Below are 56,211 nucleotides of genomic sequence, written 5' to 3'. Positions count from 1 at the left end.
GCAGCGCGAGCTGGGCCTGTCGGTGCTCTTCGTCACCCACGATATCGGCGCGGCGGTCGAGGTGGCGGACCGTATCGCGGTCATGTATGCAGGGCGCATCGTCGAGGAGGGCTCGGTGCGCGAGATCATGCGTGCGCCGCGCCATCCGTACACGCTGGCGCTGCTGAAGAGCCGTGCGCATGGTGCGCTGGCCAAGGGCGCAAGACTTGACACCATTGCCGGCAGCCCGCCAGACTTGGCGAATCTGCCGCCCGGCTGCGCCTTCGCCGACCGTTGCGCTCGTGCCAACGAGACCTGCCGGCGCATGCAGCCCGAGCCGGTGGTGTTCTCGGTCGGCCATCTGGCCCGCTGCCACCATATCGAAACTGCCTCCACTGCGCTCGCCTGATGACGATTGTTCACGACCCGGCCCACGCTTTCGTACCCTACCCCGAAGCCTGCGTTGCGCATGCTGCCACCGGCCCGTTGGCCGGCCTGACATTCGCGGTCAAGGATCTGTTCGATGTCGCCGGCTACCCGACCGGCGGCGGCAACCCCATCGTGCTGGCCCGCTCCGGCATCAAGAGCCGCACAGCCCCCACCGTTCAGAAGCTGCTGGACGCCGGCGCGCGCTTTGTCGGCAAGACTGTCACCGATGAGTTGGCCTTCTCGATGAACGGCAACAACGCCCATTTCGGCGCGCCGATCAACGGTGCGGCGCCAGAGCGCATCAGCGGCGGCTCGTCCTCGGGCTCGGCCTCGGCCGTCTCCAACGGCCTGTGCGATTTCGCGCTGGGCACCGACACCGGCGGCTCGGTGCGCGCGCCGGCCAGCCACTGCGGCCTCTACGGCCTGCGCCCGAGCCACGGCCGCATCAGCCTCGACGGCGCGCTGGACCTGGCGCCCAGCCTCGACACCTGCGGCTTCTTCGCCCGCGATGCGGCCGTGATGAGCCGGGTCGCCGATGTGTTGCTAGGGCAAGACCTGTCCCCCACACCGACGCGCCTGCTGTGGCCGCACGAGCTCTGGGGCCTGCTGTCCACCGAGGTGGCTGAGGCCACATCGGGCGCCTCGGCCCAGGTCCAGGCCCGACTGGGCGAGGCCGCGCCGGTGGCCCTGGTGCTGGACAGCCTGGAGACCATGTACTGGCAGTTCCGCTACATCCAGGGCCGTGAGGCCTGGCTGACCGATGGCCCGCTGATCGAGCGCTATGCACCGCCGCTGGGCCCGGGCGTGGCCGAGCGCTTTGCCTGGTCTCGCCAAGTGACGGACACCCAGGTCGCCGGCGCCCGCGCCTTTCGCGACGCCTTCCGCACTCACCTGGCCGCCCTGCTGGGCAGCGACGGCGTGCTGCTGATGCCAACGATGCCGGACATCGCCCCGCTGCGCAACGCCGCCGAGAGCACGCTGGAGGACTACCGCAACCGCAGCATCCAGATGCTATGCATCGCAGGCCTGTCCGGTTTCCCGCAGCTGAGCCTGCCCCTGCTCAAGCGCGACGGCGCGCCGCTCGGACTGTCGCTGCTGGGCCCGACCGGCAGTGATCGAGGGCTTGTTTTGTTGGCGGAGAAATTGGCCGGGTAGGCCAAGCAGCGGTGGCGCCGGGCATACGCCCCGCCTTGGTCCCCGGTATGACCAAACCTCACATGGAGGCGAATCATGGCTGACATCGCTGCCGAGCTCGCAGATCGTGGCCGTTTGCTGGCCCCGGACGATCCGTCTGCTCTGGTGGAGCTGCTGCTGGAGTCTCTTCATGCGCCGGCGCTGTCGAACATCGAGGCCGCCTGGGCCCCAGAGATCGTCCAGCAGGTCAAAGCCTATAGAGAGGGCGGGGTCGAGACCTACGCGGCTGGAGACGTCTTTGCAGAGGCTCGCCGCATCGCCCCTTGATGCAGACTCGCTTCACCAAGCAAGCCAGGTCCGAGTTGCTCGGGCCTACCGCCTGCGACGAAGCCGTCGAGAAGGGCCTCGGCGGCCGGTTCCGATCGGAGGCGCAGGCAGCAGCTCAGCGGGCAAAAGCCTACCCGCTGCATGGCAAGCCCTGGGCAGCAGGAGCACGCAGCCGACTTGCGACAGGCTGCTCCCTCTGGCTGCTCTACACCCGGGCGGCGTACGGCGTGCGCATTCATGTGCCGGCGGACAGCCGCCTTACAGAATACTGGCTGATCCGCTTGGCATGAGCGCCCCCTCCTCGAAGCTCAAGACCTGTGATCAAGTGCTGCCTTCGCCATCCTCCCCCGCTATCCTCACCCCATGAGCAAACAGGCAAACGCAGCCAGCATCCCTCGCCCTCCCGGCCAAATCGTGCTGGTTCTGCAAGGCGGCGGCGCTTTGGGTGCCTACCAACTGGGCGTTTACGAGGCCATGCACGAGGCCGGACTGGAGCCCGACTGGGTGGTGGGCACCTCAATCGGCGCGATCAATGGCGCGCTGATCGCCGGCAATGCTCCCGAGCTGCGGCTGCAGCGATTGTGCGAGTTCTGGGACCTGGTCGGCCAACCAGCGCCCTGGGGGCCGGCCTGGAACAATTTGGCGACCGTGAGCCGGGGCATACCGGGTTTCTTCGAGCCCGGCCCCGGCAGTCTTTACGGCCCGCAGACCCGACTCGGTCTGGAGCGCGCTGCGTACTACAGCACCGCGCCGCTGCAGCAGACTCTGGCCCGGCTGCTGGACTTCGAGCGACTCAGGCAAGCCGCGCCGACCCGGCTGACGGTGGGCTGCGTCAGCGCCCGCAGCGGCCAGATGCACTACTTCGACAGCCGCGACCAGGCGCTGGACGCCCGCCACATCATGGCCTCCGGTGCACTGCCGCCGGCCTTCCCAGCGGTGCGCATCGAAGGCGGCGAGCCCTTCTGGGACGGCGGCATCTACTCGAACACGCCACTCGAATGCGTGCTCGACGACAACCCACGGCGCGACTCGACGATCTTCTCCGTCCACCTCTGGAGCCCCGAAGGCCCAGAGCCCGAAAGTATCTGGGAGGTCGGTAACCGCCAGAAGGACATCCAGTACGCCAGCCGCATCGATGCGGCGTTGGCCCGCCAGCAGCAAATTCACCACCTGCGCCACATCATCCGCGAGCTGGGTCGCCAGCTGCCGGCAGAGCAGCGCCGCAGCCCGGCCGTACGCGAGCTGACGGCCTGGGGCTGTGGCACGCAGATGCATGTGCTGCGCCTGCTGGCGCCGCGCCTAGCCGGGGAGGACCAAACCAAGGACATGGACTTCAGCCATGCCAGCCTTGAAGCGCGCCGCGCGGCTGGACTGGCCGATACCCGCGCCGCCATTGCGGCCCATCCCTGGACCGCCACGGTCGATCCGACCGAGGGGGTGCATGTGCATAACTGCTGAACCGAAAGGCCTGCCGGCTCGGCGGCGACTGCACTGCACGGCCGCCGCCTTGGTGCTGGGCATGGCTCTGGCGGCAGGCAGGGATGCGCCGTTCTGAGGCGGACGCAAGACGAAGGCCGTCGATCTGGTGCCCGAGCAGCAAACGGGCACGGGCAGTGGGTCTGGAGCCCGCAGTTACCGCCCGACAAGCTGTTGCTGGTCTTCGTTGACCTGCAGGCGCGGCTCGCCAGTGTCTATCGCTAAGCACTGCAGATCGGCTGCAGCGCCGTCAGCAGCGGCAGCAAAGGCTTCAAAACGCCAATCAACGCGTTGCTTACCTTGCGAAAGGACAGGCATCGCGCCTACTCGATCTACAACCGCTGCCCAAGGTGAACGGCACCTGCACCTCGGCCATCCCCGGCCATGCCGACGCCGCCATCAGAATCATCGATGCGCGAACCCTGCCTGCCGCCCAACCACCCGCCGACTAACGGACCCAGATCCAGCCGGTGCTGCATGAAGGCACAACCCCGGTGATCACCGATGCACCGGCCCCGGCGCGAAGCACCTGCCTCATGCTGACGATGCGGAGCAACCAGCCCACCGCGCATTGAGACGCTAGAATGCGCATCAATGCGGGTGTAGTTCAATGGTAGAACTTCTGCTTCCCAAGCAGATAGCGTGGGTTCGATTCCCATCACCCGCTCCACATGTCGGCAAGTAACTGGTTCGTAAGCGAAGTCGGTACATGGGCTGCCCCGATACAGCGCGCTGCGACAAATGGGGCAAGGCAGACTCCGTTATTGGTTTGACTTATTAAAGAGAGCTTTAATATTTCATTCTTCAATTCAAGACAGCTTTCATACGGCCAAGCGGTGCGCAGCACCGGCACCCACACGACTTCGCCCCTGGGCGAAACGGGCTTGGGGTTGTGGCCGAGCTGACCGGCCAGAAGAAGAACCTCAGCGACGGCTATCAGCCTCACATCGTGCTGCTGGCGCTTTGAGCTGCCCTGCGTACGACGCAAACGCGGGCCCGTGCTCCCGATGGTCAATCTCCAGACGGCCGCTTTCACCGCGGCCCAAGGCTGCACTCTTGTCACCCGCGACTTCGCCGACCTGCCCGGGTCGCGCCTGAAAAAGTGGTTTGCGCACTGTTTCCTCTCGCGGCCGGCCTGGCCGCGCTTAATATTGATCCATGAGCGTACCCGTCCCAGCCAACGAACTCGAACGCCTGAAGGACCTGCAGGCACTGGCCTTGCTGGACAGCCCCCAAGATCCGGCCTTTGATGATCTGGTGAGCCTGGCGGCAGAGTGGTGCGAGGTGCCGATTGCGGCGATCAGCCTGATCGATGCGAACCGGCAGTGGTTCAAGGCCCGCTGCGGGCTGGACGCCAGAGAGACTCCGCGCGAACAGTCCTTCTGCACCCACGCCATCCTCAAGCCTGATGAGCTGATGCAGGTGAGCGACGCGCTGCTCGACCCGCGCTTTGTCAACAACCCGTTGGTCACCGGCGAGCTGGGGGTGCGCTTTTACGCCGGCGCGCCGCTGCTCACCGGCGCAGGCCATGCGCTGGGCGCGCTTTGCGTGATCGATACGAAACCGCGGGAGCTGACAGACTCGCAGCGGCGCGCGCTGACTGTGCTGGCCCGTCAGGTCGGTGTGCTGATCGAGCTGCGCCGCAAACGCGTCCAGCTGGAGCAGCAGCAGGCCTCGCTGCGTGCCAGCGAGGCGCGGCTGCGCGGCATTACCGACAATGTGCCGGCCCTGATCGCGTATGTGGACGGCGAGCAGCGCCTGCAGTTCTGCAACCGAGTCGCGCTGGACTGGGGCCAGCTGCCGGTCGAGCAAGTGTTGGGCCGGCCTCTGGAGTCCTTGCTGGGCGCCACCGAGTACGCCAGCCACCGCGAGCATGTGCTTGCCGCGCTGGCCGGGCAGCGACGTGAGTTCGGGCTGTGGAGCGCCAAGCCGGGCGAGCCACGCTTTCTGCAGTTCGGCTATGTGCCCGACTGCTGCGACAAGGGCACGGTGCAGGGATTTTTTGTGCTGGCCAGCGATTTGACCGCGATGAAGAACCTGGAGATCCAGCTCGCCTCGGAGGCCCGTTTCGATGCGCTGACCGGCCTGCCGAACCGGCGCCATTTCCACGAGCAGTTGGACCAAGGCCTGTTGCGCGCGCAGCGCCACGGCACCCGCCTGGCGTTGGGCTTCATGGATCTGGACGGCTTCAAGAAGATCAACGATCAGCACGGGCACGCGGTCGGCGATGCTGTACTCAAGGAGTTCGGCCGGCGCCTGCGCGCCAGCGTCAGGCAGACCGATTTCGTCGCCCGCCTGGCCGGCGACGAGTTCACCGTGCTGCTGGAGGATGTACAGCAGGCCCACGAGCTGGAGCCGCTGGCGCAAAAAATCCTTGCTGCGATACGCCCGCTCTTCCTGCTGGACGGCGGTCTGCAGCTGTCGGTGCGTACCAGCTTGGGCCTAGCACTGGCCGGCCCCAAGGACCGGGCCACCTCCCTGATGGAGCGCGCCGACGCGGCCATGTACCAGGCGAAGTCGCAGGGCCGCGATGCCTATGTGATCGCGTCATGAAGCGGCGCTGACACCACACCCGCGCGGCCCTGGGCCTTGGCCCTGTAGAGCTGGCGATCGGCGGCCGAGAGCAGCGAGCCGGCGCTGTCCCGCGCGCCCGGAGTGCCGCAGGACGGCCAGGGTCAGCGAGAGTCCCGTCAGCAGCACCGCCATGGCCCGTGCGCGGGCCGACCAGCCGCCTTGACAACGTATTGGTGCCTCCTGCTCCTGCATGCCCCACCTCGCCCTCTCGTTGCTGGGTTGCGAGCCTGTCTATCCCGGCGGTGGAATCCCCAGCAGCATCGGCAGCTGCCATCGCGTCTAATGCCTGTTGGGAATTTATAAAGAGCAGCGGAGCCGGGTCTTGAGCCAGAGCACAGCCTTCAAGGTTTTATGGGTCGACGAATACAGTCCGGCCATCCTGGCAGCCGAGTTGGGGGCGACCGAGTGGGGGCGCTTCAAGCTGCAGCGCTGCGCCAGCCTGGAGGAAGCGGCCCTGCTGCTGGGCGAGCATCCCCATGACGCGCTGCTGGCGGCCTTGCCGAGCGAGCGCGCGGCCGGCTTGACAGCCTGGGCGGCGCTGTCGCATGCTGTGCAGGAGGCGGCGGTGCTGGTGCTGAGCCCAGCGTGCCCGGCGCCGGTGGCGCTGGAGCTCTTGCAGCGCGGCGTGCAGGATGTCGTGCTGCAGACCCAATGGGGTCAACATGGGCTGGCACGCAGCCTGCGCTGGGCCATTGAGCGCCACCGGCTGGACCGCAGCGCGCGCAAAGCCTATGCCACCGATCTGGACACCGGCCTGCCGACCCGTGCCCAACTGCTGGACCACATTCACCATCTGCTGGCCTTGCGCCAGCGCGAACCCTCGCCGATGGCCCTGCTGGTGCTGCGCATCTCAGGCCTGAGCAAGGTGCGCGAGCGCCTGGGCCGCGAGAGCGTCAATGTGCTGCGCCGGCGCCTGGCAGTGCGACTGCGCGCCGGCGTGCGAGCCAGCGATGTGGTGGTCAGCCTGGGCAGCGACAGCTACGGCGTGCTGTTGGCCTCGACCGAGCAGCCCGAGGATGCCGAGCGGGTTGCGCTGAAGCTGGCTGCGGCGCTGCAAAAGCCGCTGCATCTGGCTGGCCAATCGCTGAGCGTCGGCGCGCGGGTGGGGCTCAGCCTCTATCCGGGCGGCGCGCAAGACGCCGAGACCCTGCTGCGCCAGGCCACCAACGCCGCAGCCCATGCGAGCGCGCCGCCGCTGCCTCGCAGCCCGACCAAGCGGGCGGCCAATGACGAGCCGCCAAGCGGCTGATTACTTCAGAATATCGCCCAGGCAGAGGTACTTCATCTCAACATAGTCCTCGATGCCGTGGCGAGAGCCCTCGCGACCCAGGCCGCTTTGCTTGACGCCGCCAAACGGCACCTCGGCCACCGAGATCAGGCCGGTGTTGACACCCACCATGCCGTACTCCAAGGCCTCGCCGACCCGGAAGATGCGGCCGATGTCGCGGCTGTAGAAATAGCTGGCCAGGCCGAACTCAGTGTTATTCGCCAGGGCCACGACCTCCGCCTCGGTCTTGAACTTGAAGACCGGCGCCACCGGGCCGAAGGTCTCCTCTCGCGAACACAGCATCTGCGCGCTGGCATCGGCCAGCAGCGTCGGCTCGAAAAAGCGCGCTCCCAGATCAGGCCGCTTCTTGCCACCGGCCACCAGGCGAGCACCCAGCGCCAGCGCGTCGGCCACATGGGTCTCGACCTTGGCGACAGCCAGATCGTCGATCAAGGGGCCCTGGCTGACGCCAGCTTCGAAACCATTGCCGATCTTGATGCCGGCCACCTTGGCCGCCAGCTTCTCGACGAATTGTTCGTAGACCGACTCCTGAACATAAAGACGGTTCGCGCATACGCAGGTCTGACCGGCGTTGCGGTACTTGCTGGCCATTGCGCCCTCGACGGCGCTGTCGATATCGGCATCGTCGAAGACGATGAAGGGCGCGTTGCCGCCCAGCTCCAGCGACAGCTTCTTGATCGTCGGCGCGCATTGGCGCATCAGGATGCGGCCGACCTCCGTCGAGCCGGTGAAGGAGAGGTGGCGTATCACATCGCTCTCGCACAGCAGCTTGCCGATCGCGATCGAGCCCTCCCCGTCAGCCGTCAGCACGTTGAGCACGCCCGAGGGCATGCCGGCGCGCTGGGCCAGCTCAGCCACCGCCAGCGCCGACAGCGGCGTCTGCTCGGCCGGCTTGATGATGACTGTGCAGCCGGCGGCCAGCGCCGGCGCGACCTTGCGGGTGATCATTGCGATCGGAAAATTCCAGGGCGTGATCGCCGCGCAGACGCCCATGGCCTGCTTGAGCACCAGATAGCGCTTGTTGTTGTCGGTGGTCGGGATGGTCTCGCCATAGACACGTTTGCCCTCCTCGGCGAACCAGTCGATGAAGCTGGCGCCGTAAACCACCTCGCCCTTGGCCTCGGCCAGCGGCTTGCCCTGCTCGGCAGTCATGATGCGGGCCAGATCATCGGCATGCTTGACCAGCAACTGCTGCCAGCGCATCAGGATGGCGGCGCGTTCCTTGGCGGTCTTGCCCCGCCAGACCACCCAGGCGTTGTTGGCCGCAGCGATCGCGGCTTCGGTCTCAGCCTGGCCCAGGTTCGCGACATCTGCCAAGTGGCCACCGGTAGCCGGATCGTGGACGGCGAAGGTGCTCTTGCCCGACACCCATTCGCCATTGATCAGGGCCTGGGTCTTCAGCAGGCTGGCATCGTCCAGCGCGCTCAGCGGTGACACGTGGTCCATCTTGAATCTCTCCATCGACGCGGTGATGGTGCAACTCTAACCGCTGGCGCGACGCCGCCGGGCGAGGCCCGCCCTATAATCGAAATCCCCGAAAAATCAAGCATTTACCGCCGGACTCAAGCCGGCGGTGCGCTAGGAAAGCCCCGGAATGAAAGCAGCTGAGATTCGCCAAACCTTTCTGAAGTTCTTTGAGTCCAAAGGGCATCAGATCGTCTCCTCCAGCCCGGTCGTACCCGGCGATGACCCGACGCTGCTCTTCACCAACGCGGGCATGAACCAGTTCAAGGACGTGTTCCTGGGCTTTGACAAGCGCGCCTACAGCCGTGCGACCACCAGCCAGAAGTGCATCCGTGCTGGCGGCAAGCACAACGACCTGGACAACGTGGGCTACACCGCGCGCCACCACACCTTCTTCGAGATGCTGGGCAACTTCTCGTTCGGCGACTACTTCAAGCACGACGCGATCCAGTACGCCTGGGAGCTGCTGACGACCAAGTTCATGCTCCCGGCCGAGAAGCTGTGGGTCACCGTCTACGCCGAGGACGACGAGGCCTACGAGATCTGGAACAAGGTGGTGGGCGTGCCCGCCGAGCGCATCGTGCGCATCGGCGACAACAAGGGCGGCCGCTATATGTCCGACAACTTCTGGATGATGGGCGATACCGGACCTTGCGGCCCCTGCACCGAGATCTTCTACGACCATGGCCCCGAGATCGCCGGCGGCCCTCCGGGCAGCCCGGATGAGGACGGCGACCGCTACATCGAGATCTGGAACAACGTCTTCATGCAGTTCAATCGCACCGAAGACGGTGTGATGCACCGCCTTCCGAAGCCCAGCGTCGACACCGGCATGGGCCTGGAGCGCCTGGCCGCGGTGCTGCAGCATGTTCACTCGAACTACGAGATCGACACATTTGTCGGCCTGCTGGGCGCCGCGAAAGCCGCCGTTGACGGCGCCGGGGCGGGCAACTGCGATGCCGACAGCGCCTCGCTGAAAGTGATCGCCGACCACATCCGTGCCTGCTCCTTCACCATCGTCGACGGTGTGATCCCGGGCAACGAGGGCCGCGGCTATGTGCTGCGACGCATCGCCCGCCGCGCGATCCGCCATGGCTACAAGCTCGGCGCGCGCACCCCCTTCTTCCACAAAATCGTCGCCGAGCTGGTGAACCAGATGGGCGATGCCTACCCCGAGCTGCGCCTGGCCCAGGTCCGCGTGACCGAAGTACTGAAGCAAGAAGAGGAGCGCTTCTTCCAGACCATTGCCAACGGCATGGAGATCCTCGAAGCTGCGCTGGCCAAGGGCGAGACCGTGTTTGACGGCGAAACCGCCTTCAAGCTGCACGACACCTATGGCTTCCCCGTCGACCTGACCGCCGATGTTTGCCGCGAGCGCGGCGTCACCGTGGACCAGGCCGGCTTCGACGCCGCCATGACGCGCCAGCGCGAGCAGGCCCGTGCGGCCGGCAAGTTCAAGATGGCCGCCGGCCTTGAGTACAAGGGCGCACCCACGGCATTCCACGGTTACGAGCACCTGGTCTGTGAGACCTCCAAGGTCACCGCCGTTTATGTGGATGGTGTGCCGGTCGAGGAAGCCAAGGCTGGCGACGACGCCGTCGTCGTGCTGGACCACACGCCCTTCTACGCCGAGAGCGGCGGCCAGGCGGGCGATGCCGGCGAGCTGCGTAACAACAGCAGCCGCTTTGCCGTCGAGGACACGCTGAAGATCCAGGCCGATGTGTTCGGCCATCACGGCCGCGTGTTGGAAGGCGGCGTCAAGGTCGGCGACCTGTTCGTCGCCAAGGTCAATGCCGAGGCGCGCGCCAAGACCGTGCGCAACCACAGCGCCACTCATCTGATGCACAAGGCCTTGCGCGAGGTGCTGGGCACGCATGTGCAGCAAAAGGGTTCGCTGGTCAACGCCGAGCGCACCCGCTTCGACTTCGCGCACAACGCGCCGATGACGGCAGAGCAGATCGCCAAAGTCGAGGCCATCGTCAACGCAGAGATTCTGGCCAACGCCGGCGCGAAGGCCGAGGTCATGGCGCTGGACGATGCCCAGAAGAGCGGCGCAATGATGCTGTTCGGCGAGAAGTACGGCGAGACCGTGCGCGTGCTGAGCATCGGCAGCTCCAAGGAACTGTGCGGTGGCACCCACGTCAAGGCTACCGGTGATATCGGCCTGTTCAAGATCGTCGCCGAGGGCGGTGTGGCCGCCGGCGTGCGCCGCGTCGAAGCCGTCACCGGCGACAACGCGCTGGCTTATTTGCAGTCACTGGAAGCCACCGTGCAGGCCGTTGCCGGCAGCTTGAAGACCGCACCCGCTGAGCTGGAGCAACGCATCCATGCGGTGCTGGACCAGGTCAGGTCGCTGGAGAAGGAGCTGGCCGCCGCCAAAAGCAAGCTGGCCTCGGCCCAGGGCGATGAGCTGCTGGCCCAGGCGGTGGACGTCAAGGGCCTGAAGGTCCTCGCGGCCCTGCTACCCGGCGCCGATGCCAAGACCTTGCGCGAAACCATGGACAAGCTCAAGGACAAGCTCAAGACCGCCGCCATCGTGCTGGCCGCCGTTGACGGCGACAAGGTTCAGCTTGCCGCTGGCGTGACGGCCGACAGCACGGCCAGGATCAAGGCCGGCGACCTGGTCAACTTCGTCGCGCTGCAGGTCGGCGGCAAGGGTGGCGGCAAGCCCGATCTGGCGATGGCCGGCGGCACCGACTCCAAGGCCCTGCCTGCGGCCCTGGCCGGCGTGCAAGCCTGGGTCAGCGAACGGCTCTGAGCGCCCCAAAACGCGGCTACGATATTCCATACACGGGGGCCCCTCGGGGCCCCTGTTCTTTTTGCTTTTTGAGGAGGCGCTTGTGAGCGACACCCTGGATCATGACAACGCCGAGCGCCTGGCCGCCCTGCTGAATATTCTTGCCGCACAGTCGAGCGAGGACGAAGAGGCGGTGCCGATCGACACCTTGGACGGCTATATGACGGCGCTGATCTGCGGTCCCGTCGTCGCCTCGCCGCTGCAGGCCATGGACGCCTTGTTCGGCGAAAACTGGCCCGAGCCGCTGCAGGCGCAGGACCAGTTGGAGGCCTTCACCGACGCACTGCACGAGCGCTGGAACGAGATCGCCGACAACTTGGCGCCCGAGCCGCTGGCCGAGCAGCCCGATGCGATGCAGCTGAGCCCGCTGATCACTGAGTTCGACGAGGCCACCAAGGCCGAGCTGCTGTCGCAAGGCGTGTTGCGCGCCGAGCAGCTGGCCGAGCTGCCACCCACCGGCGTGATGTGGGTGGAGGGCTTTATGCAGGCGGTGGAAGACAACCAACAACACTGGTATGTCCACGACACCGACAGCGAGGCCGGCCAGATGCTGGACGCCATGCTGATGTCGGTGGCCGCCGTCGCGATGCCGGCCGGCGAGCAGCGCGAGGCCTATATCGTCGAAGCCTATGACGAGGGCGAAGAGGTGGACCAGGACGTGCTCATCGACGATGCGCTGTTCTCGGTGCAGGACCTGCGCCTGTTCTGGCTGCAGCACCCGGCACCGGAAGCGCCGCTGCACTGACCACCGCCTGGACGCCGCTCAGCTCAGAGCTTGCCGCTGCAGTTCGGCGCGCCGCAGCGGCAGCGCAGCCGCCCCTCGTGGTGGCTGTCGCCGTAGTGGCAGGTGATTTCCTCGCCGGGCTCGATGTCGCGCAGCGCATAAAACTCGACCCGGCCCTGGCGGATGCGCAGCACGGCGTTCGGCGCGCAGCAGTGATTGATATTGCGCATCGGCTCGGGAGAGTCCGTTGCGTCCACAGCTCGAGTCTGCGAGACCTCGACGATGTGGATGCGCTCGCGCCCCTTGGCACGCCGGCGCGCCTCACGCACCGAGATCGACTCGCCGCGCATCTCGCCGATCTTGCGGCGCGCCGGGATTTCCTCCTCGGCGAACACACCCAGGCCATCGATCGCGCTAGGCCCGGCCCGCAGCGCATAGCGCAGCGCAGGCTGCGGCTGGCCGCGCGGGCGGATCGTTTTTTGTTCTTCGACCTTGGGCGTGGCTGCGGCGATGGTGGACAGGCGAGGCATCGCGCTATTGTCGCTGCGGCGCGACGCAGGCCCGGTTGACGCTGCCGCGATCTGCCCCGCATACTGTTTGCATGTTGCGCGCCAGCCATCAACACCCGACTCTAGTCATCTGCTTCCTGCAGATGCAGGGCCTCGTCGTCTTCGACGATGCGCGCCGGGGCCGGTACAGCGGCAGGCCCCCACGCTAGCACCCCACCGAATCCCACCCGAGCCCGCTGAGATCCAGCGGGCTTTTTTACTTACCCATCCCACAAGGACGACATCATGGACATCACGATACGACGCAGCCAGACCGCCGACGCCGCCGCCATGGCCCAGCTGATGAGTCACCCCGAGGTGCTTGCGGGCCTGCTGCAACTGCCCCACGCCTCGACCGAACAATGGGAGCAGCGGCTGAAGAACAATCTGACGCCTGGTGGCAGCGACTTGCCTTTGGTGGCCGTGGCCGGCGGTGAGGTCGTGGGCAGCGCCGGCCTGCACGCCGCCGGCCCGGCGCTGCGCCGCCGCCATGTGATGAACCTGGGCCTTGCGGTGGCCCCGCAGGCCCAGGGGCGCGGCGTCGGCAAGGCCTTGATGACGGCGCTGCTCGACTATGCGGACAACTGGGGGCAGGTCTTGCGCATTGAGCTGGGCGTCTTTGTCGACAATGAGCGCGCACTGAAGCTGTATCAGCGCTTCGGCTTCGAGATCGAGGGGCGCCAGCGCGCCTACGCGCTGCGTGCCGGTCGCTATGTCGACAGCTATGCGATGGCGCGGCTGCACCCGAACCCGCCGGGCTGGACCTGATCAGCCCTCGATAAGGTCCAGTCCGGCAGCGAGCTCGCCGCCGGCGAGCTGGCGCCACACGTCCTCGACGTCGAGCAGGGTCAGCATCTGGCCGCCGGCCGCGCCGCGCACCAGGCGCTCGCGACCCGCGCCGCCGCGCGTCGGGCTGGGCCGGGCAGACTCGGCGGCGACGCTGAAGACCTGGCCCAGCTCCTGCACGCAAAGCGCCAGGCGCTGCCCGCCCTCGCGCTGGCACACCAGCACCGGCGCCTCGCTCGCCGCGCTGGACCGGCCGTACAGCAGGCGCCCCAGGTCCAACACCGGCAGCATCTGTTCCTGATGGCTCAGCATGCCGAGCAGGGCCGCCGGTGCATTCGGCATTCCGGTGATGCGGGGGCGCTCCAGTGCTTGCAGCGTCTGCCGGGCCGGCAGGCCCAGCCATTGGCCATCGACAATGAAGCTGGCCACATCCAGCATCGCCGTGCCGGGCTCGGGCCGGAACAACCCGGGCTCGAACGCGGGCGGCAAGCCGGCGGACGGCGCGAGTCGCTGCCCCAACGGCATCAGCATGACCGCGGCCACGTCCTGCTCGCCGGGCGTCGCGCCGCGCCGGTACTCACGGTAGCCGCCCGACATCGCAATGCCCACAGCATGAACCAGGCCGTCGATCTCGAGCTCGCAGCGGCGGGTCTCGCCGGCCGCCAGCGCCAGATCGGCGCTGGCCAGCGGCCCGCTGCCGCCGACCGGCCAGCGCGAGTCGGTCGAGGACACGACACGACCGTCGCGACTCAGGAGCATGGCGCTGGCGCCGGGCGGCCGCGCGTCGCGCAGCATTGCGGCGAACTGCGGCTCGCCGTCGAACACCACGGCGATGCCGCCAAGCACCCGGCTGGCATCGTCGGGCGCCGGCAGCGCGGCGGCATAAACATAGGTGGGGCGCTCGCCGTGTTCGCCATAGAGCCCGCAGGCCGCATGAGGCGAGACCGCATAGCGTTCGCGGTCACGCAGCGCCAAGGTGGCACTCACCCAAGGCGCGTCCAGCCGCCGCCCCTGATGATGAGCCTGGGCGGGGTCGGACACCGCGAGCACCCGGCCCTCGGCGTCAAACACCACCAGCAGTGCATAGACCGTGTAGAGGCTATTGATGTGGCGCAGGCGCTCGCCAGCCTGGGCCACCGTGGCCTCGCCGCTGAGCAGCCGCTGCAACTCGGCGTCCAGCGCCCACCAGCGACAGTCGTTGGCGCGCTCGTAGAGATTGCGGTCCATGATGTCGATGGCCAGTCGGGCATGGAAGACCGCGCTGTCGAACACCGCAGCCAGCGCCGAGTGGTGCAGATTGGCGATGGCCTGCTCGAACACAAGGCGCAGCCGCTGGCCGGTGCGCTCGACCTCGCCCAGCAAGGTGATCGCAAAGCCGGCCGACTCGGCCCGTGAGCGGCTGCGCAGGCTGCCGTTCCACAGCGAGCGCGACAGATCGCGCTGAATGCGCGAGGCCTCCAGCGGAATGCCGTGCAGCTCGGCATCGAACAGATCACGGGTGTCGAGCCCCGCCGTGAGCGCTTCGCCGGCATCCGACTGCCCCGCCTGCTCCCTATCGAAAGCCTGTTCGACCGGCACCATCGCCACGGCAGACCAGCCCGGCCCGGCATAGCCCTCATACGTGTTGGCCGGCGCCGCGACGGCCAGATAGTCACGCCCGGCAAACACCAGGCGCTGTCCCGAGACGGCCGGCAGACGGGCGCCAGGCGGAATCTGCCAAGCGTCCGAACTCTGCAACACCAGACCCTCGGCGTCGACCAGGGTCAGCACCGTGCGCTCGCCGGGCGGCAGCAGCTGGGCGAACACGCTGCGCATCTCGTCGGCCAGGCGGAAGGACAGGCACAGCACCCCGCAGGGCGCCTCCCCGCCCTCCTCGCCCCGGACCGCGCTGGCGAAGATCAGGCCTGTGCGGCCGCCCAGCAGATCGGTGGCGCCATGACGCTGGGCGTAGGGCACGCCGGGACGCAGGGCCTGCGCGAGCAGAGGGTCGGCGCTGTGCGTGGCCGAGACGCTACGGTCCAGCCGCGCCAGCACCTGGCCCTGGGGCGAGAGCAGGATGATGTCGTCATAGACCGAGTACTTGGCCACATAAGCCCTGAAGCGCGCCTCCAGCGCGGCTCGCGCGTCGGCCGCCTTATCGCCGCTGGAGGCCAGCGTGCGCAAGGGCGCATCGGCGGCCAGAAAGCCGACGTCGGCCGTGCGCTCGAACAGATTGCGCACGAGGATATCGATCGCCACCTGGGCTTGCCCCTGCAGGCGCTGGCGGGCGTTGTCCAGCAGGCGCCGCGCCAGGCTGTCCAGCAGCCGAGCGGTCAGCGCCTCGAAAGCCGCTCGAGTGTGGGCAATATCGGCAGCGGCCCCGCTCATCTGGCCCAGCAGTGCCAGGCTATCCCAGACGGCTTGCAAGCGCAGCAGGTTCTCGCGGTACTCTTCGACCAGGGGCATATGGCGCACCCAGGGCGCCACCTCGGCATGAAAGGGCACGCCCTTGCGCCACTGCTTGCTACTCATCTCTGGTCCTCGATCGCTGGCGGGATTGCCGACCTGGAAGACCAGGGGCCCGCAAAGCCGCGCAGTGTGAGCGCAAACGCGGCGGTGCGGGAGGGGGTAAATCAGCCCCGCAGCACTGCGCGCGCGTCTATCGCACAACGATTGACGACCACGCCGGAAGATGGTGCGTTAGCGCCCGGCAATGGGGACAAAAACAGCTTCAGAACATCGATTCGGTGCATCACATGGCCTTGGGCAATCCGCGCGGCTGGGCCGCGACTTGCAGGCCGTCGGTGCTGCGCCGGCCTTCGATCAGCACTGGCGGCAGCTGCTGGATGCGGGCCCGCTCGGCCGCCGTCGGCTCGGGACTCAGGCGCTTGCCAGTGACGACAAGCCGCGCCAGCTTAACCAGCTCGCTGGCTTGCACCGGCACGGCCGGCGTCAACAGGGCAACCACGACCAAGGGAGCCAGCAGGGCATGGCAGGTGGCTGACGCCGAGCGCTTGTTCATTTTGAATATCTCCCTGGACCGCCAGATTCGCGATGCACGCAGTATCGAAAGTCAGGCGCCCCGCCACCAGCGTCAGGCGACGAACTGCGATCTGCTCGGCATGACTTGCGGCAGCGGCGGATGAGCTCAGCCCTCATCCATAGCGCAGATCGCCGGCCTTACCCCAGAACACCCGGTAGGCGAACACAGTGTAGGCAAGGATCACCGGCACGGTGATCGCGCAGCCGACCAGGATGAACTGCAGCGACTTCGGCGCCGCGGCCGCCTGCCAGATCGTCATCCTATCCATCATCACGAAGGGATAGAGACTGTAGGCAAGCCCGAAGAAGCCCAGCAGCATCACCAGCACCGTGAGGGCGAAGGGCAGCCAGCACAGCTTGCCCAGCACCCGGTGCGAGTTCAGCAGCGCCCGCAGGGCCAACAGGGCCAGGACGCTGATCAGCGGGATTGGCAGCAGCGCGATCAGCTCGGGCAGCGCGAACCAGCGCGCGCGCACCGTAGGGCTGATCCAGGGCGTGGCCAGCGAGATCAGCGCCAGGCCCAGCACCACGGCCGGCCAGACACGTTTGGCGCTGCGCAGCGCACGGGCCTGCAGCTCGCCCTCGGTCTTCATCAGCAGCCAGCCGGCTCCCAGCAAGGCATAAGCGGCCGACAGCGCCAGCGCGATCACCGCAGCGAACAGCGTGTAGGCAAAGCCCTCGGCGAAGCCGCTGATGTAGCGCCCCAGCATCCAGCCCTGAGCCATCGAGGCCAGGAGCGAGCCGGCCATGAAGGCACGGTTCCACAGCGGTTTCCACTGCGCCTGCACCTTGACGCGGAAGTCGAAGGCCACGCCGCGCAGCATCAGCCCCAAGAGCATCACGGCCACCGGTAGATAAAGAGCCTGCAGGATGGGGCCATGAGCCTTGGGGAAGGCGATCAGCAAAATCCCGACGCCCAGCACAAGCCAGGTTTCGTTGGCATCCCAGAACGGGCCGATCGAAGCCACCATGCGATCCTTATGCGCATCTGGGGCACCGGCCATCAGCATGCCCACACCCAGGTCATAGCCGTCCAGCACCACATAGATCAGCAGGGCCAGGCCCATCAGGCCCATGAAAACCAATGGCATCCAGTCGTTGGCGGCGGGGCTCATGACGCGGTCCTCAGATTGCGCGGCTCCTGCCGGGGCAAGCCGGCATCGACCGGCTTCTCAGCCATGGTCTTGATCACCGCCACATAGGCCACCAGCAAGGCCAGGTACAGGCTCAGATAGCCGGCCAGCGTGACGGCGATCATCGGCGCCGGCGTCGTCGAGACGACATCGGCGGTGCGCAGCAGGCCGTAGACGATGTAGGGCTGGCGGCCGATCTCGGTCACATACCATCCGGCCACCGTCGCAATCCAACCGGAGAAACTCATCAGCACCAGCAGGCGCAGCAGCGGCCGCGGCAGCCGCTCGGCCTGCCAGCCGCGGCGTCGGTAGAGCCACAGACCCAGCCAGCTGGCCGCCAGCATCAGCAGGCCCACACCCACCATGATGCGAAAACCGAAGAACAGCGGCGCCACCGGCGGATGCGCGCCCTTGAACTCGTCCAGGCCGCGGATCTCTCCATCGGCGCGATGGGTCAGCACCAGGCTGGCGCCATTCGGGATGCCAATCGCATAGTCATTGCTGCGGGTCTTCTCGTTGGGCCAGGCGAACAGCAGCAGCGGCGCGCCGCGCTCGGTCTGCCAGACGCCTTCCATTGCGGCGATCTTGGCCGGCTGGTGCTCCAAGGTGTTCAGACCATGCAGATCGCCCACCAGGATCTGCAGCGGGATCAGCAGCGCCGCAAGGCTCAAACCGACGCGCAGCACCCGCGAGGTATGGGGCTGGGCCTTGCCCTTCAACAACTGCCAGGCACTCACGCCGGCCAAGATGAAGGCAACGGTCAGGCCTGAGGCCAGCAGTTTGTGCGCCAGCCGGTAGGGGAAGGAGGGATTGAAGATTACCGCCGTCCAGCTCAGTGCATGGAACTCACCGTTGATGATCTCAAAGCCCTGCGGCGTCTGCATCCAGGAGTTCAGGCTCAGGATCCAGAAGGCGCTGAGCGTGGTACCGAGGGCCACCATCCAGGTGGCACCCAGGTGCACACGCTCGCTGACCCTGCCATGGCCGAACAGCATCACACCGAGGAAACCGGCTTCGAGGAAAAAGGCCGTCAGTACCTCGTAGCCCAAGAGCGGCCCGGCGATATTGCCGGCCCGCTCCATGAAGCCGGGCCAGTTGGTACTGAACTGAAAGCTCATCGTGATGCCCGACACCACGCCCAGCGCAAAAGTCAGCGCGAACACCTTGGTCCAGAAGCGGTAGGCCGTCAGCCAGGCGAGCGCACCGCTCTTGAGCCAGCGCCAGCGGAAAAACAAAAGCACCCAGCCCAGCGCGATGCTGATGGTCGGAAACAGGATGTGGAAGGTGATATTGGCCGCGAACTGCATGCGGGCCATCATGAAAGCATCCATGGAAGTCCTTGCGGCCGCGCAAGCCCACGGGATTGCGAACTTGCGCTGGCTCAACAGGCGGCCATTCTTCGGGTTATGCCCGCCGTGCGCGATTGGACAAATTGCCTTTGGACAAATTGCCCCAGCCCCGCCGCCGATAATCCCGCCATCCTTTTTGAACCGCATTCACCCATGACCGCAGCCCGTATCGACCGTCCCGAGTTCGCCGCCCTGACGCCCGGCGTCAGCGAGGCCCTGATCGCGCTGGGCCAGGCCGTCAACGCCTCAGGCCTGCCCAAGGACCTGCAGGAGCTGATCAAGATCCGCGCGTCGCAGCTCAATGGCTGCGCCTTTTGCCTGCAGTTCCATCTGAACGTGGCCCGCGATCTCCAAGTGCCGGCGGCCAAGCTGGACCTGCTGGCCACCTGGCGCGAGGCGCCGGTCTACAGCGAGCGCGAACGCATCGCCCTGGCCTGGACCGAGGCGCTGACCCTGGCGCCCCACGGCGGTGCCAACGACGCGCTGTACGAGCGCGCGCTGGCCGAGTTCGGCGCCGCCACCTTGAGCTTTCTGACCGCCGCCGTGGCCGGCATCAATGCCTGGAACCGCATCGCGATGGCGCTGCGCTTCGCGCCGCCGCTGCGCGCCAGCGCATGAGCAACGCCATGCCCGCCTTCGTGCTGCATACCGAGCGCCTGCTGTTGCGCGCGCCGACGGTCGCGCTGACCGCCGCGGTCGTTGACTACCAAGCCCGCAACATGGCCCATTTCGCACGCTGGGACCCGCCCTATCCGGCCGATTTCTTTGCGTCCGCGGCGGTGACCGAACGCCTCGCCCAGGGCGAGCAGTCTTTTGCCGCCGGCAGCGCCTATCGCTATTGGTTCAGCCTTCGCGACGACCCGGCCCGGCTGATCGGCCAGGTTCATCTGTCCCAGGTCGCCCGAGGCGCTTTTCAGAACGCCATCCTCGGCTACAGCCTCGACGAACAGGCGCAGGGCCTGGGCTTGATGCGAGAGGCGCTGCGCGCCGTGATCGCCGAGATGTTCGGCGCCCAGGTCCGCCTGCACCGCATCCAGGCCGCCGTGCGCCCCGAAAACCAGCGCAGCCGGGCGGTGCTTCAAGCCCTGGGCTTCGCCCAGGAGGGCCTGAGCCGGCGCTATCTCTTCATCGACGGACAATGGCGCGACCACGAGGTGTACGCACTGCTGAATCCGCAGTGGGAGCATGACCTGGCACCGTGAGGCCCTCAGCGCGGCGCAGAAGGATAGATACCATCCCCTTGCGCCCTGCGAAACGGCAACCTTGAAAATAGCCCAGGCGGCAAGACAGCATCTCCACCCTATGGGTGTCGCGCTGCGTCCATGACGACCGGTCGCTGAGCTACAGCGAGCGGAAGTAGCTCTCGGCTTTCCTCACTAGCCTCGCGTTCTGCTCGGCGGCGAAGGCCCGCTCGCCGGCGGACGCGGGTGTGAGCTGCTGAAAGGTTGGGATTGAGTCGGCCGCAAGCTTCGTCGACACTGTGAGCAGATGCAAACAGTCGACGCCGAAGCCGCTGTCCTGACGCCTGACACGCTGCCGCCCTGGCTTACGCGCCAGCGGCGCACGATCGTGGTGGTCGACCTCGTCGAGTCGGTGCGCCTGATGCAGCGCGACGAGAACGGTGTCATCTCGCGCTGGCTCGCCTTCGTCGCCGACGTGCGCGACACATTGCTGCCGCAGTGGCAGGGCCGCCTGGTGAAAAGCCTGGGTGACGGGCTGCTACTGGAGTTCGAGCGTGTCGATGCTGCGGTGCGCGTGGCGCTGGCGCTGCAGCCAGCACTGGACGCCGTCGCGCCAGCGCCACCCGCAGCTCCGCTGTACCTGCGCACCGGCGTGCACCTGGCCGACGTGGTGGTGACCGAGCTCGACGTACTCGGCAGCGGTGTGAACCTCGCGGCACGGCTGGCCGCGTTGGCGGGGCCTGGCGAGGTGGTGGCGTCGGCCGACGTGCGCGACGCGCTCACTGACGGCCTAGATGCGTTTGTAACCGACCTCGGCGACTGCTTCCTGAAGCACGTGGATGGCAGCGTGCGCGCCTACCGCCTTGCGCCGCTGGCAGCTCCGAGCGCGGCGCCATCGGCACCGGCACCGGCACCGCCTGCCGACCGCGAGCCGCTGGGCGTCACAGTGGCGGTGGTGCCCTTTGCCACTATCGAAGGGGGCGGCTGGGCCTTCGGTGACGCGCTGGCCGACGCCATCAACGCCCGCCTCTCACGCAGCCCTGGGCTGCGCGTGATCTCGCGCCTGTCCACCGCCGCGGTGCGCCATGCCGACGACGTGGTGCACGTCTGCCGCGCGCAGCTGCGCGCGGCTTTCGTGCTGACTGGCCACTACCAGATGAGCGACAGGCGCGCCTGGGTCTCTGCGCAGCTGTGCGACGCGCGCGACGGCACCGTGCAGTGGGCCGAGCGCTCGAGGGTAGACGTGGCGGCTGTGTTCGGCGGCGACGACGCCGCGGTCGACAAGATGGTGAGTGAGGTGGCGCGCGTGATCGCCGGCATCGAGTTGCGGCGCGCACAGGCGCTGGCATTGCCAACACTCGAATCGTTCTCGCTGTACGTGGGCGGCGTGGCGCTCCTGAACCGCCTGCGGCTTGCCGACTTCGAGCGCGTACACCAGCTCTTCAACGCGCTGCACGAACGCCAGCCACGTCACGCGGCACCGCTAGCAATGCTTGCGAAATGGCACCTGATGCGGCTGCTGCAAGGCTGGGCCGACGACCCGAAGCTCGAGGTGCATGCTGCGCGAGCACACACGCAACGCGCACTGGACCTTCAGCCCGACCATGCGCTCGCGCTGGCGATCGAAGCGCTGCTCGCGAGCCACGCCGACGGCGACTTGACCGCCGCACAGTCGCTCGGGATGCAGGCGGTCGCCGCCGACCCGCAGGAAACGCTGGGCTGGATGGCGCTGGCCGGCGTGGCGAGCTACCGGGCAGATGGCAACGCCGCGCTCGCCCACGCATGGCGCGCGGTGGCGCTGTCGCCGGCCGACCCGCGGCGCTTCATGTTGGACCTAATGCTGGGCGCCGGCGAACTGGCGAAGGGTCACGCCACAGCTGCAGTCCAGCACGTGCAGGCGTCGCTGCGGCTGAATTCGACCCACGCTTCGGCGCACCGGCTGCACGTCATCGCGCTCGCGCTAGCAGGCTGCGGCGGGGAAGCGCGCAACGCGGCCGAGGCGCTGCTGCGCGTCGATCCGTCATACCGCGTGGGGACGTTCGAGGCTCGATACCCAGGCCGCGCGTACCCGCACGCGCGCGAATTCGTGCAAGCTCTACGCGATGCGGGCATTCCGCCTTAATGAACCAACATGACCCAGGGCAACACCATGGCTTTCGCTGCACCCGCTCCGATCTACGCGCCGTATGGCTGGATGCCGCCGGCGTTCCACGCCACGCTCCCGCCGCCGAGGGGCTTCGACGGCGACGCCGCCGCATGGGCAGCGTGGCTGGATGAGACAGCCGACTTGTTCAAAGACTTCCTGTGGCCGCGCTGGCAGGGCAGCGCGTGGGTGGGAGACCTCGCCGCCGCCGACGCGCTGACGCGCGCCGACCTCGCCGCGATGCCCGCACTGGCGCAGAAGATGAACGAGCCCGTGCGCGCGGGCAGTCCAGTGACGCATGCGCTGCTTTTCCGCGCCGAAGACCTGGCCGCGCCGAGCCTGGGCACCTTCAAGGACTATCTGCCCGACCCGCCGCCAGCGCTGCTGAGTGGCTTCGACCGCTGGGTGATGGAAGCTGGCTCCGAGCGAGCCGAGCAAGCGGCCGTCGGCCTGAAGGTGCACATGCAGCGCCCACGCCCGTACCAGATGGCACTGCAACTTGTACCTGCCATGCCGCTCGCCTACCGTGTGGCGACGACCGCGGTGACGCCGTCGCTCGTGAGCGGCCATGCGCTGCAGGGCGCGATGGCGCTCGTCACAGTGGTGTTGCACCTCGAGCACGGTCTGCGCGAACCCACGCCGCCAGGGCTGCTGAAGGAGCTGCAGCGCTATTTCCTGCACGTGGGCGACCGCCGCACCTTTGCCGGCGTGCACTACCCCAGCGACAACCTGTCGTCATGGTTCACGGTGCTGCGACTGCTGCGACGCATGAGCTTCAACGAGTCCGACCCGAAGACCGAGCGCACACGCGGCCGCGAAGTGCTGTGGGCAGGCATCCAGGCCGAAAGCCCGGTGTACCAGGCGATGGCGGCGGCAGGCGGCGCATTCAGCGACTCGCTCGCGCGGCTAAAAGCTGAGGCCGAAGCCCCGCTCTGAGAGGTGGCGGCCTCGGTCAAAAGCTGATGTGGGCCAACGGCCACTTCAACATGCCAGAACGGTTCAAGGCAGCGCATCGGCCACCTCGTCCGCGATGTGCAGGCTCGCGGGAACGCCCCCCGTTTTCTGCTCCTGCGCGTTAGCGAGCTGGACCGGCACTGCCGGATCGCCCGGTAGAGGCTCCCCCTTAAACCCATCCGGCGCGATAGTGCCAAGGCCGTCGTAGCACCAGTGCACGCCCAGGTACGCCCGCGACACCCAGTAGTCCACCATGGGCTGTGTGAGCGTGAGCCGCTTGTTGATAGAAGATCGCAACACGCCCGCAGCATCACGGCGGGCACCGTCGTACTCGTCGGACACGAACTCGACCGGTGGTTGCGCTGCAGGTCGGCGCCCGGACGACCCAACACATCAGCGTAGGAGAGCGCGAGAGTGCGGCAAGCAGCGGCGCCAAAGGTTGCATGCCCCTATGGACAGGCGGGGACGTGGGGTGTGTAGCTGAACTGCCCAGGTAAGTCCGTGCTTGGTACTCCGATCGGAACCCAGCCGGCACCGGCGATGGGTGGCATTGGCGCTGAGAGCGTGCCACCGTTGGGATCGATGCCTGCGTATGCCACGGCCGGGCGCCACAGGTCGTAGTCGCAATTGCCCACCAAGGCAACGATCGCCGCACCGGCCATCGCAAAGCTCAAGCGTGCGAAGAACGTCTGCTGCCGGGCGAAGATGTAAACCGGAAGTCTCGGCCATCAGCAGCCCTTGTTCGGCGCCTGGCTGGCGGCAGCTTCGTGCCCATTGCTATCGCCCACCGCCCGTGATTGCGCACTCTGTATCACCGCTTGCGTTCGAAGTCGCGAGCTGCCTTCACGATTGGCTTGGCCCAGTCTGGCGTGTGCTCAAGGTCCTCGAGGGCGCGAGGGAAACTGACAGCGCCATCTTTTGCGTGCAGCACCAGCATCGGGTTCGATACTGGGGCGCCCGGCATTGCATCGGTGCTGTTATCGAAAACGCGCAACTCGCTCAACTTGGGCATCAAGTCGATGAGATTCAGCGGCGCGCGGACCCAGCGCTCGCGGATCTTGGCCTCTGGAATGTTGTGTCCGCCAGCTACCACCCGGGCGGCCACACGGGCGATGTGCTTCTCCGGCGAGGCCAGACCGCAGAACCAGACCAGAACGTCGTGCGTCCGAGCGGCGGCGGCAATCTTTTGGGTCATCGTCGAGCCGCCCAGGGTCGTCTCGAACGCGTGACTGAGCCCAGCCGCAACGGCCCGGTCGATCAAGTTAACGCCGTGTTGCCACGCGCACGCATTGGCCTCGCCGGCGGACATGCCGCCCTGAACGAGTATGCGGGTGTAGGTATCAGGGTTAAACCAGGTCAGCCCAGCCCTTCGCAGCATGATGTTGCCGCCGATGGAACTTTTGCCTGCGCCATTGACGCCAGCCAGGACCAGAAGAACGGGCCGCCCCATCAGAAGCTTTGCCCTGAAATGACCTCGTCATGCAAGTCGAGCGGCACGCTGAAGGCCTGCCGCAACCTGTCGCTGGCATCTGGCTGCTTGAGCACCGCCAATTCCTCATCGAAGGCACGCGTCAGTTGCTCCAACTTACTCTGGTCATCGCGCTGAACACGCTCGGCCAGTTCGGTGAGCAAACTGTATTCACGCAAAGACAAGATCACGGCCTCGGGCCGTTCGTGGTTGGTCATCAACAACTTCCCAGCGGCATCGACGGCATTCATAACACCACGCCAGCCCTCCCGCTTGACGTCCGAGATGGGCTTGCGCTTCAGGCGCGCAAACAGCTCCTCGCTTGCAGGCTGAATAGCAGTGGCCATGATCGGATTCCCCAAGGAAAGTTGCAGACTGATGGCAGTATGGACCAAATACCCGATTTTCTTACAAATGACCCACATTGGCCAATTTGGGCCCATGTGTCGATGTACCGGCGGCACTTTCGTCGGCCGGAGGGCGAGTGGCAGGTGTGGGCACCTTGCTGTCCTGCAATGGGTCGAGTACACCCCGCCATGAAGGACCGCTTCCTGGCATCCCACCTTCACCGGCTGCTATGCGGCAACGAACTCAGCCGGGGGGCAGTCGTAGGCCAACCCATAACGGCTGCTTGTGCGCTGTATGAGTCATCATGAGCGGACGTTCAGTCGCCCGTACGGTCGTCCGGGAAAACCCGAGGCGCCGGGCGGCGCCATCATGAAGTTGATGCCGGCCTTCCCATCCCGCGGCAGTGGCGCCCGCCTTGCGCAAGGTCAAGCACCCGGTATGGTGCTGTGCTTATCCTGATCTCATGGAAGTCACCCGTAGGCATTTCGGCGCGTTGTCCTTGGTGCTCGGCGTGCCAGTTCTGGGCAGCGCCTGCTCCACGGAGGCGCTGACCTCGTACGACGAGGCGGTGCGAGAGTTGTGGCGCCACGGTCGGGTTGATCGCAGCGATGCCGCAGCGGTCAAGCGCGAGCTCGTGCGCTACGCGGTGCTCGCGCCGTCGAGCCACAACACGCAGTGCTGGAGATTCGGCATCGAGCCGCAGGCCATCACGCTGTTGCCCGACAGCACGCGGCGCTGCCCGGCCGTCGATCCCGATGACCACCATCTCTTCGTTTCCCTCGGCTGCGCAGCGGAAAACCTCGCACAGGCCGCACTTGCACACGGACGGAAGGCCGAGGCCACATTCGACGCGCAACGCGGTGCGCTGCGCATGGCGCTCGAAGCGACGCAGCCGCAAGCCTCGACACTGTTCCAGGCCATCCCCCAGCGCCAAAGCACGCGCGGCGAGTACGACGGCAAGCCGCTGTCGGCCGATGAGCTGCGCGCGCTCGAGCGGGCCGCCTCCGGCGGCGGCGTGCAACTGATTCTGCTCACCGGCAGGGCCGCGCTGGAGAAGGTGCTGACATTCGTGGTGCAAGGTAACAGCGCTCAGATGAGGGATGCCGCCTTCGTGGAGGAGCTAAAGGCCTGGATCCGCTTCTCCGCGAGCGACGCGGTGCGCCTGGGCGACGGGCTGTACAGCGCGTCGTCGGGTAACCCGTCCGTGCCGGCCTGGTTGGGCCGTCTGATGTTCGGACAGTTCTTTACGGAGAAGGGCGAGAACGACAAGTACGCAAGGCACATACGCAGCTCGGCGGGCATCGCCGTGTTCGTCGGCGCCGACAACGACCGGGCGGGCTGGATCGAAGTAGGACGCGCCTACGAGCGCTTCGCGCTACAAGCCACGGCGATGGGTGTTCGAACTGCTCACCTCAACCAGCCGGTGGAGGTGGCGGCGTTGCGGCCCGTATTCGCGGGCTTTCTCGGCATCGCCGGCGGGAGGCCTGACCTCGTCGTGCGCTTCGGCCGCGGGCCAACGCTGCCAACGTCGCTGCGGCGGCCGGTGCAGGCCATGCTCGCATAGCGTCATGAAGGGTTGGCAAGGCGTCCTCGCGGCCGGCGTGGCCGTGGGGCTCGTCGCGGCTTGGGTGGTGCACTCGCGGTTTCGGAGCGACCTTGCCCTCGCCGCCGTCCGCGCCGCGCAGGGCAGCACGGTGCTCGACACACGCTGCGGTCCGATCGAGGTGCAGCAGGTCGGCGAGGGCCTGCCGCTGCTGATGATCCACGGCAGCGGCGGCGGCCACGACCAGGGCATGGACTTCGCGCGCCCGCTCGCGCAGCACGGCATCCGCGTGATCGCGGTGTCTCGCTTCGGCTACCTGCGAACGCCACGGCCCACCATTGCTTCGCCCGAAGCGCAAGCCGATGCGCATGTCTGCGTGCTCGATGCGCTGGGCGTACCCAGGGCGGCGGTGATGGGTGCATCGGCTGGCGGGCCGTCGGCGCTGCAAACCGCGATCCGCCATCCGACACGCGTCAGCGCTCTCGTGCTCGTCGTGCCGATTACGCACAAGCCGGCCGACGTGGCCGACTCCGCACCACCGGCGTCGGACGAGAAGGATGGCTGGCTGCTGCGCATACTCGGTTCCGACTTCCTGGTATGGAGCGCGCTAAAGTTGGCACGCGACGCCTTCTTCGAGCATGTGCTGGCTACGCCGCCGGGGCTGATCCACGCCGCGAGTGACGCTGAACGCTCGCGCGCCAATGCGATGGCCGAGCATGTACTGCCGGTGTCGGCGCGCGCCGCGGGACTGCTGGAAGACACCCGGCTGGGAAAGGGCCTGAAGCCCTACCCGCTGGAGCACATCCGGGCACCGACGCTCGCGATCAGCGCACGCGACGACGGCTTCGGCACCTTCGCCGGCGCGCAGTACACGACGAGCCGAATTCCTGGAGCCAGGTTCATCGGTTACGAACAAGGCGGGCACCTGCTGATCGGCCACGATGAGGACACGTGCGCGGCGATCGTCGAGTGGATCCGCGCGAGCGCCGGGCGATGAGCGGCGGCACATCAGGAGGTTGACTCGATGGTCTGGATCAAGTGGCTCGTGACTGTGCCGGTGGCGCTCTCGGCGCTCGTCGTCGCGCTAGGTGTGTTGGGCGCCTCGCGCTGGGCGGCGGGCACCCGTGCGTTGATCGGGCGGCTCGAAGCCGCGCTCGGCCATCGCCCCGGAGCGCTACGATGCCGCGCGCGAGCTCGAATGCCTGCCCGCGCCGGTGCAGTGCTTCTTCCGCGCGGTGCTCGAGGCCGGCTAGCTGATGATCGCCGCACTGCACATCGAGCACACCGGCACCTTCAATCTCGCCGCTGAGGGGCCGGCCAATGCAAGCCGTTCACCGCGAAGCAGCGCACTACGACGCGCCGCCCCGGCTTCGTCTGGGACGGGCGTGTCTTGATGCTGCCGGGTGTGGCGGTGCATGTGCACGACGCCTACGTCGCTGGCGAGGGGATCCTGCACCCGGCGGTGATGGGGCTGGTCTCGCTCACTGAAATGCAGAGCGCCAGTCCCGACCCCGGGGGCGTGGCACACGGCGAGTTCCTGCGCTGGTTCGCCGAGGCCGCTTGGTACCCGACCGCCCTGCTACCCAGCCAGGGCGTGCGCTGGAGCGCGGTGGACGAGCAGTCGGCGCGGGCGACGGTCGGCGACGGCGCGGTGAGCAGCGCGTTGCTCTTTCGATTCGATCCACAAAGTGGTGATTTCGACAGAGCCGGGCCTGCACTGGGTGGGCGAGGCGGGGAACGGCCAAGACGCGCTGGAACTGGTCCGCCGATTGCAGCCCGAAGTCCTGCTGCTGGACCTGGGGCTGCCCCAGATGGACGGGCTCGAGGTGATGCGCGTCATCGCAGCCGACACGCTGCCCACGCGTGTGCTGGTGGTCACGGCCCGGCAAGACCCGCAGGCGATGCGCACGGCGCTGTCGTTCGGGGCGCACGGCTACCTGCTCAAGACCGATGACGCCAGTGCGCTGGTCAGCGCATTGCGCACGGTCGCCGACGGCGGCCACCACGTCAGCCCCGAATTGGCTGGCGTGTTCGACCGTGATGTGCAAACCCGTGAACCCTTGACACCCCGTGAGGTCGAGATTGCACAAGCCGTCGGCCGCGGCCTGTCCAGCAAACGCATCGGCTGCGATCTGGGCATTTCCGAGCACACGGTTCGCAAGCATCGCGAGAACATTGCACGCAAACTGGGTTTGCGCAACACCGCCGAAATGGTGGCCTGGATGATCCGCCAGCGGCTCTAGGTCAGCACGTTAGGCGCAGGCGTTGCACATTGCAGCGCCCCGGGGAGCAGGTAGCACGCGGGCGAAAGTGGTGTCGCTGTCTTGCATGGCGCGGGCTGAGCGTGAGCAGTTGATGGAGGCCACCAGCCTGTCCGGCTGCGCGGTGGCCTGGCCGGCACCGATCCAGCGGCATCCTCAGTTTTGTGGATGACTGCGATCTTCTGCGTATTCACGGCGAGAGGCTCGCGCAGTGCAATACAGGCCCAGGAAAAAATCTCTCTTTACCTGCTCAGACTCCTAACTTGGGCCCACCGTATGAAACACCTTCTCGCCGTCTCTGCGCTGGGCCTTCTGCTCAGCCCGGCTTTTGCCGAAATCCAGATCCGCAGCAATTCGCTGGCCTACGACACTACCTTGGATGCGACCTGGGTCCGTGACACGCTGCTGTTCGACGCCGTCGCCGCACAGGTGGGCGGGGCGCAGGCGCTCAAGGAGGAGATCTACCGCGTCAGCCCACTGGTGTTCGAGTTGCCGAACGCCACCTGGCCTTCGGATGGCCGCGATCCCGTGACGCGCCAGTGGTACCAGTTCTTGAACATCAACACCGTCAATGGTGTCCGGGTCTTCACGGACTTCAGCGTGGATGTGGCGGGCAATACCGTGATGAACTGGTACGGACAAAACGCCTTCGTCAACTACCTGAACATCATGGGCTACGAGGGCTCCAGCAGCTGGCGCCTGCCGAGCATGATCGCCAGCGGCAACAACTGCCTGGGCAACATGACGGTCAACCTGGGCTGCCCGGACTCGCGTGACAACAACGAGGTCCAGTCGCTGATGTACTCGCTGGGCATGGATAACGACATTCTCCGGGGTTGGACTTCACAACCGAGCAGTCCCGCTTACTTCCGCGGCCTCAGAAACACGCGGGAGTACTGGTTGAGCGAGCAGGCCCGCCGTTTCACGCTTGATGAGCAAGACGGCATTGTCCTAACGGACCCGCCCGATTGGTATTTGGCAGCCTACACCGACAATGGCTTGTTGTTCGACCCTGTCACTGGCAGCACCAATGTTCTGGTGAACGGCATGGTGCAGGCCAAGACCGACTTCGCCTACTTCATCATGTTGCAAGATGGCGATTTGCTGGCGGCGGTGCCCGAGCCGTCGACCTGGGCACTGATGCTGGGAGGCATGGGCATGGTGGCCTGGCGCGCAGCGGCCAGGCGCGGTGGCCGCTCAGACCGCGGCGCGGCCTGAGCGGCGCTTAGTCGCCTGCCGGCAAGCGGGTGTGGCACCGTCCGTCAGGACGGCACGGGCATGTACTCTGGATCGCCCGCTGACCAAGAGGCCCGCTATTCGTGAAATCGTCGAGGCGCCTGCGGCCCTCGTTGTTACCGAGACCCAAAGCCGAGGAGCTAAGGGTCATTCAGCGCCGACGACGATTCAGTTCTTGAGGCAGCCTCAGTCCAGCCGTTGCGCTCGGCCTTGGCGCCGCGCGTGCCGCGCGACAGCCCCTGGCGTGCGAGCGAAGAAATGACCTCGCCAATGCCTCGCTGCTCGCGTTCGGCCAGATGTTTGGCGGCTGCCAGCACATCGTCATCAATTGCCAAGGTGGTGCGCATTGCCGGGCTCCAGAAGCGGGTGCCAGGCATCACACATCAAACATCACACGCTCGCAGATCGTCGGCGCCCTGAGGCTATCGCCAAGAAGCCTGCGAGCGCTTCAAAGCGCATAAACCGCCGCCGGCGTGCGACCGGCCAGCGCCGCCAGCAAATTATCCGTGGCCAGGACGGCCATGCGGTGACGTGTCTCGTGCGTGGCCGATCCGATATGGGGCAGCGCCGTGACCTTGGGATGGCTGCGCAGCGGCGAGTCCAGCGGCACCGGCTCGGTGCCGAACACGTCCAAGCCGGCAGCGCGCAGATGGCCGCTGTCCAGCGCCTGCAGCAGCGCATCCTCCTGCACGATGGCGCCCCGTGCGCCGTTGACGAAGATCGCGCCGGGCTTCATCAGCGCGAACTCGCGAGCGCCGATCAGGCCGCGGGTGTCCTCGGACAGTGGCAGGGTCAGCGCGATGATGTCGGAGCCGGCCAGCACCTCGTGGAGGCTGCCGTGCCGGGTCTTACCCTCAAGACCTGGCACCTGGCCCAGATCCACGGGCCGGCGACTGTAGTAACGCACCGGCATGCCAAAGCCCAGCGCCGCGCGGCGCGCCACGGCCTGCCCGATGCGGCCGAAGCCGAGGATGCCCAGCGTCTTGCCGTGTACATCCCAGCCGAACAGATCCTCACCGATGTTCTTGTCCCAGCGGCCGTCGCGCACATGCTGGGCCAACTCCACCAGGCGGCGGCTGCTGGCCATGATCAGCGCAAAGATCGTGTCGGCCGTGGTCTCGGTCAGCACGCCGGGCGTGTGGCACAGCAAGATGCCGCGGGCTTTCAAGGCGGCCAGATCGTAGTTATCGACACCGACCGAGATGCTGGACACCACCTTGAGCCGGGGCGCCTGAGCGATGTCGATCTTGAAGCTGGAGCCGATCAGGCCCTCGGCCTCGGTCAGCGCCGCGTCGTAGGCGGCGCGCTGCTCGGGCTTGCGCGGGTCGGCCACCGTGACCGCGTGGACGGCCTGCAAGCGCTCCAGCTGGTCGGCCGGCAACTCGCGAAAAACCAGCACACGGCTCATAGACCGGCAGCTTCCAGCTCGGACTTCGCCGGCAAGCCCTCGGTATCACCCAGCACTTGCACCGCACGCGCGCCGATCCAGCAGCCGCGTTTGACCGCCTCGGCAACGCTGCGACCGGCAAGCAGTGCGCTGATGACACCGGCCGCGAAGCCGTCGCCGGCGCCGACCGTGTCGACCACGGTCGCGACCGGGAAGCCGGCCACATGGCCGCAACCTGCGGTGTCGCTGTCGTAATAGGCACCGTCCGCGCCCAGCTTGACGATGACCAACTTGGCGCCGAGGCTGCGGTAGAAGTGGGCGATCGCCGCGGGTTCGTCAGAGCCCATCAAGATCTTGCCTTCCTCGATGCCGGGCAGCACCCAGTCAGCCTTGGCAGCCAGCGCATTGATGCCTGCGACCATGGACTCACGGCTGGACCACAGCGTGGGCCGCAGGTTCGGGTCAAACGAGATCGTGCGGCCAGCATCGCGCATCAGGGCCAGCGTGCGTTCGGCGGCGGCATAGGTGTTGGCGTTGAGCGCCGGGAACACGCCTGTGGCATGCAGATGTCGGGCCGAGGTGAGCCAGGCCGCGTCGATATCGTCCGGGCCGATCAGGCTGGCGGCCGAGCCCTTGCGGTGGTATTCGATCGGTGGGTCGCTGCCATCGCTGACCCGGCCCTTGATCAGGAAGCCGGTGCGCTGGGTCGGATCGCAAACCACATGGGAGCAATCGATACCCTCGGCCTGCATCGAGCCTAGCAGGTAGCGCGCCATCGAGTCGGCGCCCAGGCGACTGGCCCAGCCGACCTGGAGTCCGAGCCGGGCCAGGCCGATCGCGACATTGGTCTCGGCGCCGGCGGTGCGTTTGGAGAAGGTCTCGGCCAGTTCCAGCGGCCCAGGCCGGTCGGCGACCAACATCATCATGGCCTCGCCGAAGGTGATCACATCCAGACTGCTCATGCTTGCTCTCTCGCGTCTTGCAGCAAGCCCAGCTCACTGCGGGTGATGGCCTGCAGGTCTGCGCCCTGCAGCGGATATTCGATGGCCCAGGGCAACGTGCGCGGCAAGGACCGCAACACGGCGCGCCAAGGCGCGGCCGAGTCGGCAATCGGCACGGCAATCCAGCGCGAGCGCTCGCGCTGTACCCCCTTGCAATGCACATAGCGCACGCGGGCGCCGAGGGCGGCGGCGGCCTGCTGCGGGCATTCGCCCAGCCAGTGCCAGTTGCCCATATCGAAGACCATACCGAGATCCAAGCCTGCGGCATCGGCGGCGGCGAAGAAACGCTGCAATGCGCCCACAGTGCCGGCCGAGGAGGTCTGGTCGTTTTCGATCACCAGTTCCACGGCGCTGTGCGCCAGATGCCTGCGCAGAGTCGGCAGTTCGTCGGCGCCAGAGAAGCCCCCAATCGCCATTTTCAGCCGGGCGGCGCCGAGTTGACGAGCAGTGGCCAGGCCCTGCTCCAGCGCCGTCAGGTCGAGCCGACCCTCGTCGGTCCACAGTCCGGTCGGACTGGAGAACACCTTGACCATGCCGGTCGCGGCCAGCGCCGGCAGCTCGGCCGCGCTGGCCAGCAGCTCGCCACGCACCTCGACGCCATCGGCACCGGCAGCCTGCGCCAGCCACGTGTAGTGCAGCTGGCCGTGCTGGAGCACCTCGCTGGCACCAAAGGAAGACAGCGAGATCAGTATCGGTGCTGGATTCATCAGTGCGCCGAGCTCAGGATCTGGCCGAGGAACTGCCGGGTCTTCTCATGCCTAGGCGCAGCGAAGAACTCGGCCGGCGGAGCCTGCTCGATGATCTTGCCGTCGGCCATGAAGATCACGCGGTCCGCCACGCTGCGGGCAAAGCCCATCTCGTGGGTGACGCACAGCATGGTCATGCCGTCCTCGGCCAGGGTGATCATCGTGTCCAGCACCTCCTTGACCATCTCGGGATCGAGCGCCGAGGTGGGCTCGTCGAACAGCATGATCTTGGGCGTCATGCACAGCGCCCGCGCGATCGCAACGCGCTGCTGCTGGCCGCCGGACAGCTGACTGGGGTACTTCAGCGCCTGCTCGGGGATGCGCACGCGCTTGAGGTACTTCATCGCGATCTCCTCGGCCTCGGCCTGGGACAGGCCGCGCGAGCGCATCGGTGCCAGCGTGCAGTTCTGCAGCACCGTCATGTGCGGAAACAGATTGAACTGCTGGAACACCATGCCAACTTCCTGGCGCACCGCCTCAACCTGCTTGCCGCCGGCAGTGAGCTCGATACCGTCCACCGTGATGCGGCCCTGCTGCACCGCCTCCAACCGGTTGATGCAGCGTATCAGCGTGGATTTGCCCGAACCCGAGGGCCCGCAGACGACGATTCGCTCACCCGGCGCCACGCTCAAATCGATGTCGGTCAAGACCTGGAACTGGCCGTACCACTTGTTGACGCCTTCGATGCGGATAATGGGCTCGGTGCTCATGAAGTGCTGCTCGCTGCTCAGTTGGCGTTCATCGCCGGGAAGTCGGTGCCCAGCCACTTTTTGTAGAGCGTGTTCAACTCGCCGGCGCGGTGCTTGTCGATGAATGCGTCGACGGTCTTCAGCAACTCCTCCTGGCCCGGTCGCATCGCGACGGCCATCTGCTGCTGACGCAGCACAAACTTGTTTTCGAACGCGGCACCGGCGCGCTGGGCGATCTGGGCGGCAACCGTGGTCGAGCAGCCAATCGCGTCGACCTGGCCTGACATCAACGCCTGCATCGCCGAGGCATCGTCGTCGAAGCGGCGGATTTCGGTGCCGGCCGGCGCAGCGGCAGTCAGCGAGATGTCCTGCGTGCTGGCGCGGGCCACGCCAATGCGGAAGTTCTTCAGATCGGCGGCTGACTTGATTGCGGCCTTGTTGCTGCCGTAGACCACGATGGTCGCGGCCGCATAGGGCTTGGAGAACTGCACCTGCTTGGCGCGCTCAGGAGTCACCGCCAGTGAGGCCACCAGCAAGTCGACCTTGTTGGTCAACAGGAAGGGGATACGGTTCGGACCGGTTACCGGCACGATATTGACCTTCACCCCGAGCTCCTTGGCCAGCAGCTTGGCGACATCGGCGTCATAGCCGTCGGGCTGATTGGCGCTGTTGAGCGTGCCGTAGGGCGGAAAGTCCACCAGCATGCCCACGGTCAGCTCGCCCTTCTTCTTCAGATCGGCCACGCTCTGGGCCGAAGCTGACGGCGAGGCGCCCAGGCTCAGGACCATGACAGCGATTGAAGCTGCAGCCAGCACAAGGCGGCGGGTTTGGAATGCTTGGGTCATCTGTATGTCTCCAGGGGTGGGTCGGAAAAGTCAGCGCGCCAGCGCTCGGGCCTGGCGGCGCTCCATGCGCGCCGCCAGCAGCGACAGCGGCCAGCACAGCGCGAAGTAGATGGCGGCCACGACGCTGAATACCAGCAGCGGCTGGAAGGTCGCGTTGTTGATGATCTGGCCTGCGCGTGTGAGCTCGGTGAAGCCGATGATGGCGGCCAGCGAGGTGCCTTTGATGATCTGCACCATGTAGCCGACGGTCGGCGGCACCGCGATCTTGAAGGCCTGCGGAAGGATCACATCGCGCATGCGTGCGACATAGCTCAGGCTCAGCGCCTGGGCCGCCTCCCATTGCCCGCGCGGAATCGCTTGGATGCAACCACGCCAGATCTCGCCGAGAAAGGCGCTGCTGTTCAGAATCAGCGCGGCACCGGCCGCGACCCAGGGATTGATGTCAAGGCCTATCACCGGCGCGCCGAAGAAGATCAGGAACAGCTGCAGCAGCAGCGGCGTGCCCTGAAATATCTGAATGAACAGGCCGGCGGCGCGCTGCGCCCAGCGGCTCTCAGCCGTGCGGCCCAGCGCCACCAGCAGACCGCCGACGGCACCGCCGGCAAAGGCAATCAGCGACAGCGCGATGGTCCACTTCGCGGCTTCAAGAATGAAGAGGAACTCGGCAAATCCGAAGGTACGCATGATGGGTGTCCGCCTTCGTCGCTCAGCGGCGGTCGGGATAGTTGAGCGTGCGGCGGTAGATCAGCCGGAACAGCGCCGAGAAGCTCATCGCCAGCGCCAGATAAATCAGCGCGACGACGATATAGATTTCGAAGCTGCGGAATGTCTGTGACTGCAGGTTCGCGGCCACCGAGGTCAGGTCATCGGCCGAGATCACCGAGACCACACTGGAGCTGAGCATCAGCAAGATGAACTGGCTGGTCAGCGCCGGGTAAATGGCCTTCAGCGCCGGCTTCAGAATAACGAAGCGGAAGATCTCGTGGCGTTTGAGATTGAGCGCCAGGCCGGCCTCGATCTGGCCCTTCGGGATCGCCTCGATGCCGGCGCGAATGATCTCGGTCGCATAGGCGCCGAGATTGACGACCATGGCCGTGAGCGCCGCCGTGTGGGCGCTCCAACGCAGCCCCAGAGCCGGCAGCGCAAAGAAGAAGAAAAACAGCTGGATCAGAAATGGCGTGTTGCGGATCAGCTCGATATAGGTGTTGATCGCGAAGCGCAGCGGGGCCGGCCCGGCCGTCTTGCCCCAGGCACAGGCGATCGCGACGAGCAGGCCCAGCACCATCGCCAGAAAGGACAGCTCGATGGTCGTCCAAGTGCCCTGCAAGAGCAGCGGCCAGGCGGCGAACACCGCACCGAACTGAAACTCGTAGTTCACGCTTGCTTGTCTCGCTTGTCGTTCTTGTCGGGGTGGCATGCCCGCTCGGCACCACCGTGATCACAGTTTATGAAACCGGTTTCAGACTGAATACACGGGTTTACCCGCAATATCCACGCGCTTGGTTCAAGGCCTTTGGGAGGAGCCGCGCGCCACGAGTTGCCCCGGCAGCAGAATCTGTCGGGGCGGCAGTGCCTGGCCTTCGAGCCGCTCGAGCAGGCAGCGCGCGGCGATATGGCCGAGGTCGTCGGTGGGCTGGGCAATCGCGCTCAGGCCCGGACCTACATGGGGCGCCCAGGCAGTGTCATCGAAGCCGATGAAGCCGACGTCGCGTCCAAAGCGCCAGCCCAGCCGGGCCAAAGCCGCCGACACCCGCAAGGTCACGACCGCATTGCTCGACAGCACAGCCACAGGCTTCTTGCCGGCGCGCTTTCGCAGCTCACGCAAGGCCTGGTCGATATCCTCGCCCTGTGCCTCCCTGCTCTCGAAGGCGCTGCCGCTGAGCCCGTCGCTGCCCAGGCCGGCATGGGCGGCGACAAAGTTGTTGAAGGCCTGCAACCGCTCAACTCGCGAGCTGACGCCCGCACTGGGCTCGCAGACAAAGAGCAGTTCCCGCCACCCCTGCTCCAGCAGATGCTGGGCCGCCAGCTGCACCGCACCGGCATTGTCCAGCGACACGAAATCCGACTGCATGCCGCCGTGGCGCCGGTCCACCAGCACCACCGGCTTGTGCAGCCGTGCTGCGGCGGCCAGAGCCTGCGGGTCGCTGCCCAGCGTATTGAGGATGAAGCCCTCGACCTGGTAGGAGGACAGCGCCTCGATGGCCTCGCGCTCGCGCGAGCCGTCATTGCCGAGATTGAACAGCATCACCATGTAGCCGGCCTGCTTACAGGCCCGCTCGGCGCCGCGCAGCACCGCCACCGAAAAAGGGTTGGTGACATCGGCGACCACCAGGCCGATCAGGCGCGAACGCCCTCGTTTGAGCGCCTGCGCCATCGGGCTGGGGCTGTAACCGAGCTGGGCGATGGCAGCCTCGACCTTGGCCGCGATATCGCGGGTCAGCAGATCGGCCTGGTTCAAAAACCGCGAGACCGTGGCCTTGGAGACGCCGGCGGCGGCCGCCACATCGGCAATGGTGGCGCGGCTGCTGGGCGGCTGGATGGCAGCCGGCTTGGCGGGGCGGGAGGGCATGGGCGATAGCAGTTGATGGCGGGCTCTGGAAACCCGTATCTGAAACCAGTTTCAGGCTGTTGAACGAATAGTAGCCGGTACGTGCAGCGTCATGAATACTGCTGCGTTGCAATGTCTATAGTCGCTGCATCGACCAACCGGAGGCTGGCCCATGTTTGATCGTTCTTCTGCGCCGCCGGGCATCTACCCGCCTCAGTTCGGACCGACCCAGGCCTATGGCCTTGGCCAAGGCGCCGAGCTGCACGGTCGCAGCCCGGCGATGCGCCGACGCATCAAAGTCTTTTTCTGCGTGTTCCTGCTGGCCCTGCTGATCGGCCAGGGAGTCAACTGGCTGCGCGCGCCGGTCTACCGCGCTCAGGCCTTGCTGCAGATCACGCCGGCCAGCGCGCCCGCAGTCGGCGCGGCGCCTGCCGACCAGGCCCGGCAGGCGATGTTGCGCGAGGGGGAGGTGCTCGGCAGCCGCCCGCTGCTGGAAAAGGCACTGACTCGCTTGCTGCCGCAGGGGTTTTTCACGCAGACAACACCCGAAGCGGCGCTGACCGCCATGCGCGAGATGCTGACGATCACCGAGCAGCCCGGCTCGCAGTTGCTACAGGTCCAGGCCCAAGCCGGCGATGCGGTGCTGGTGGCGCGCCTGGTCAACACGCTGGTCGAGGTCTATCGCGAGGAGCAGGGCCAGATCGGCCGGGCGGCGTCGGCTGCCCAGCTCACAGATGCACGCGAAGCGCTGCGTGTGATCAGCGAGCGGGTCGACGAAAAACAGCGGGCGCTAGAGGCTTACCGGCAGCGCAGCCAGATCACTTCGGTCGCGCGCGATGAGAGCCCGACGCTGTCGCGACTCAAGGGACTTAACCAGTCGCTGAGCAGCGCCACCGAGCGCGAGGCCAGCGCGGCTGGCCGCGTGCGGGCGATCGAGCGAGCCATCGCCGAAGGCCAGCGCTTGCCGCTTGGTCGCAACGGGGCCGCCATCGCCGGCATCGAGCAGCGCCTGTCGCAGCAGCAGGAGAATCTGCGAGCGCTGGAGCGCCAGTTCACGCCGCAGTTCCTGGCGATGGACCCGGGCGCCCGGGCGTTGAGGACCCGCATCGCCGATCTACAACAGCAGCTCGAGACCGAGAGCGCGCGGGCGCAGCAGGCCGCGCTGGCGGAGGCACGCGAAGAGCAGTCCAGCAGTGCGGCGATGGTCGAACGCCTGCGCCAACAGTTGGCCAGCGACCAGCGTCAGGTGCAGACCCTGAACGTCCAGCTCGAGACCGCACAGTCGATGACGACCGAGCTCAACGGCCTGCAGCGCATGCAGCAGGAGGCGCAGCAGCAACTGCTTGCGCTGCAGGCCAGCCAGACGGCTCGCCAGCCGCGCCTGCTGGTGCTCGAACCCGCCGCGTTGCCCGTCAAACCCTGGCAACCGCACTATGGCCGCGACGCCGGCATCGCGCTGGGCGTGGCCCTGCTGCTGAGTTTTTTGGCGGTTTGGTTCGTCGAATTCTTCAACCGCGCGCCGCCGGTGCCGGCGGCCTCGCCGACCGTGGTGCTGAATCAACCCTGGATGAGCCTGCCCGCCGCCGAACCGCCGCCGACACTGAGCGCAGCGGCACAGCCGCTGGCGCTGGAGGTCGGCAGCACGCCGATGCCCTTGCCTCGCGAGCTCGCGCCGCATGAGATCTCGGGCCTGCTGGAGAACGCTTCGACCGAGCAACGCGCCCTGCTCAGTGCGCTGCTGACCGGCCTGAGCAGCGCAGAGACGGCCGCGCTGCAACTGGTCCACATCGAGCTCGACGCTGACCTGCTCCATGTGCCCGGTGAGCAGGGCCGCAGTCTGCCGCTGCCGACCCAGTTGCGGCAGTTTGCCGAGCTGCGCCGCGCGGGCGCCGAGGCGCCGAGCGCGGCTGGCCATGCGGCCGTGTTCATGACACCCGAGGGCTGGCCGCTGGGTGCCGCCGCGATCGAGACCGCAGCCGTGGCCGCCGCCCACGACGCCCAGCTGGCGCGGCCGCAGACCGTCACGGCCGACTGCCTGCGCCACAGCTACATCGCCTTCATCGTGCGCCAGGGCCTGCGCTTCGCCGAGCTGCCCAAGGTGGTTGGTCGGCTCAGCCCCGAACTCTTGAATGCGCTGTCCGAACTGCTGCCCGACGGGCGGCGTGTCCCGCTGGAGGCCATCGAACGGCTGATGCCGCAAGTGCGCCCGCGCCAACTGGCCTGATCAGCCCGCCGCCGTGAATAACCCCAGGCTTTGCACTGCTTAAGGCGCGCCGGCCGGCGCGCATCCAGGCCCACCGCGATCATGGCGACCGTTTCGTTCACCAACTAGACTGGAGAGTTTTCATGCTGAATCGGCGATCTTTTCTCGGGGCAGGCCTGGCTACCACGGCGGTCTACAGCGCCGGCTCGTTCATCCCCGTCTGGGCCCAGAACTCGCCGAACCTCGGCATGCCCAGCATCGCCAGTCCCGGCTTCATGAAGACCAAGGTCGGCGACGTCGAGGTGATCGCGCTGCAGGACGGCGTGACCCGTCGCCCGCTGGGCGAGGAGTTCGTGAAGAACGCGCCGCTGGCCGAGGTGCGAGCCCTGCTGGCCTCGCAAGGCCTGGGCACCGATTACATCGATGTGCCCTACACGCCCTTTCTGATCGTGGCCGGCGGCCGCCGTATCCTGATGGACACCGGCCTGGGCGAGTTCGGCGGGCCGACCACCGGCAAGCTGCTGGAGCAGCTGCGCGCTGCCGGCTTCCAGCCCGGCGATATCGACACGGTACTGATCTCGCACTACCACGGCGACCACATCAACGGCTTGCGCAACAAAGCCGGTGAATACGTCTTCCCCAAGGCCAAGGTGATGGTGCCGGCCGCCGAGCATGCCTTCTGGATGGACGACGCCAAGATGGCCGCAGCCCCTGAGGGCATGAAGGGAGCGTTCAACAATGTGCGCCGCACCTTCGCGCAGATGCCCGCCGAGATGCTGCAACGCTTCGAGGCCGGCACCGAGGTCGCACCGGGCATACGCTCGATCGCCGCGTACGGCCACACGCCCGGCCACACCCTGTTCCAGCTGCAGTCTGGCGGACAGAGCTTCTTCTATGTGGCCGACCTGACCAATGTGCCGGCGCTGTTCGCCCGCAACCCGGACTGGGCCGTCACGTTCGATATGGACGCCGAGGCCGCCCGCAAGGTGCGCCGCGAGATGTTCCAGCGCATTGTCGACAGCCAGGCCCTGCTGGGCGGTTTCCACTTCCCCTTCCCCGCGTTGGGCCGTATGGCCGCCAGCGGCAAGGGCTATGCCTTCCAGCCGCTCGCCTGAGCCCGGCCGCGCCGTCAACCGCCCTAGCGCTAGCCCCGCAGCTCAACCGTCATAGCGGTAGCCGACGCCGTAGATCGCCCGGATGCAATCAGGCTCGGCCTCGGCCTGCTCCAGCTTGCGGCGCAGGTTCTTGACGTGGCTGTCGACCGCGCGGTCGGTCACCGCGCGCTGCTCGTCATGCAACCTGTCCAGCAGCAATTCGCGCGTGAACACCCGGCCCGGCGCGCTGGACAGGGTCTTCAAGAGACGGAACTCAATCGGCGTCAGGTCAAGTGCCCGGCCCTTGAACCAGGCTCGGTAGCCCTCATCGTCGATCTGCAGCGCGGCCGCCGGCCCGGCGTCACCGGAATGGTTGCGCACGCGGCTGCGGCGAAGGATGGCCTTGACGCGGGCCACGATCTCACGCGGGCTGAACGGCGTCTTGCTGATGTAGTCATCAGCGCCCAGCTCCAGACCTAAGAGGCGGTCGGCCTCCTCGACCCGCGCGGTCAGCATCACGATGGGCACATCGCTGAAACTGCGCAGCTCGCGGCAGATGTCCAGTCCGTCGCGGCCGGGCAGCATCAGGTCGAGCAAAACCAGGTCGTGGCGACGTGCCTTGTAGGCCTGCACCGCCTCGCGGCCGTCAGCCAGGCACTCTGGCAGGTGGCCGGCGGCGCGCAGATAGTCGCTGACCAGCGCTGCCATCTTGGGCTCGTCCTCGACTACCAGGATCCGGGCGCCGCCGGGCTCGGCATTGGGCAAGGGCTTGTTGTCCATCATCGTCATGCGGCCGTGGCCCGGGGAAGGCGGATCGCCATCCACAGCCCGCCCAGCGGCGAAGGCTTCGCATCGATCCGGCCGTCATGGGCCTCGACGATACGCCGGCAGATTGTCAGCCCCAGACCGGCGCCGCCGCTGCTGCGGTTGCGCGACGAGTCGACGCGGAAGAAGCGGTCGAAGATGCGAGCCAGATGCTCGGCGCCGACGCCCGGCGCCGAGTCCATCACATCGATCAGGACCTGACCCTCTTCTGCGCGCGCCGCGATGCGCAGCACGCCGCCGGCCTCGGTGTAGCGGCAGCTGTTCTCGAGCAGATTGTTGAACAGCTGCTGCAGCCGCCGCTCATCGGCAAACACCGTCAGCGGCTGGGCCGGCAGGCTCAGCTCCAGGGTCAGGCCGCTCGCGGCCAGGCGTTCGCCGAAGGCGCCGGCCGTCTGCTGCAGCGGCTCGGTCAGGTCGACATCGGCCTTGCGGTAGGCCAGCGCGCCGACATCGGCCAGCGACAGCTCGTAGAGATCGTTGACCAGTTTATTCAGCGTCGCGACCTCGGCCTGCAGCGAGCGCAGCGAAGCCTGATCCAGCGAGCGCACGCCGTCCTCCAGCGCCTCGAGCTCGCCGTGCAGCACGCCCAGCGGCGTGCGCAACTCATGCGAGACATCGGCCATGAACTCGCGCCGCATCTGTTCATTGCGCTGTAGCGTATGGGCCAGGCGGTTGAAGTCGTCCGCCAATTGACCGACCTCGTCGCGCGAGCGCACATCGACCCGGGTCTCGTAGTCGCCGGCCGCCAGCCGATGGGTGGCTGCGGCGACGCGCTTGACCGGCGTCAGGAGGCGACGCGAGGCCCAAGCGGCTATGGCGGCGGCCATCAGCGTGGCGCCCAAGCCCACGGCCCAGCTGGCACGCGTCTGACCATCCTCGAAACGTCGCTCGGCCGCCGAGCTGGCGTTCTCGAACGGCGCCATCGCCAGCCAGCCTACGGTGGCACCGTCGACCACGATGGCACGCTCCACCGCATTGATGGCAGGCCCGGGAAAGCCGGCCAGGCGGCGGCGCTGGGCGTCGTACAGCGTGAAGCGGCGAGTCGCGCCTGTCAGGTCGGATACGGTCGGCGCCGGCTTGCCCTGGGTCGGCCGCGTGCCGTCGTCGCCCGGCAGGGGACGCAGCAGCCGATGCCAGAGATCGGGTTGCTTAATCAGAAACTCCCAGCTGCCGTGGGTCCGGTAGCCGGCCGCGACACTGGGCACGGCCTGATCCAGACGAAGCACCGCCTGCTCGTTGAGGTAGCCCAGAAAGCCGCGGTTCAGATTGATGTGCGCGGCCACGCCCATCGCAATTGCGACAGCGACGGCCGTCGTCAGCACGGCGGCAAACAGCTTGGCGGTGATGCTCAGGGACATGGGCTTGGACCTCGGACCCTGCAGATTAGCGCCTATCGCTGCGACGCCGACAAGCCATGCCCGTGCATCGCCCCGGTCTTCAAGCTCTCTCCACATTTGTGGTGCAGCATCAACGCACCGCCTATTGCAGAGAATCCATGAAGCCTTCCGCCCTCCTGGTCCGTGCTGGCAGCGCGACCGCGATTGCCGCCCTGATGCTGCTCGTCGGCTGTGGCAAGAACGACAAGCCCGCCGCGGCACCGCCCCCGCCCCAGGTGGGCGTGCACCAGGTTCAGGCGCAGCGCCATGTCTTCAGCACCGAGCTGCCGGGGCGCACCAACGCGCGCCAGACTGCCGAGATCCGGCCCCAGGTCGGCGGCATCCTGCAGCGCCGCTTGTTCGAGGAGGGCGCGACGGTCAAGGCCGGCCAGCCGCTTTACCAGATCGACCCGGCCAGCTACCAGGCCGCCGTCGCCAGCGCCCAGGCCACTCAGGCCAAAGCCGAGGCCAGCCTGAACTCGACCCGCGTCACCGCTCAGCGCAATAGCGAGCTGGCCAAGCTCGGCGCCCTGAGCCAGCAGCTCAGCGACGACAGCCAAGCTGCGCTGCAACAGGCTGAGGCGGAGCTGGCCGTGGCCCGCGCCGCGCTACAGAGCGCACGCATCAATCTGGAGCGTACCCGCATCACCGCGCCGATCGCCGGCCGCGTCGAACTCTCCAGCGTCACCCCGGGCTCGCTGCTGACTGCCAATCAGGCCGAGGCGCTGACCACGGTGCAGCAGCTCGACCCCCTGTACGTCGACATCGTCCAGTCCAGCAGCGAACTGCTGCGCCTCAAGCGCGAGCTGGCTGACGGCAGTCAGCAGGCCCCAGACAAGGCAGGTGAAGCGCCAATCCGGCTGCTGCTGGAGGACGGCAGCGCCTATCCCCACGCCGGCCGCCTGCAATTCAGCGGCGTTACGGTCAACCGCAGTACCGGCGCCGTCACGCTGCGCGCGCTAGTTCCCAATCCCGAGGGCCTGCTGATGCCCGGCATGTATGTGCGCGCGCTGGTGCAGACCGGCGTCAAGGAGCAGGCGATCTTGGTGCCGCAGCAAGGCATTGCCCGCGCGCCCAATGGTGAAGCCTCGGCCCTGGTGGTCGGCGCTAACGACATCGTCGAGCGCCGCACCGTCACGGTGGACCGGGCGGTCGGCAACCGCTGGCAGGTCACCGCCGGGCTGAAGGCCGGTGAGCGGATCATCATCGACGGCCTGCAACGCGCCAAGGTCGGTGCCTCGGTAAGACCGCTGCCGATCGAACCGGGCGCCAGCGCTCCGGCTGCGGCCTCCGCAGCACGCAGCTGAGCGCGGCAGCACCATGGCACGCTTTTTCATTGACCGCCCGATCTTCGCCTGGGTCATCGCCATCGTCATCATGCTGGCGGGCGCCCTGTCCATCCATCTGCTGCCCCTGGAGCAATATCCCGATATCGCGCCGACGCGCATCTCGATCAATGCCAGCTATACCGGCGCCTCGGCCCAGACCATCGAGGACTCGGTAACGCAGATCATCGAGCAGCGCCTCAAGGGACTGGACCGGCTGGTCGCGATGGAGTCCAGCAGCAGTAGCTCGGGCTCGGCCAGCGTGCGCCTGAGCTTCGAGGCGGGCACCGACCCCGATGTGGCCCAGATGCAGGTGCAGAACAAGCTGCAGCAAGCACTGTCGCAGCTGCCGCAGTCGGTGCAGGACCGCGGCGTCTCGGTGACCAAGGCCGGCACCGATCTGCTGATGGTCGTCTCCCTGGTCTCGGAGGACGGACGGCTCAGCGCCACCGATCTGGGCGACTACATCAGCAGCGGTCTACAAGACGTGATCAGCCGCATCGACGGCGTCGGCGACGTCAGCATCCAGGGCACAGGCTATGCGATGCGCATCTGGCTGGATCCGGCGCGGCTCAACCAGTACGCGCTGATGCCTTCGGACGTCCGGGCCGCGCTGATCGCACAGAACACCGAGGTCTCGGCCGGCCAGATCGGTGCGTTGCCAGCCCCGCCCGGCCAGCAGCTCAACGCCACGATCACCGCGCGCAGCAAGCTGCAGACGGTGGAGCAGTTCCAGAACGTGGTGCTGAAGGCCGGCAGCGACGGCGCCGTCGTGCGTATCGGCGATGTGGCCCGCGTCGAGCTGGGCAGCGAGAGCTACACGACGCGCGCCCGCCTGGCCGGCAAGACCGCAGCCGGCATGGTGATCTTCCTGGCCACAGGCGCCAATGCGCTACAGACGGCCGACGCGATCCGCGCCAAGCTGGCGGAGCTGCAGCCCTTCTTCCCGGCAGGCGTGAAGGCGGTGGTGAGTTTTGACACCACACCTTTTGTTGAAGTGTCGATCAAGGGCGTGGTCCAGACCCTGATCGAGGCCATGGTGCTGGTCGTGGCCATCATGTATCTGTTCATGCAGAACCTGCGCGCAACGCTGATCCCGGCGATCGCGGTGCCGGTGGTGCTGCTGGGCACCTTCGGCATCCTGGCGGCCTTCGGTTACTCGATCAACACCTTGACGATGTTCGGCCTGGTGCTGGCGATCGGACTGCTGGTCGATGACGCCATCGTCGTGGTCGAGAACGTCGAGCGGCTGATGACTGAGGAAGGCCTGAGTCCTTTGGAGGCGACGCGGCAGTCGATGGGCGAGATCACTGGCGCGCTGGTGGGTATCGCGCTGGTGTTGTCCGCCGTATTCATCCCGATGGCCTTCTTCGGCGGCTCGACCGGCGTGATCTACCGCCAGTTCTCAATCACCATCGTCTCGGCGATGTTGCTGTCAGTGCTGGTCGCGATGACCCTGACACCGGCGCTATGCGCCACCCTGCTCAAACCAGTGGCCAAGGGCGAGCACCACCATCCAGGTGGCCTGCTCGGGCCGGTGCTGGGCCGCTTTTTCGACGGTTTCAACCGGTTCTTTGATCGCAATGCCGCTCGCTACGAGCGCGGCGTCGGCGGTCTGCTCAAGCGCGGGCGACGCAGCCTGCTGGTCTACGCGTTGCTGCTGGGCGCGGCCGCGCTGCTCTACCAGCGCCTGCCAACCTCCTTCCTTCCCGAAGAGGATCAAGGCACCTTGCAGATCCAGGTCCGCACGCCGCCGGGCACGACGGCCGAGCGCCTGCGCGGCTCGATGGACATCATCGAGACCTACCTGGCCCAGCAAAAAGATGTCATGTTCTACAACCTCGTGACCGGTCAGGGCGGTGACCAGGGCACGGGCCAGGGCTTCATCCGGCTGCGCCCCTGGGACGAGCGAAGCGGCCCGGGCCAGAGCGCAGCTGAGCTGGCCCGCCGGATGAGCAATGATCTGCAACGCCAGGTGCGCGATGCCCAGGTCTTTTTGCTGCTGCCACCGGCGGTGCGCGGCCTGGGTGCCAATGCTGGCTTCGAAATCCAGTTGCAAGACCTGGGCGGCCTCGGCCCGGCCGCGCTGGCCGCCGCGCGCGACAAGTTCCTGGAGCTGGCCAATGCCCGCCCCGAGCTCTCACGTGTGCGCAACAACAATCTGGGTGAGACCCCGCAGTTCCATATCCAGATCGATGACCGCCGGGCCGGCGCGCTGGGTATTCCCACTGCCGCGATCAATGACACGCTGTCCAGCGCGATGGGCGGCAGCTATGTCAACGACTTCATCGACCGCGGCCGGGTCAAGCGCGTCTACATCCAAGGCGATGCCGCCTACCGCATGGAGCCAGAGAGCATCAAGCATTGGTATGTGCGCAACAACGCCGGCGAGATGGTGCCGTTCTCGGCCTTCGCCAGCGCGAGCTGGAAGTCGGGACCGCGCGAGCTCAAGCGCTTCAACGGCATGTCGGCCTATGAGCTGATCGGCGACGCGGCACCGGGCGTGAGCTCGGGCACCGCGATGGCCATCATCGAGGACATCATGCGCGAGATGCCCGAGGGAATAGGCTTCGAATGGGCCGGTCGTTCCTACCAGGAGCGGCTGTCGGGCTCGCAGGCCCCGGCCCTGTATGCGATCTCCATCCTGTTCGTGTTTCTGTGCCTCGCCGCGCTGTACGAGAGCTGGTCGGTGCCCTTCTCTGTGATGCTGGTCGTGCCACTGGGCATTCTGGGCGCGCTGATCGCCAGCACCTTGGGCGGGCAGAACAACGATGTCTACTTCCAGGTCGGGCTGCTGACCACGGTGGGCCTGTCGGCCAAGAACGCGATCCTGATCGTCGAGTTCGCCAAGACGTTGCAGGAGCAGGGCATGGGCCTGATCGAGGCAACGCTGAAGGCGGCACGCCAACGCCTGCGTCCCATCCTGATGACGTCGCTGGCCTTTATGTTCGGCGTGCTGCCGCTGGCCCTGGCCAGCGGTGCAGGCTCGGGCAGCCAGCGCTCAATCGGCTTCGGCGTACTCGGCGGCATGGCCAGCGCCACGGTGCTGGGCATCTTCTTCGTCCCGATCTTCTACGTGCTCATACGCGGCTTCTTCGCCCGGCGCGCCAGCGCTCGACACGGAGTGCAGGCATGAGAACGCATCTGAGCCTGATGACTGCGGCCCTGCTGCTGGCGGGCTGCGCCAGCCTGGCGCCCGAGCCGCAGCGCCCCGTGCCGGCGCTGCCCGACTGGCCCAGCTTCGGCACCGGTGAGTCGGCCACGATCGACTGGCGCGAGTTCATCATCGAGCCGAGGCTGCGCCAGACCATTGCCCAAAGCCTCGCCAACAACCGCGACCTGCGCATCGCGGTGTTGAACATCGAGCGCGCCCGCGCGCTCTACCGCATCGAGCGCGCCGACCGCTTTCCGAGCGTCAACGCTACGGCCGCGAACACCCGCCAGGGCGAGCCGGCCAGCGGCCAGTACAGCGTTCGCCTGGGCCTGGCCAGCTATGAGCTGGACTTCTTCGGCCGTGTGCGCAACCTCAGCGAGGCCGCGCTGCAGAGCTTCTTCGCCGTCGAGGAAAATCGCCGCAGCAGCCAGATCAGCCTGATCGCCGAGGTGGCGTCCGCCTGGCTGAACCTGGCAGCCGACGCCGATCGCCTGAAGGTGGCACGCGAGACCCTGCAAAGCCAGCAGGCATCGCTGCGCCTGACCGAGCGCGCGCTGGCGCTGGGCGCCGTCTCCGAGCTGGGGCTGGCCCAGGCCCGGACCACGGTGGAGACAGCCCGCGTCGATGTGGCTCGCTACACCAGCCAAGTGACCCAGGACCGCAACGCGCTGGAACTGCTTGTCGGTGGCCCGCTGGCGGCCGAGCTGCTGCCGGCCGAGGGAAGTCTGCAGGGGCCGACCAGCCTGCTGCTGCCACTGCCGGCCGGTCTGCCCTCCGAGGTCTTGCAGCGCCGCCCCGATGTGCGCGCCGCGGAACACCTGCTGCGCGCGGCCGAAGCCGATATCGGCGCGGCCCGTGCCGCCTTCTTCCCGAGCATCTCACTGACGGCGTCCGCCGGCACGCAAAGCGCCAGCCTGGGCGGTCTGTTCAGCGGCGGCAGCGGGGTCTGGAGCTTTGTGCCCCAAATCAATGTGCCCATCTTCGACGCCGGCCGGCGCCGCGCCGCGCTGCAGCTCAGCGAGGCCGACCGCGACCTCGCGGTGGTCGGCTATGAGAAGACCGTGCAGACCGCCTTCCGCGAGGTGGCCGATGCACTGGCCGAGCGCGGCGGCCTGGCCGAGCAGCTTGACGCCCAGCAAGCGCTCACCGCTGCCAATGAGCGCCGCTTCGCGCTGTCGGACGCGCTCTACCAGCGTGGCGCCAGCAGCTATCTGGAGCTGCTCGACGCGCAGCGCTCGCTCTACGCGGCCCGCCAGGGCTTGGTTTCGGTGCGCCTGAACGAACAGCTCAACCGTGTCGCGCTGTACCGGGCGCTGGGCGGCGGCTGACAAGACTTGGCACCGGCTTGAAATCTGCCGCCAAGCCCCCAGTTGGCAGAATTCAAACACTGCGGAGCCGGCCAGCGTGAGTCCCACCCTGTTGTGGATTTTGAGTGTCGTGTTGATCGTCGTCGGCCTCGCCGGCACTGTCTTGCCGGCGCTGCCCGGGACGGTGCTGGTGCTGGCCGGCATCGTGCTAGGCGCCTGGATCGACGACTTCGCCCATGTAGGCTGGCCGAGCCTGACGCTGATCAGCCTGCTGGCTGTGCTGGCCTGGGTGCTTGAGTATGTGGCCGGCCTGATGGGGGCACGGCGCGCCGGCGCAAGCCGCCAGGCCTTGGTAGGCGCGGCGCTGGGCACCGTCGCAGGCCTGTTCATGGGCTTGATCGGCGTGCTCTTCATGCCCCTGGTCGGCGCCGCCGTTGGCGAATACCTGGCGCGCCGTGACCAGCAACGCGCCGTTTCGGTCGGCCTGTCCACCTGGCTGGGCTTGATGGCCGGGCTGCTGGCCAAGGTCGTGCTGGCCTTCATGATGGTGGGCATCTTCATCGTGGCGCTGCTGTTCTGAGCCAAGCCATTTCTTTCTTCTTTCACCTCACCAAGGACGAGCGATGAGCGCACAGTCGACATTGGAACAACTGCTGAAATCCGGTCTGGCGATGCTGGACGGCAAGGCCGGCGGCGGACTCGGCAATCTGGGCAGCAGCCTCGGTGGCAAGGGTCTGGGCCAGTTCGGTGCAGGCACGGCGGTCGGCGGGGCTCTTGGCCTGCTGTTGGGCAGCAAGCGCGGCCGCAGCTACGGCGGCAAAGCGCTGAAGTACGGCAGCATCGCAGCGCTGGGCCTGATGGCCTACAAAGCCTACAGCAATTGGCAGGCGCAGCAGCAGAGCCAGACAGCGGGCCAGCCGGTGCCACCTGCTGCGGCGCGTACCGTCGACCGCCTGCCCGCGCCCGAGCAGGAGCAACACAGCCGCGCAATGCTCAAGGCCATGATTGCTGCGGCCAAGTCCGACGGCCATCTGGACGAGCGCGAGCGCGGCCTGGTCGAGGCCGAGCTGAATCGGCTGGAGGCCGACCCCACGCTGCGCCACTGGTTTGAGGCCGAGCTACGCCGCCCGCTGGACCCGGTTGAAGTGGCCCAGGCCGCCGCCACGCCCGAGCTGGCAGCCGAGATGTACCTGGCCAGCCTGCTGGTCGTCGACGAGACCACGTTCATGGAGCGCGCCTACCTGGACGAGCTGGCCAAGCAGCTCAAGCTGCCGGCCGGGTTGAAGACGGAACTGGAGGCGCAGGCGCTGGCGGCCTGACCCGACCTAGCCCTTGGCGCTGAATTCCTCGAAGGCGGTGATCGCGCTGGCCGCGTACATCAGCGAGGGTCCGCCGCCCATATAGGTGGCCACACCCAGCGTCTCGTCGAGCTCCTGGCGTGTCGCGCCCAGCTTGACCAGGGCCTGGGTGTGGTAGCCGATGCAGGGGTCGCAGCGCACTGCCACGCTCAGCGCGAGCGCGATCAGCTCCTTGGTCTTCTTGTCCAGCGTACCCTCGGCCATGGCCGCGCGACCCAGCTCGCCGAAGGCCTGCATCACACCCGGCGTGCTCTGCCTCAGCTCAGCCAGCTGGGCGGAGACATGCTGGGTCAGATGACGATAGCCATTTGCTGCGGTGGACATGATCAAGCTCCTCAGTGCTTGTTGTTACTGCCGCTGCTGCCTTTCAGGGGGCAAGTCGACAGGCCAAACGGCAGATAGGCCGGACAGATCCGAAATAGGCCGGTGGCCAGCGGCAACAAGCCGATCCAGCCCCAGGGACCGATGGCGCCGTAGAGCGTGGCGCCGATCAAGACCAGACCAAGAGTGATGCGCAGCACGCGATCAATGCCGCCGACATTGGTATTCATCCATCTCTCCTTGCGGGGCCACGGGCACGACGCCCTCCCCTGTCGCTCACTGTGAGGGCGATGCGCGCGGCGCAGCTTGATACAGGACAGGAAACCCGCAGGCGATATGCTGGCCGCCAGCTTGATAACCGAGAAGGAGCCGCCGTGTCACTGCAATGGTCCGACAACATCGACGAGCTGGACTGGGAAGAACTGGCGGCGTTGTACCGCGCCGCACCGCTGGGCACGAAGAACGCCGCCGATTTGAAGACGGCGTTCAGCAACAGCCGCTACCGCTGCCTGGTGCGGCAGGACGGTCGCCTTGTTGGCGCCGGACGGGTGCTGGCAGACGGGGTCGACTGCGCCTATGTCTGCGATGTCGCGCTGCTGCCCAGCCACCAGGGCCTGGGCCTGGGGCGCGAGATCGTGCAGCACCTGGTCAGCCTGTCCCAGGGCCACAAGAAGATCATTCTCTACTCGGTGCCGGGCAAGGAGCCTTTCTACCGCAAGCTGGGCTTTCGGCGCTTGCTGACCGCAATGGCCATCTTCGAGAACGAGGCCCAGGCGATCGCGCGCGGCCATCTGGCCCAGGACTGATCAGGACTGCAGCACGATCACCGGAAGTTGCGCCCGCAGCTCTGCGCCGTCTGCGGGCTCGAGCGGCCGGGTCAGCGCCGCGCTGTCGCGCACATTGCCTGGATCGCCCTCAACATCGAGCCGGCGGCAACATGCGCCCGGTGCAGTGGTACTTTGACTGCCTCCTGTATGAGGAGCACCTGCGCATCGAAGTCAGCGAGCAAGCATCACCGGGGGCGACGACGCCTTCGCGCTGCTGCAATACTTGGCGCTGAATCCGCGGGTTCGCTGATGCTGCTCCCGCCGGGCGTGCATGTCCCGGATGCCCCTGAGGGGAACGCGATGGGCTTGATCGTAACGGCCGCCATGGTGTCGGTTCATCCCCACGCTCGTGGGGAACGCGTGATGGCGGCCGGCCGATCCGGCTTACAGGCCGGTTCATCCCCACGCCCGTGGGGAACGCAATCCCCGGAAAAGGACAACATCCTCCATGCTCGGTTCATCCCCACGCCCGTGGGGAACGCGCCCGGCTTGCCGAGGGCGCCCGGCTCGAAGACGGTTCATCCCCACGCCCGTGGGGAACGCACCGGCGACAACCTCAGCGTACCGCGGCTGTACGGTTCATCCCCACGCCCGTGGGGAACGCGCAAGCAGCACGCAGGCGCGCCGGCAGTCCGTCGGTTCATCCCCACGCCCGTGGGGAACGCGCCCAGATCGATCTGCACCTAGACGGCACCGCCGGTTCATCCCCACGCCCGTGGGGAACGCGCGCGCACGTATCGGTTGACCGCCCTCTCTGCCGGTTCATCCCCACGCCCGTGGGGAACGCAAGCCGAGCGCCTGGCCGCCCAGCAGCGCGCACGGTTCATCCCCACGCCCGTGGGGAACGCTCAACAAAAGCAATGTGAGTAAGACTCGCATACGGTTCATCCCCACGCCCGTGGGGAACGCAAACGGCGCCTTGGCCAGCGCGAGCATGAACTCGGTTCATCCCCACGCCCGTGGGGAACGCCACGCGCTGCACCCGTTCTCTGGCATCGATCGCGGTTCATCCCCACGCCCGTGGGGAACGCTTTGGCCCCAGCGTTTCGGATTGACCAATACTCGGTTCATCCCCACGCCCGTGGGGAACGCTATGTGACCGCGATGTTCCCGAGATAGTCGGCCGGTTCATCCCCACGCCCGTGGGGAACGCCTGCACTGGCAGCGGTAGGGCGGCCAGGGCTGCGGTTCATCCCCACGCCCGTGGGGAACGCAGCGTCATCAACGGACCATCCGGTTTTTCCATCGGTTCATCCCCACGCCCGTGGGGAACGCCGCCGCTCTAGCACGCTGGGGTGTGCCCAGGCCGGTTCATCCCCACGCCCGTGGGGAACGCATCGATGGGTCGGCCTGCGACCGACGCGCAGGCGGTTCATCCCCACGCCCGTGGGGAACGCACATCAACGCCGCCGATGACTGCGCCTTGGCTCGGTTCATCCCCACGCCCGTGGGGAACGCTCCTTTGATGAGGGTTGCGAGAGTTTTGCCTACGGTTCATCCCCACGCCCGTGGGGAACGCACATGATCCCCGATGCGGCCCTGCTGCTCTAGCGGTTCATCCCCACGCCCGTGGGGAACGCTTGGCACTGCTGAAGAACGACCCGGCCCGCAACGGTTCATCCCCACGCCCGTGGGGAACGCCGCACTAGCGCGCCGCACCAAAAGGCGGCATACGGTTCATCCCCACGCCCGTGGGGACCGCACATCAAGACGCATGAGCGCGACGGAATCGTACGGTTCATCCCCACGCCCGTGGGGAACGCGGGATGCCGCTGCCGTCCCATCGCTCCAGGAGCGGTTCATCCCCACGCCCGTGGGGAACGCAAACACAGTCTCAACCGTTACGCCGGTCGGGTCGGTTCATCCCCACGCCCGTGGGGAACGCGACGCCACCGCGACCCGCTCAGGGGCCACGTTCGGTTCATCCCCACGCCCGTGGGGAACGCGGCCCGCGAAACAACACATCAACCGCATCAGTCGGTTCATCCCCACGCCCGTGGGGAACGCCGCTCGGGCACATCAAAGAACCCCAGCTGCCCCGGTTCATCCCCACGCCCGTGGGGAACGCATCATGACCATCGCGGTGCCCAAGGCACAGATCGGTTCATCCCCACGCCCGTGGGGAACGCGAGGAGCTGTCGCTGCGCGATCGCTACATGGCCGGTTCATCCCCACGCCCGTGGGGAACGCAGCGGCCAATCTTGGCGCGTTCGCTCGCTGGACGGTTCATCCCCACGCCCGTGGGGAACGCAAGAAGTGCATGCGCTTTGCTGCCGACCACGGCGGTTCATCCCCACGCCCGTGGGGAACGCAATGAACCCGCTGCTGCTCGGACCGCTGCTGACCGGTTCATCCCCACGCCCGTGGGGAACGCGCCCTGATCGCAAACAAGAACTGTGGCCATCACGGTTCATCCCCACGCCCGTGGGGAACGCAAGAACCTTAACGCGCTGGCCGATGCCGGTGACGGTTCATCCCCACGCCCGTGGGGAACGCTTGCTCTTCGTAACCCGGCGTGACAAAGCTTACGGTTCATCCCCACGCCCGTGGGGAACGCCCGCCGATGGAGTCAACCGGCAAATACCATACCGGTTCATCCCCACGCCCGTGGGGAACGCCTCTGGTAGCCCGCATACAGCGCGTTCAAGTCCGGTTCATCCCCACGCCCGTGGGGAACGCGGCCATGTGATGCACAAAGCCCGCCCCGTGCCCGGTTCATCCCCACGCCCGTGGGGAACGCGGTCGGCGGTGCATGTCTCAGTACGCCTCAGACCGGTTCATCCCCACGCCCGTGGGGAACGCACTCTCGCAGCACAGCCCCGTGCGCACTGTCTACGGTTCATCCCCACGCCCGTGGGGAACGCTCGACCGTGGACCAGAGCAGCGTGGTGTCGGGCGGTTCATCCCCACGCCCGTGGGGAACGCAGGTCAGCCTCGGTCAGCTTCTGTGCCGTTGTCGGTTCATCCCCACGCCCGTGGGGAACGCCACCCAGCGATTTCGAGTTCTGAACCCCGGCCCGGTTCATCCCCACGCCCGTGGGGAACGCAGCTCGGGACAGCCTTCAGCGATCCAGATAGCCGGTTCATCCCCACGCCCGTGGGGAACGCGAAGCTGTCGAGGTGGATTGCGCTCATGGTGTCGGTTCATCCCCACGCCCGTGGGGAACGCGCCACCGGCTGCGCTGCCAGCCCGCCGGTTTCCGGTTCATCCCCACGCCCGTGGGGAACGCATCTCGAAGCAGGCGCGCCACACGTGCTCGTGCGGTTCATCCCCACGCCCGTGGGGAACGCAGCAGGACAAGGCCTAGGTCGAAGAGGCGAGACGGTTCATCCCCACGCCCGTGGGGAACGCCGAGACAACGGCACCTATCGCCGGATGCGCCGCGGTTCATCCCCACGCCCGTGGGGAACGCAGCTTGTGCGTCTTCTCCCAAGGCAGGAATGACGGTTCATCCCCACGCCCGTGGGGAACGCAGGCGCCGAGCGAGTCGGACCTGATCATCTTCCGGTTCATCCCCACGCCCGTGGGGAACGCCTTAACTTCTGGTGCAGCTACGCCTACTTGTTCGGTTCATCCCCACGCCCGTGGGGAACGCTACAGGCCAAGAATCCATTGTCCCGATTGACCCGGTTCATCCCCACGCCCGTGGGGAACGCGACCGAAGCCAGTGACCGGGCCGGTGCTCCGGCGGTTCATCCCCACGCCCGTGGGGAACGCCCTAGAGAAGTTCGGTCGACCGCAACTAGAGACGGTTCATCCCCACGCCCGTGGGGAACGCGACTGCTAAATCGCTATTACCGACCGGTTCACCGGTTCATCCCCACGCCCGTGGGGAACGCGTTTGGATGGAGGCTCATGATGAGCAAGCGCCCTGGTTCATCCCCACGCCCGTGGGGAACGCCGGGTTCGGTCGGGCTATGCGCCTGGTGATCACGGTTCATCCCCACGCCCGTGGGGAACGCGAGTGGGACGTCGTCGTAGCTGAATCCACCACGCGGTTCATCCCCACGCCCGTGGGGAACGCCTTGAAGCGAACCCAATTGCCCATGTTGCCGCTGGTGTAAATCCGACTCTATACGCTGGTGAGGAGTCGGATTTGATCGCAGACGCCAGCATGTCACTGGCGGCATAGGCAGATGTTGGGTTTGGGGCGACCGATGCTGCCGAGCAGCGCTGTGGCAGCGCTCAGAACGGTGCGTCAGGATCGAACTCGGGCGGCGAGCCTGCGGGCATGACTTGCTCGCGCCAGGCCTGCTGCATCTGCGGGCCGTAGCGCAGCCACAGCGCCTCGCGCATGGCCTGCAGGCATTCGGCGACCGCGAGTGCCTGCTCGGGCGTCCAGTGGGCTGGCACCACCATCCCAGAGGCCACTGCGGATGATGGCGAACGTCTGCTCATGAGCGGTGCTTGGGTGATCGCGCGGTGCTGGCCTTGGCGGACTTGGCTGCTCGCTCGGCCAGGCGCTGTGCCTCGCGCTCCTGGGCTTCTTTGGCGCGGTAGGACTGGCCGTCGATGCGCACCACCTCGGCACGGTGCATCAAGCGGTCGATCAACGAGACCACGCAGGCGGCATTGGGGAAGACCTCGCCCCAGTCGACGAAGGCTCGGTTCGTAGTCACCACCGTACTCTTGCATTGGTAGCGCCGACTGACCAGCTCGAACAGCAGGTCCGCGTGCCGATTCGAGTACGACAGGTAGCCCACCTCGTCGATGAGCAACACGTCTGGGGCGGCGTAGTGGCGCAGCTTGCGGCGCAGACCCGAGTCGCTGTCGATGGCGGCCAGCTCGCCCAGCAACTGCCCGGCCGTGGTGAACAGCGCCGTGTAGCCGGCCAGCACCGCCTGGTAGCCGATGTTGCACGCGCACATGGTCTTGCCCACCCCGTTGGGGCCGACCAGGACGACGTTGCTGGCATCCTTGACGAAGGCCAGGGTCATCAGCTCTTCGACGGCACTGCGGTCGATGCTCTTGGGCCAGGCCCAGTCGAAGTCGACCAGCGGCTTGAAGCGGCCGATGTGGGCGTCGCGCAGCCGCCGCTCCA

Annotated in this window: 51 protein-coding genes, 1 tRNA gene, 1 pseudogene and 1 CRISPR repeat array (1 of these 54 only partly in view); of the genes and pseudogenes, 28 read left to right on the top strand and 25 right to left on the bottom strand. The window is 67.0% G+C overall.

Annotated elements, in window-relative coordinates; translation table 11 throughout:
- The 5 genes from OOZ63_RS18360 to OOZ63_RS18340 form a co-directional block, all read left to right on the top strand.
- A protein-coding gene (locus OOZ63_RS18360; protein WP_416234752.1) for an ABC transporter ATP-binding protein crosses the window boundary here: on the top strand, nt 1-388 show its 3' portion. 617 nt of this gene lie to the left of the window's left edge; the window shows 388 of its 1,005 coding nt (coding positions 618-1,005); its start codon lies beyond the left edge, outside the window; it ends in the stop codon at nt 386-388.
- Nucleotides 388-1,563, top strand: a complete 1,176-nt coding sequence (locus OOZ63_RS18355) for an amidase (protein WP_266007053.1) — start codon at nt 388-390, stop codon at nt 1,561-1,563. The genes OOZ63_RS18360 and OOZ63_RS18355 overlap by 1 nt, the downstream gene beginning before the upstream one ends.
- Nucleotides 1,564-1,638: 75 nt before the next feature.
- Entirely contained in the window at nt 1,639-1,869 is a 231-nt protein-coding gene (locus tag OOZ63_RS18350) for an addiction module protein (protein WP_266007052.1), read from the top strand.
- Nucleotides 1,869-2,159 (top strand): hypothetical protein, encoded by a 291-nt coding sequence (locus OOZ63_RS18345; protein WP_266007051.1) that lies wholly within the window; start codon nt 1,869-1,871, stop codon nt 2,157-2,159. Before OOZ63_RS18350 ends, OOZ63_RS18345 begins: the two co-directional genes overlap by 1 nt.
- A gap of 73 nt (nt 2,160-2,232) precedes the next feature.
- Nucleotides 2,233-3,327, top strand: coding sequence for a patatin-like phospholipase family protein (locus OOZ63_RS18340; RefSeq protein ID WP_266007050.1), 1,095 nt, complete (start codon nt 2,233-2,235; stop codon nt 3,325-3,327).
- 174 nt (nt 3,328-3,501) lie between these two features.
- Here the strand turns inward: OOZ63_RS18340 and OOZ63_RS18335 are convergent, their stop codons facing one another.
- Nucleotides 3,502-3,663: a hypothetical protein gene (locus OOZ63_RS18335; RefSeq protein WP_266007049.1), complete on the bottom strand. Its 162-nt coding sequence runs from the start codon at nt 3,661-3,663 to the stop codon at nt 3,502-3,504.
- A 278-nt stretch (nt 3,664-3,941) separates the two neighbouring features.
- On the opposite strand from OOZ63_RS18335, the gene OOZ63_RS18330 reads away from it, so the two are divergent.
- The 3 genes from OOZ63_RS18330 to OOZ63_RS18320 all read left to right on the top strand — a co-directional run bounded on the left by OOZ63_RS18330 (nt 3,942) and on the right by OOZ63_RS18320 (nt 7,168).
- Nucleotides 3,942-4,015, top strand: a tRNA-Gly gene (locus tag OOZ63_RS18330).
- A gap of 488 nt (nt 4,016-4,503) precedes the next feature.
- Complete coding sequence (locus OOZ63_RS18325; protein ID WP_266007048.1) at nt 4,504-5,898, top strand: diguanylate cyclase domain-containing protein; 1,395 nt, start codon at nt 4,504-4,506, stop codon at nt 5,896-5,898.
- Between the two features lie 343 nt (nt 5,899-6,241).
- Nucleotides 6,242-7,168: a diguanylate cyclase domain-containing protein gene (locus OOZ63_RS18320; RefSeq protein WP_266007047.1), complete on the top strand. Its 927-nt coding sequence runs from the start codon at nt 6,242-6,244 to the stop codon at nt 7,166-7,168.
- Here the strand turns inward: OOZ63_RS18320 and OOZ63_RS18315 are convergent, their stop codons facing one another.
- Complete coding sequence (locus OOZ63_RS18315; protein ID WP_266007046.1) at nt 7,169-8,653, bottom strand: NAD-dependent succinate-semialdehyde dehydrogenase; 1,485 nt, start codon at nt 8,651-8,653, stop codon at nt 7,169-7,171. It abuts the gene before it with no gap.
- Nucleotides 8,654-8,801: 148 nt separating this feature from the next.
- Between OOZ63_RS18315 and alaS the strand changes: the two genes are divergently transcribed.
- Nucleotides 8,802-11,429: an alanine--tRNA ligase gene (alaS, locus tag OOZ63_RS18310; protein ID WP_266007045.1), complete on the top strand. Its 2,628-nt coding sequence runs from the start codon at nt 8,802-8,804 to the stop codon at nt 11,427-11,429.
- Nucleotides 11,430-11,511: 82 nt separating this feature from the next.
- Nucleotides 11,512-12,213: a UPF0149 family protein gene (locus OOZ63_RS18305; protein WP_266007044.1), complete on the top strand. Its 702-nt coding sequence runs from the start codon at nt 11,512-11,514 to the stop codon at nt 12,211-12,213.
- Between the two features lie 23 nt (nt 12,214-12,236).
- Here OOZ63_RS18305 and OOZ63_RS18300 read toward each other — a convergent pair whose 3' ends face one another.
- Nucleotides 12,237-12,722, bottom strand: coding sequence for an SET domain-containing protein (locus tag OOZ63_RS18300; protein WP_266007043.1), 486 nt, complete (start codon nt 12,720-12,722; stop codon nt 12,237-12,239).
- 264 nt (nt 12,723-12,986) lie between these two features.
- On the opposite strand from OOZ63_RS18300, the gene OOZ63_RS18295 reads away from it, so the two are divergent.
- Nucleotides 12,987-13,508 (top strand): GNAT family N-acetyltransferase, encoded by a 522-nt coding sequence (locus OOZ63_RS18295; RefSeq protein ID WP_266007042.1) that lies wholly within the window; start codon nt 12,987-12,989, stop codon nt 13,506-13,508.
- Here OOZ63_RS18295 and OOZ63_RS18290 read toward each other — a convergent pair whose 3' ends face one another.
- From OOZ63_RS18290 to OOZ63_RS18275, 4 genes are all read right to left on the bottom strand, one after another.
- Nucleotides 13,509-16,037 (bottom strand): chemotaxis protein CheW, encoded by a 2,529-nt coding sequence (locus OOZ63_RS18290; RefSeq protein ID WP_266007041.1) that lies wholly within the window; start codon nt 16,035-16,037, stop codon nt 13,509-13,511.
- A gap of 220 nt (nt 16,038-16,257) precedes the next feature.
- Nucleotides 16,258-16,527: a hypothetical protein gene (locus tag OOZ63_RS18285; RefSeq protein ID WP_266007040.1), complete on the bottom strand. Its 270-nt coding sequence runs from the start codon at nt 16,525-16,527 to the stop codon at nt 16,258-16,260.
- A gap of 133 nt (nt 16,528-16,660) precedes the next feature.
- Nucleotides 16,661-17,662, bottom strand: a complete 1,002-nt coding sequence (locus tag OOZ63_RS18280) for a cytochrome d ubiquinol oxidase subunit II (protein WP_266007039.1) — start codon at nt 17,660-17,662, stop codon at nt 16,661-16,663.
- On the bottom strand, nt 17,659-19,011 hold the full coding sequence (locus tag OOZ63_RS18275) for a cytochrome ubiquinol oxidase subunit I (RefSeq protein WP_266007038.1): 1,353 nt from the start codon (nt 19,009-19,011) through the stop codon (nt 17,659-17,661). The genes OOZ63_RS18280 and OOZ63_RS18275 overlap by 4 nt, the downstream gene beginning before the upstream one ends.
- Nucleotides 19,012-19,182: 171 nt before the next feature.
- On the opposite strand from OOZ63_RS18275, the gene OOZ63_RS18270 reads away from it, so the two are divergent.
- From OOZ63_RS18270 to OOZ63_RS18255, 4 genes are all read left to right on the top strand, one after another.
- Nucleotides 19,183-19,647, top strand: coding sequence for a carboxymuconolactone decarboxylase family protein (locus OOZ63_RS18270; RefSeq protein WP_266007036.1), 465 nt, complete (start codon nt 19,183-19,185; stop codon nt 19,645-19,647).
- Nucleotides 19,644-20,231: a GNAT family N-acetyltransferase gene (locus OOZ63_RS18265; RefSeq protein WP_266007035.1), complete on the top strand. Its 588-nt coding sequence runs from the start codon at nt 19,644-19,646 to the stop codon at nt 20,229-20,231. The genes OOZ63_RS18270 and OOZ63_RS18265 overlap by 4 nt, the downstream gene beginning before the upstream one ends.
- 286 nt (nt 20,232-20,517) lie before the next feature.
- On the top strand, nt 20,518-22,332 hold the full coding sequence (locus OOZ63_RS18260; RefSeq protein WP_266007034.1) for an adenylate/guanylate cyclase domain-containing protein: 1,815 nt from the start codon (nt 20,518-20,520) through the stop codon (nt 22,330-22,332).
- Nucleotides 22,333-22,341: 9 nt separating this feature from the next.
- A complete protein-coding gene (locus tag OOZ63_RS18255) occupies nt 22,342-23,289 on the top strand; it encodes a phosphatase PAP2 family protein (RefSeq protein WP_266007033.1) in 948 nt (315 codons plus the stop codon).
- A gap of 63 nt (nt 23,290-23,352) precedes the next feature.
- On the opposite strand, the gene OOZ63_RS18250 is transcribed toward OOZ63_RS18255, so the two are convergent.
- The 3 genes from OOZ63_RS18250 to OOZ63_RS18240 form a co-directional block, all read right to left on the bottom strand.
- Complete coding sequence (locus OOZ63_RS18250) at nt 23,353-23,649, bottom strand: hypothetical protein (protein WP_266007032.1); 297 nt, start codon at nt 23,647-23,649, stop codon at nt 23,353-23,355.
- Between the two features lie 469 nt (nt 23,650-24,118).
- Complete coding sequence (locus OOZ63_RS18245) at nt 24,119-24,757, bottom strand: hypothetical protein (RefSeq protein WP_266007030.1); 639 nt, start codon at nt 24,755-24,757, stop codon at nt 24,119-24,121.
- The gene (locus OOZ63_RS18240; protein ID WP_266007029.1) at nt 24,757-25,122 is read right to left on the bottom strand and encodes a hypothetical protein; all 366 of its coding nucleotides are present in this window, start codon (nt 25,120-25,122) and stop codon (nt 24,757-24,759) included. Before OOZ63_RS18240 ends, OOZ63_RS18245 begins: the two co-directional genes overlap by 1 nt.
- A gap of 464 nt (nt 25,123-25,586) precedes the next feature.
- Here OOZ63_RS18240 and OOZ63_RS18235 point away from each other — a divergent pair, with 464 nt between their 5' ends.
- From OOZ63_RS18235 to OOZ63_RS18220, 5 genes and pseudogenes are all read left to right on the top strand, one after another.
- Nucleotides 25,587-26,687, top strand: coding sequence for an Acg family FMN-binding oxidoreductase (locus OOZ63_RS18235; protein WP_266007028.1), 1,101 nt, complete (start codon nt 25,587-25,589; stop codon nt 26,685-26,687).
- A gap of 4 nt (nt 26,688-26,691) precedes the next feature.
- Nucleotides 26,692-27,663: an alpha/beta fold hydrolase gene (locus tag OOZ63_RS18230; RefSeq protein ID WP_266007027.1), complete on the top strand. Its 972-nt coding sequence runs from the start codon at nt 26,692-26,694 to the stop codon at nt 27,661-27,663.
- A 333-nt stretch (nt 27,664-27,996) separates the two neighbouring features.
- Nucleotides 27,997-28,341: pseudogene (locus OOZ63_RS29265) on the top strand (DUF6920 family protein); the annotation flags it as partial.
- Nucleotides 28,342-28,357: 16 nt separating this feature from the next.
- Nucleotides 28,358-28,909 (top strand): response regulator, encoded by a 552-nt coding sequence (locus OOZ63_RS18225; protein ID WP_266007026.1) that lies wholly within the window; start codon nt 28,358-28,360, stop codon nt 28,907-28,909.
- 294 nt (nt 28,910-29,203) lie between these two features.
- Nucleotides 29,204-30,145 carry a PEP-CTERM sorting domain-containing protein gene (locus tag OOZ63_RS18220; RefSeq protein ID WP_266007024.1) on the top strand — a complete coding sequence of 314 codons (942 nt, stop codon included), beginning with the start codon at nt 29,204-29,206 and terminating at the stop codon, nt 30,143-30,145.
- Between the two features lie 158 nt (nt 30,146-30,303).
- Here OOZ63_RS18220 and OOZ63_RS18215 read toward each other — a convergent pair whose 3' ends face one another.
- The 9 genes from OOZ63_RS18215 to OOZ63_RS18175 form a co-directional block, all read right to left on the bottom strand.
- Nucleotides 30,304-30,510 (bottom strand): CopG family transcriptional regulator, encoded by a 207-nt coding sequence (locus OOZ63_RS18215; protein WP_266007023.1) that lies wholly within the window; start codon nt 30,508-30,510, stop codon nt 30,304-30,306.
- A 101-nt stretch (nt 30,511-30,611) separates the two neighbouring features.
- The gene (locus OOZ63_RS18210; RefSeq protein WP_266007022.1) at nt 30,612-31,571 is read right to left on the bottom strand and encodes a 2-hydroxyacid dehydrogenase; all 960 of its coding nucleotides are present in this window, start codon (nt 31,569-31,571) and stop codon (nt 30,612-30,614) included.
- Nucleotides 31,568-32,512 (bottom strand): sugar kinase, encoded by a 945-nt coding sequence (locus tag OOZ63_RS18205; protein ID WP_266007021.1) that lies wholly within the window; start codon nt 32,510-32,512, stop codon nt 31,568-31,570. Before OOZ63_RS18205 ends, OOZ63_RS18210 begins: the two co-directional genes overlap by 4 nt.
- On the bottom strand, nt 32,509-33,258 hold the full coding sequence (locus OOZ63_RS18200) for a sugar phosphate isomerase/epimerase family protein (protein WP_266007020.1): 750 nt from the start codon (nt 33,256-33,258) through the stop codon (nt 32,509-32,511). Before OOZ63_RS18200 ends, OOZ63_RS18205 begins: the two co-directional genes overlap by 4 nt.
- Nucleotides 33,258-34,007, bottom strand: a complete 750-nt coding sequence (locus OOZ63_RS18195) for an amino acid ABC transporter ATP-binding protein (protein WP_137943342.1) — start codon at nt 34,005-34,007, stop codon at nt 33,258-33,260. Before OOZ63_RS18195 ends, OOZ63_RS18200 begins: the two co-directional genes overlap by 1 nt.
- 17 nt (nt 34,008-34,024) lie before the next feature.
- Nucleotides 34,025-34,774, bottom strand: coding sequence for a transporter substrate-binding domain-containing protein (locus OOZ63_RS18190; protein ID WP_416234758.1), 750 nt, complete (start codon nt 34,772-34,774; stop codon nt 34,025-34,027).
- An 87-nt stretch (nt 34,775-34,861) separates the two neighbouring features.
- Nucleotides 34,862-35,515 (bottom strand): amino acid ABC transporter permease, encoded by a 654-nt coding sequence (locus OOZ63_RS18185; RefSeq protein WP_266007018.1) that lies wholly within the window; start codon nt 35,513-35,515, stop codon nt 34,862-34,864.
- A 22-nt stretch (nt 35,516-35,537) separates the two neighbouring features.
- Nucleotides 35,538-36,209 (bottom strand): amino acid ABC transporter permease, encoded by a 672-nt coding sequence (locus tag OOZ63_RS18180; RefSeq protein WP_266007017.1) that lies wholly within the window; start codon nt 36,207-36,209, stop codon nt 35,538-35,540.
- Nucleotides 36,210-36,335: 126 nt separating this feature from the next.
- On the bottom strand, nt 36,336-37,400 hold the full coding sequence (locus tag OOZ63_RS18175; protein ID WP_266007016.1) for a substrate-binding domain-containing protein: 1,065 nt from the start codon (nt 37,398-37,400) through the stop codon (nt 36,336-36,338).
- 151 nt (nt 37,401-37,551) lie between these two features.
- On the opposite strand from OOZ63_RS18175, the gene OOZ63_RS18170 reads away from it, so the two are divergent.
- Both OOZ63_RS18170 and OOZ63_RS18165 read left to right on the top strand, forming a co-directional pair.
- The gene (locus OOZ63_RS18170; protein ID WP_266007015.1) at nt 37,552-39,603 is read left to right on the top strand and encodes a GumC family protein; all 2,052 of its coding nucleotides are present in this window, start codon (nt 37,552-37,554) and stop codon (nt 39,601-39,603) included.
- A gap of 122 nt (nt 39,604-39,725) precedes the next feature.
- Entirely contained in the window at nt 39,726-40,697 is a 972-nt protein-coding gene (locus OOZ63_RS18165) for an MBL fold metallo-hydrolase (RefSeq protein WP_266007014.1), read from the top strand.
- A gap of 42 nt (nt 40,698-40,739) precedes the next feature.
- On the opposite strand, the gene OOZ63_RS18160 is transcribed toward OOZ63_RS18165, so the two are convergent.
- Together OOZ63_RS18160 and baeS are read right to left on the bottom strand one after the other, a co-directional pair.
- Nucleotides 40,740-41,465 carry a response regulator gene (locus OOZ63_RS18160; protein WP_266007013.1) on the bottom strand — a complete coding sequence of 242 codons (726 nt, stop codon included), beginning with the start codon at nt 41,463-41,465 and terminating at the stop codon, nt 40,740-40,742.
- Complete coding sequence (gene baeS, locus OOZ63_RS18155) at nt 41,462-42,859, bottom strand: sensor histidine kinase efflux regulator BaeS (protein WP_266007012.1); 1,398 nt, start codon at nt 42,857-42,859, stop codon at nt 41,462-41,464. The genes OOZ63_RS18160 and baeS overlap by 4 nt, the downstream gene beginning before the upstream one ends.
- A 137-nt stretch (nt 42,860-42,996) precedes the next feature.
- Between baeS and OOZ63_RS18150 the strand changes: the two genes are divergently transcribed.
- The 5 genes from OOZ63_RS18150 to OOZ63_RS18130 all read left to right on the top strand — a co-directional run bounded on the left by OOZ63_RS18150 (nt 42,997) and on the right by OOZ63_RS18130 (nt 49,982).
- Nucleotides 42,997-44,184: an efflux RND transporter periplasmic adaptor subunit gene (locus tag OOZ63_RS18150; protein WP_266007011.1), complete on the top strand. Its 1,188-nt coding sequence runs from the start codon at nt 42,997-42,999 to the stop codon at nt 44,182-44,184.
- 13 nt (nt 44,185-44,197) lie between these two features.
- Complete coding sequence (locus OOZ63_RS18145) at nt 44,198-47,338, top strand: efflux RND transporter permease subunit (protein WP_266007010.1); 3,141 nt, start codon at nt 44,198-44,200, stop codon at nt 47,336-47,338.
- A complete protein-coding gene (locus tag OOZ63_RS18140; protein WP_266007009.1) occupies nt 47,335-48,684 on the top strand; it encodes an efflux transporter outer membrane subunit in 1,350 nt (449 codons plus the stop codon). The genes OOZ63_RS18145 and OOZ63_RS18140 overlap by 4 nt, the downstream gene beginning before the upstream one ends.
- 76 nt (nt 48,685-48,760) lie before the next feature.
- Entirely contained in the window at nt 48,761-49,243 is a 483-nt protein-coding gene (locus OOZ63_RS18135) for a DUF456 domain-containing protein (RefSeq protein WP_266007008.1), read from the top strand.
- Between the two features lie 43 nt (nt 49,244-49,286).
- The gene (locus OOZ63_RS18130) at nt 49,287-49,982 is read left to right on the top strand and encodes a tellurite resistance TerB family protein (RefSeq protein ID WP_266007007.1); all 696 of its coding nucleotides are present in this window, start codon (nt 49,287-49,289) and stop codon (nt 49,980-49,982) included.
- A 6-nt stretch (nt 49,983-49,988) separates the two neighbouring features.
- Here OOZ63_RS18130 and OOZ63_RS18125 read toward each other — a convergent pair whose 3' ends face one another.
- Complete coding sequence (locus OOZ63_RS18125; protein ID WP_266007006.1) at nt 49,989-50,345, bottom strand: carboxymuconolactone decarboxylase family protein; 357 nt, start codon at nt 50,343-50,345, stop codon at nt 49,989-49,991.
- A gap of 11 nt (nt 50,346-50,356) precedes the next feature.
- On the bottom strand, nt 50,357-50,572 hold the full coding sequence (locus tag OOZ63_RS18120; protein ID WP_266007005.1) for a DUF2892 domain-containing protein: 216 nt from the start codon (nt 50,570-50,572) through the stop codon (nt 50,357-50,359).
- A gap of 144 nt (nt 50,573-50,716) precedes the next feature.
- Between OOZ63_RS18120 and OOZ63_RS18115 the strand changes: the two genes are divergently transcribed.
- Nucleotides 50,717-51,148 (top strand): GNAT family N-acetyltransferase, encoded by a 432-nt coding sequence (locus OOZ63_RS18115; protein WP_266007004.1) that lies wholly within the window; start codon nt 50,717-50,719, stop codon nt 51,146-51,148.
- Between the two features lie 352 nt (nt 51,149-51,500).
- Nucleotides 51,501-55,194: direct repeats of the CRISPR family, unit length 29 nt; unit sequence CGGTTCATCCCCACGCCCGTGGGGAACGC.
- Between the two features lie 161 nt (nt 55,195-55,355).
- Here OOZ63_RS18115 and OOZ63_RS18110 read toward each other — a convergent pair.
- Nucleotides 55,356-55,568, bottom strand: coding sequence for a hypothetical protein (locus OOZ63_RS18110; protein WP_266007003.1), 213 nt, complete (start codon nt 55,566-55,568; stop codon nt 55,356-55,358).
- Nucleotides 55,565-56,211: ATP-binding protein (locus tag OOZ63_RS18105; protein ID WP_266007001.1), on the bottom strand; the 647-nt coding region annotated here is incomplete at its 5' end. The genes OOZ63_RS18105 and OOZ63_RS18110, both read right to left, overlap by 4 nt.

The organism is Paucibacter sp. PLA-PC-4 (assembly GCF_026241155.1).
Lineage (GTDB): Bacteria > Pseudomonadota > Gammaproteobacteria > Burkholderiales > Burkholderiaceae_C > Roseateles_E.
Note: the sequence above shows the minus strand (reverse complement) of the source record. Positions and strands in the feature narration are given on the sequence as shown.

Excerpts from the sequence above, each read along its gene's own strand:
- OOZ63_RS18355 (WP_266007053.1), top strand. The coding sequence starts at position 388 with ATGACGATTGTTCACGACCCGGCCCACGCTTTCGTACCCTACCCCGAA.
- OOZ63_RS18350 (WP_266007052.1), top strand. The coding sequence starts at position 1,639 with ATGGCTGACATCGCTGCCGAGCTCGCAGATCGTGGCCGTTTGCTGGCC.
- OOZ63_RS18345 (WP_266007051.1), top strand. The coding sequence starts at position 1,869 with ATGCAGACTCGCTTCACCAAGCAAGCCAGGTCCGAGTTGCTCGGGCCT.
- OOZ63_RS18340 (WP_266007050.1), top strand. The coding sequence starts at position 2,233 with ATGAGCAAACAGGCAAACGCAGCCAGCATCCCTCGCCCTCCCGGCCAA.
- OOZ63_RS18335 (WP_266007049.1), bottom strand. The coding sequence starts at position 3,663 with ATGCCTGTCCTTTCGCAAGGTAAGCAACGCGTTGATTGGCGTTTTGAA.
- OOZ63_RS18325 (WP_266007048.1), top strand. The coding sequence starts at position 4,504 with ATGAGCGTACCCGTCCCAGCCAACGAACTCGAACGCCTGAAGGACCTG.
- OOZ63_RS18315 (WP_266007046.1), bottom strand. The coding sequence starts at position 8,653 with ATGGACCACGTGTCACCGCTGAGCGCGCTGGACGATGCCAGCCTGCTG.
- alaS (WP_266007045.1), top strand. The coding sequence starts at position 8,802 with ATGAAAGCAGCTGAGATTCGCCAAACCTTTCTGAAGTTCTTTGAGTCC.
- OOZ63_RS18300 (WP_266007043.1), bottom strand. The coding sequence starts at position 12,722 with ATGCCTCGCCTGTCCACCATCGCCGCAGCCACGCCCAAGGTCGAAGAA.
- OOZ63_RS18295 (WP_266007042.1), top strand. The coding sequence starts at position 12,987 with ATGGACATCACGATACGACGCAGCCAGACCGCCGACGCCGCCGCCATG.
- OOZ63_RS18290 (WP_266007041.1), bottom strand. The coding sequence starts at position 16,037 with ATGAGTAGCAAGCAGTGGCGCAAGGGCGTGCCCTTTCATGCCGAGGTG.
- OOZ63_RS18285 (WP_266007040.1), bottom strand. The coding sequence starts at position 16,527 with ATGAACAAGCGCTCGGCGTCAGCCACCTGCCATGCCCTGCTGGCTCCC.
- OOZ63_RS18280 (WP_266007039.1), bottom strand. The coding sequence starts at position 17,662 with ATGAGCCCCGCCGCCAACGACTGGATGCCATTGGTTTTCATGGGCCTG.
- OOZ63_RS18275 (WP_266007038.1), bottom strand. The coding sequence starts at position 19,011 with ATGGATGCTTTCATGATGGCCCGCATGCAGTTCGCGGCCAATATCACC.
- OOZ63_RS18270 (WP_266007036.1), top strand. The coding sequence starts at position 19,183 with ATGACCGCAGCCCGTATCGACCGTCCCGAGTTCGCCGCCCTGACGCCC.
- OOZ63_RS18265 (WP_266007035.1), top strand. The coding sequence starts at position 19,644 with ATGAGCAACGCCATGCCCGCCTTCGTGCTGCATACCGAGCGCCTGCTG.
- OOZ63_RS18260 (WP_266007034.1), top strand. The coding sequence starts at position 20,518 with ATGCAAACAGTCGACGCCGAAGCCGCTGTCCTGACGCCTGACACGCTG.
- OOZ63_RS18255 (WP_266007033.1), top strand. The coding sequence starts at position 22,342 with ATGACCCAGGGCAACACCATGGCTTTCGCTGCACCCGCTCCGATCTAC.
- OOZ63_RS18245 (WP_266007030.1), bottom strand. The coding sequence starts at position 24,757 with ATGGGGCGGCCCGTTCTTCTGGTCCTGGCTGGCGTCAATGGCGCAGGC.
- OOZ63_RS18240 (WP_266007029.1), bottom strand. The coding sequence starts at position 25,122 with ATGGCCACTGCTATTCAGCCTGCAAGCGAGGAGCTGTTTGCGCGCCTG.
- OOZ63_RS18235 (WP_266007028.1), top strand. The coding sequence starts at position 25,587 with ATGGAAGTCACCCGTAGGCATTTCGGCGCGTTGTCCTTGGTGCTCGGC.
- OOZ63_RS18230 (WP_266007027.1), top strand. The coding sequence starts at position 26,692 with ATGAAGGGTTGGCAAGGCGTCCTCGCGGCCGGCGTGGCCGTGGGGCTC.
- OOZ63_RS18220 (WP_266007024.1), top strand. The coding sequence starts at position 29,204 with ATGAAACACCTTCTCGCCGTCTCTGCGCTGGGCCTTCTGCTCAGCCCG.
- OOZ63_RS18215 (WP_266007023.1), bottom strand. The coding sequence starts at position 30,510 with ATGCGCACCACCTTGGCAATTGATGACGATGTGCTGGCAGCCGCCAAA.
- OOZ63_RS18210 (WP_266007022.1), bottom strand. The coding sequence starts at position 31,571 with ATGAGCCGTGTGCTGGTTTTTCGCGAGTTGCCGGCCGACCAGCTGGAG.
- OOZ63_RS18205 (WP_266007021.1), bottom strand. The coding sequence starts at position 32,512 with ATGAGCAGTCTGGATGTGATCACCTTCGGCGAGGCCATGATGATGTTG.
- OOZ63_RS18200 (WP_266007020.1), bottom strand. The coding sequence starts at position 33,258 with ATGAATCCAGCACCGATACTGATCTCGCTGTCTTCCTTTGGTGCCAGC.
- OOZ63_RS18195 (WP_137943342.1), bottom strand. The coding sequence starts at position 34,007 with ATGAGCACCGAGCCCATTATCCGCATCGAAGGCGTCAACAAGTGGTAC.
- OOZ63_RS18190 (WP_416234758.1), bottom strand. The coding sequence starts at position 34,774 with ATGGTCCTGAGCCTGGGCGCCTCGCCGTCAGCTTCGGCCCAGAGCGTG.
- OOZ63_RS18185 (WP_266007018.1), bottom strand. The coding sequence starts at position 35,515 with ATGCGTACCTTCGGATTTGCCGAGTTCCTCTTCATTCTTGAAGCCGCG.
- OOZ63_RS18175 (WP_266007016.1), bottom strand. The coding sequence starts at position 37,400 with ATGCCCTCCCGCCCCGCCAAGCCGGCTGCCATCCAGCCGCCCAGCAGC.
- OOZ63_RS18170 (WP_266007015.1), top strand. The coding sequence starts at position 37,552 with ATGTTTGATCGTTCTTCTGCGCCGCCGGGCATCTACCCGCCTCAGTTC.
- OOZ63_RS18165 (WP_266007014.1), top strand. The coding sequence starts at position 39,726 with ATGCTGAATCGGCGATCTTTTCTCGGGGCAGGCCTGGCTACCACGGCG.
- OOZ63_RS18160 (WP_266007013.1), bottom strand. The coding sequence starts at position 41,465 with ATGACGATGATGGACAACAAGCCCTTGCCCAATGCCGAGCCCGGCGGC.
- baeS (WP_266007012.1), bottom strand. The coding sequence starts at position 42,859 with ATGTCCCTGAGCATCACCGCCAAGCTGTTTGCCGCCGTGCTGACGACG.
- OOZ63_RS18150 (WP_266007011.1), top strand. The coding sequence starts at position 42,997 with ATGAAGCCTTCCGCCCTCCTGGTCCGTGCTGGCAGCGCGACCGCGATT.
- OOZ63_RS18145 (WP_266007010.1), top strand. The coding sequence starts at position 44,198 with ATGGCACGCTTTTTCATTGACCGCCCGATCTTCGCCTGGGTCATCGCC.
- OOZ63_RS18140 (WP_266007009.1), top strand. The coding sequence starts at position 47,335 with ATGAGAACGCATCTGAGCCTGATGACTGCGGCCCTGCTGCTGGCGGGC.
- OOZ63_RS18130 (WP_266007007.1), top strand. The coding sequence starts at position 49,287 with ATGAGCGCACAGTCGACATTGGAACAACTGCTGAAATCCGGTCTGGCG.
- OOZ63_RS18125 (WP_266007006.1), bottom strand. The coding sequence starts at position 50,345 with ATGTCCACCGCAGCAAATGGCTATCGTCATCTGACCCAGCATGTCTCC.
- OOZ63_RS18120 (WP_266007005.1), bottom strand. The coding sequence starts at position 50,572 with ATGAATACCAATGTCGGCGGCATTGATCGCGTGCTGCGCATCACTCTT.
- OOZ63_RS18110 (WP_266007003.1), bottom strand. The coding sequence starts at position 55,568 with ATGAGCAGACGTTCGCCATCATCCGCAGTGGCCTCTGGGATGGTGGTG.